The sequence below is a fragment of the Bacillus cereus group sp. MYBK14-1 genome, from assembly GCF_051916885.1.
Classification (GTDB): domain Bacteria; phylum Bacillota; class Bacilli; order Bacillales; family Bacillaceae_G; genus Bacillus_A; species Bacillus_A cereus.
This window is the reverse complement of sequence record NZ_JBQAHM010000008.1, coordinates 115343-173013: the sequence shown is the minus strand read 5'-3', so window position 1 is coordinate 173013 and position 57671 is coordinate 115343. Positions and strand designations below refer to the sequence as shown.

Here is a 57671-nt window from a genome sequence, read left to right as displayed (position 1 = left end):
ACTTCAATTGTCCTAGAAATGTTGCATCTTTATCTAACATCAAATTAACACTATAAGCAAAAAGCTACTTATAATTCAGATGTTTTTCCTTAAAAATTTTTTGATTTATCTTTTGCAGGTAAAATGTAGTTTTCCCCTTTTTCATATATAGAAAGTATTCTTTTCAAGAAAGTAACTTTCGGTACTAACCAATAAGCAATTATCGCTGAAACAATCCCTAAAATAGCACCTGTTATAACATCGAAAGGATAATGAACTCCTACCCAGATACGAGAAATGGCTACACAGAATGCAAGTGTAATCCATAACCAACCAATCTTTTTATGAACAAGCCAAAATGAAAAACAAATTGAAAAGAATAAAATTGTATGGTCACTTGGAAATGAATTATCAACAGCATGCTCTACCAATTTATTAACATTAGGTAACTCTGCAAATGGTTGATAATTTGAATGAAACTTCCCTGCTATTTTCCCGATAACCTCAGCAATCACAAAAGCAATCATCGCTTGAACAATCATCATTCGATTTTGGTTAGATCGAGTAAACCAATACACTACAATAATTAAAGCTAAGAAATATACCATATATTCTGCCACGAACGTCATAGTAGAATTGAGAAATGGGTACTGTTTACCTAAATCGTTAACGGCTCGAAAAGCATCAATATTGAACTGAGAAAAAGACATTTTCAAACTCCTCCTTACCATATATATAAATCAAACGCTAATTAAAATTTTTTAATCTACTTTTTGTTACTACCTAATAGTTTTAGATGGTCCCATTTTATTGTTCTTAATGAATATCTACCTTTTTAAAATATGAAATCAATAATACTAATCCAATAATAGATGTTCCGAATATACCTATATAGGAGTACTCGGGAGGATAAGTGGGCTGAAGCGTATTTCTTGAGATATCACCTGCTGCTGCCCATGGAAACAATCCTCTATGTTCTGAATTTGCTGTCATTAAATTAATCATGGTTATTACAACTGTAAATACAATGGTCGGTACGTAATTCTTAAGTACAATTGTTAAAAGTATGATTGGTGTTGATAAAATAAAAAGCAATAATCCACCTATCAAAAACTGTACAAAAGATTCCCTTATTAAGGATGAACTTAGTCCATCAAATTGAAATATTATCCCTAATAATAATGTTAATCCCCATGCTACAAAAGTTAACATTATAATCCACGAAAATAGAAGTAGGAATTTACTTATAAGAAAATTCATACGTGATACAGGTATAGTTAATAAATTCTTTAATGTATCTTCTGTATATTCCCGAATAAATAGGTAGGCGGTTACTACCCCATATAGTGGTACTCCTATTATTAGAACAGTATATAAATTTACTTCACCAAACAATTGACTAAATACAATAGTAGGAGTAGGATGTTTAGTTTTTAGGCTTACAAATGATGCTACTACTACCATAAAAGGTACTACCGATGCACCGAGAATACTAATTAAGAACATATGGGATCGTTTTAGCTTTAATAATTCTGTATATAACAGATTAACCAATTGTTCCACCTCCAACTAATTTTGTGAAGTAATCTTCTAATCTGTCTTCACTCATCAAGATTTTCAAAACCTGAATATCATTTTGTACAAATATTTTATTAATATCTCCTTGTTGCCCAAGTTTAGAATACACGCGAATAATCCCCTCATTATGAACCTCATAATCAAAAATACCAAAGTTTTTCTCTAAGATTTTTGTAGCTTTATTGTCATTCGATACTTGAAACTCAATATATTTGCGATTCTTTTTTCTAAGGCTGTTAAATTCGATTTCCTCTAAGAGCTTACCTTCATGAATGATCCCCATATGATCTACTAACTGTTCTATTTCTGATAAAATGTGGCTGGATATTAATAAAGTAATTTTTCTTTCTTTAGCCAAATTTTGTATCAATCTTCTAATTTCCTTAATTCCTATTGGATCCAAACCATTAGTAGGCTCATCTAATATTAATAATTCTGGGTAATGAAGAAGAGCTCTAGCAATCCCTAATCTTTGCTTCATCCCTAAAGAATATTTACCCACAAGCTTTTTAGTTTCATGTTGCAATCCCACGATTTCTAACGCTTCATCAATTGCATTTTTTTTGTGTATCCCAATAATTTTCGCATTAATTAGTAGATTTTCCCGTGCTGTAAGATTCTCATAAAATCCAGGGACTTCAACAATAGACCCAATTCTTTTAAGGATTTCTTTTTGATTTTTTAATAAATCTTCTCCAAATATTTCAATCTTTCCATGGGTGGGCTTTATCAATCCTAATAACATTCTAATTGTAGTCGTCTTCCCTGCACCATTTCGACCTAAAAAGCCGTAAATTTCTCCTTGATTTACGGTTATATTAAGATTATCCACTGATTTCTGATTGCCATAAATCTTTGTTAAATTTGTAGTCTTTATTATTGCGCTCATGTAAGAACACCAACTTTCTTGTATGCTTATGTTTTTAGTATAGAAAGCAAATTTTAAACCGGGCTTAACTATTTCTTAACTATTTCTTAATTATGAAATTAACTATTCATCATTAACTCCATCTTGCTCCCTTGTACAATAAATATAATCCCACTCTCCTTTGACTTTGATATAAGTCTCATCTAGATGCCAAGTATAGTGTGTAAATTTGTTTTTCTTTTTCCAAATCTGATTAACATCAGGGTATGTTACAATTACTTGACCTTTATGTTATAAATCTTCAAACACTACTTTTTCTCTTTCTTGCTGTTTAGTACCAACGAAAGTAATGGCTAGCTTTACAAAACCTTTTTTCTTTCTCAGTAAACTTAGTCTCAACAGTTACTTCTTTACCCTCAATTAATAATTGAGGGTAATTAGTATACAATTGATAAAAAGAAAATAGAAAAAAGAAGGCGTGAAATTCAAAATTTAATGGATAAACTATTTGAATATTAATTCTTCAAACGAGAAGAGCCCTCCAAATAGGACGGCCCTTCTTTATTTCACATACAAATAGGCTTGCTTACAGTAGTTTTTTTGTATAGGACTTTTTCTTAACACATATACTATTTTTGAACCTGTTTACCAATACGCGTCCTGTTGGTATCTTGAATTCCTCCTAAAAGGGCGGCAGTTACGACTGCATGTCCTTTTTATTTATATTGGTGGCTTTTATCTACCAATATAGATACAGACTAACAAATGCAATATTACATATTATTCTCTTTCCAGATGATGTTAGAATTTCTTATGTTGTTTATTCCATAGTAGAGTTATGGTTTCTTATCTAATTCATCAATATGTGAGTGAGCTTTTTACCAACAAGAAAAGACACTCGAAAGATGTCTTTTTTTCAGAGTGTGGGAAATCTTAAAGGGTTCCCCACACTCTGAAAAATTGACCTATAATCCTAAAATTTCTACAATCTGAAGAGCTTTAGCATTCTCAATATAATAGTGCATCTCTAAACCTCTTCTATCTGCACGGAGTACGATTCCTTTTAATTTTGCTAAATGTTGTGAAACAGTGGACTGTGGAAGTCCTAATATTTCCGTTAACTGTGTAACATTACACATTTTATGATGCATTAATTCACTTATGATTTTTAATCGAACCGGATGCGACATTACCTTTAATACATCTACATCTTCTTCACGGATTTTAGCTAGATCACTATTAGATATTAATGTTAACATTTCGCATTCTCCTTTATCATTAATTTCTATTCTCCTATTATCCCTATAAGTAACACTTATAGATAATTACTATTTGTCCTGTTGAGAAAATATATTCTTTTTTAATACAAAAAGGACATCTATCCTGAAAACATTTTTTCTGCTTCAATGAATGGATGTCCTCTAATTTTTAGCTAGAATATTTTTTGTTAATTTTATTAATGTTTATGAAATTATTCTTTTACATAACTTTGAATAAGGCTTAATAAGCTTCATTAAGCAATTGTCTCCTTCTTTAAAGACAATTTTAAATTCGATATTTAACTTTTTATATTGTAACACGTATAAGAAATCTCTGTTCATCTCACCTTTTACAGATTTTCCGAACGAGAAAGCCCACTACGGTGTGATAGCCCCCACTTTAGGGGTGGGATGAGAGTGAGGTCAAATACGATGTACAAATAAAAAAAACGAAGGTACGTTCCGTACATCAAGAATTTGAAATGGTATCATTTTCATAATAGACAAGTAAAAGTCTCTAAAATAATCTTGTTCTCTGAAAACAGAATACATAGGAGGTTGGAGTAACAAATTCTTCTACTCCGTAAAATGTATTGAGTCGTCAAGCACAAGACGCTAAAACACATTTGAGAACTCACAATCTGACTCGTTTGGTAATAAAATGAGTGCCGTATCTGCTATATGCACTGGATACGGAGTGGTGATGGCACACCGCAATCTTGCACGTCAGCGATACTAGAAATAGAATTCGCCTTTAGTAGCAAGAATCCCACTGACGTTAGTCAGCTTGTGGCTTTATCCGCGGGAGTGTCAAAACATATATTATTTCTCAACATAACTAAATAGAATTAAAATACTAATAATGGTAATATAGATGTGCCTTCAGTTGTTAACTGTCATTCCTTTTTGAAAAGCCCTGTCTTTCATAACAGGGCTTTTACATTTTCTCAACTACAAATAGCTTCATAAATAAAACAATAATAAATCTAAAACTCCAATAAGCTTTAAAATTTCACATACTATTTTACATTTCAAAGTCCTTTTCTAACGAATTCAAAATTTGTCAGGCATACAGCTAACAATCAATGTTGTTTTTTATTCGTATATTAAATTCTTTGTAAATCCTCAATTTCATTTCACATCAGTATAAAGGTGAAATGAAATTGGAATAAAGAAAAAAACCTTGCATTCCTACAAAATTGCAAGGTTTTCCGCTAAGTTCCAGTGCAGCCTTTCTATTAACCACCAGTGTTTCCATGTGAGTATTGCGTCACTTCTTGTGTTACTATTGAAGTTTCTTTTTGAATATTTGCACTCGCTAAACTAAAAACGAAAACGGTAGAGATTCCTGCCAATAAATATATTAATTTTTTCATTTTAACCCCACCCTTTCTTTATTCACACTATTTGCCTTTGAACTTAAGTAAAAGTATCTAGATGCTTTCATATGATTATCTTCATCATAATATTTTATGGCTAATTTTTCATTATATTCTTGAATATATTCATATAAATTTTCCTTTGTATAATAATCATTCCCAGATACTATAAGTTTTTCTAACTCTTCTCCTGAAATATCTAGATGTATGCCTTTTAAGATTTGGAAATGATGCTGATATTCTATATTTTTTAAATCATTACTAATTTCCAATCCTGTTTCAAATACATTTAATGCTTTATCTTTTTCCCCCACTTTTGCAAGTTCACAAGCCAAAATTAAAAGTGCTCTATAATTGTTAGGAGACTCGGCAATTACTTCAGATATATGACGGATTGCTAATTCTGATAAATTTTGATTGCTGTATAGAAACCCTAAATTATGACGACCGATAAGACTAGCATGCTTATCTTCATTTTTCTTAAATATATCCAAAGCAGAAACTAAACGCTCTTCAGCTAATTCATATTCTTTTAAATGAATACAAAGTAATCCATAAAGATTATTACAGTATCCTATATTTAATTCATAATCGTTATGCTTACTAAAGATCTCTTTAGCCTTATCTACTTGTTGTAGAGCTAAAACATATTGTTGGTTATGACAGTAAAATGTAGCTATTTTATAATAGAATTCTGCATGTTCTAATTCATCTGGAATATGCTGCAGTTTCACTTCAGCTTCTTCATAGTGTTTTTTCGCCAACTTATAATCTCCAGTTATCGCCAAATACATAGCCTTAAAAAAATGATAGTAATAGGACAATAAATTATCCGTTGACTGTTCAAGTCCTTCAATTTTATCAAAGCTACCTTTGCCAATATTTAAATGGCCTATTAAATATTCAAACCTAAATTCTAATAAGGCATAATATAAAGCTAAATCTGGATTCTTATCTATGTTTTGCATATATAAATCAATTTCAGCTTTTAATTCACGAGATTTCTCAATATTTCTTTTACGAATTTCATGATACCAACTATTTAACTTCTGTGTAACTTTATCGTTTTCTTGTAGTTGAATATTCATTTTGTCTCCCCCTTTATCCTTAGTATAGATAAGTTTTATTCTCATGTTACCATATTTCATATATTAAGAATATTGAGAAACATTTTACAAGATCAGTTTTGCTAGCATATGGTGCTATAACGTTTCGATATAAGATTATACGTTGATACTTTCAAATTTAATTCAACCTTATTATTTTCTATTTAAGCTTTATTCCATTTTACTAATAAACATTCTTTCACTCTTTTATCCATAATCTTTATAGACTTAAAACACTAACAATCTGACATGCTTTGGAATTCACAATATGATAGTACATCTTTAATCCTTTTCTTTCTGAACTCAGAATCTTTCCACGCATTTTAGATAAATGTTGAGAAACAGTAGATTGAGGTACATTTAATAACTCTGTTAACTGTGTTACATTACAAATTTTGTGACGTTCTAATTCTTTCCATCCCTTGTCCGAAGCCGATTCATCTCCCACCTACTCACTTCGCGTTCCTTGAGGAAGAAGTCTTCTTGGCCAAAATGAAAAAATTGAGTAATTACCCGTTATCCTTTATTTTATATATACTGTTCTTTAGCTTAGGCTTCTTGTGTAAACGTACTTTAGTCCCATTAATATCTAAATCAATCTTTTCTTCCTCTAAATCCCCCATTTTCTGCTTATGTTCCTTTTCTATTCTTTCTTTTTCTTCTTTTCTCTTAGTCGCTTTAGGACCAATTACGAATAGAATTAAGAAAATACTAACCATTACAATAAACGTAGTCACTAGTACTCCTCCTTCCTTACCAAAACCTCATACAACAAAAAGCTTTTTAACTTATTAGATTTAAATTAGAAACCTAAAGGAGAAAAAGTACTAGTATATTTAGAAGGAATAATATAGATGTTACCTTCGCTATTCCTCTTTCTCCTTATATAAACCAAAATTATAAATGCCGCATTAAGGCCGGTACTAACAATGTCGTTACAAATATAAAAATTGAACTATATCTTAAACTTGAACTCCATTTTCCATATTTGGGATGTTCAAATTTCTTATAAAGCATACCTAATGCTAAAGATACTAAAAACATTAATACAGCTGTTCCTAAAATTATAGAAGTAATTAAACCCACCATATTACTCATAAAGGTTTGAAAATCCAAAGAACGTGTAGTCAACATTAGTACTGGTAAAATCCTTATTAACAGTATAAAAATAAATGAACCTACTCCAAAATATATAGATTTTTTTTTCCACTTTATATGTTTAAACCATAAAGAAGCACCAAAAACTAATAATGATATTAAAATTACTACAGAAAGGATAAGGAAAATAACATCAAAGAATGCAGGCACACTCGCATGAACTGCCCCATCTATTTTGTCTCCCCCATCTTTTATTACATCGCTGCCGCCATTAAACAAAGAACCAAACCAGTCTGTAATCCAATCAGTCATCCACGAAATATCGAATGGTAAATCTTCGTTTTTTGTTTGCGCAGGAGCAGCTGAGTTATATACCTCCAAATGATTCTCCCCCTTAATTGAAATTAAGTCCTTTACTTTAAGTATATAAACTTAACGAACCAAAACTAAGAAAATATCAAATCCTATCTTATTTTATTAGATAGAAGTTCTCCTTCCTCAAATGTGTGCAGGACGATAATCCGACGGTAACAGTAAGAAGGATTTTCCTTTCTGCGCATAAACAGAAAAAAGAGCACCCTATCACTAACAATAGGAGTGCTCGTATTTATTTTCTTCTATTCCTTTTCTGGCCAAATTTTCACGTTTGGTTCTAATAACCACTTATGTTCTTCCTCCATGATACGATCATTCCATGGGTTATTCTCAAGATGTCGAATCATCCAACAAAAATACATGGCATATCCTGGTGCTGTTGCTTGTGGGTGGTCTAGCTCACCCGGAATTGTAATGAAGCTATTATGTACAACGCGATAAGCATCCTCACCAACCATTGCACATCCAAATCCCTGCGGTTTATTAAAGCGATAATAATATACCTCTGGCTGATCATGATGATGCGGTGGATAACTAGACCATCGACCTGGATAAGAAATAACTTCTCCTACAACCATGTTAGAATATGCTGCATTGTTATAGTCAAAAATTGTACGAATAACACGCTGCGCTGTTCCCTCCCATACACCTTCTCCAGCTACGACACTTTGACACTCATTTGGAGTATACAACTTGGACGCAAATTCTTGGCCATTATCTGTTTTTTGGACAAGCACTTCACTATCTGAAAGAGCAGTAATTGTAACCTTCACATTTTTAGCCACATGTAAACACCAAGGGTTTTCTTCAAAAACAGACTGCCTTTGAATAACTTGTTCCATTCCATCCCACTCTAAACGTATTGCCCCTTCTAGTAAAAGTACTGCCGTTTCATTCTTATTATCAAATAGCAACTCTTCTTTTCCATTAGACATCTTATATATGCCTATATCCATTAACATATCACTGCATTGACCGTTCATTTCTGTTAATACATTATACCCCTCATTTAATTCACCTAATTTTCCTAACATGGCTTTCTCCTCCTTTTAATTAATGGCTTCTCTAGCATTCTCCACTTTTGTCAGCTAACTAAATTCCGAGTTTCCTCTAACTATTAATCAAGATGATTATGCTTTGTTTTCACTTCCGAATATTCGTATATGATTTTTAACGTTTTCGTATGCAGCCTCAATTACATCTTGATGATACGTAAAGTAATCTGAATACGGAGTATTTAGGGCAGCAGTGTTAACCGCAGTAATTACATTCTGAAATGTCGCTGTTGCTACATTAATTTTACAAACACCATGTTGAATACATTGCTTAAAATCCTCTGGGCTAATGCCAGAACCACCATGTAATACGAGAGGAATACGAACTACCTCATTAATTTCTTGCAAGCGGTCTAATCGTAAATCAGGGTCTCCATTGTACATCCCGTGCGCATTTCCAACCGCAACAGCTAACGCATCAACGTCTGTTTCTTCTGCAAATCGTTTTGCTTCTGTAGTGCTTGTCAGCAACATCTCAATATCTTCTGATCCGTCCTCACTACCACCAACTCTACCAATCTCAGCCTCTACCGTCGCACCGTACTGTCTCGCAAGTTCTACAATTTCTTTTGTCTTTTGTATATTTTCCTCTAACAGATAGTGAGAGCCATCAAACATAACCGAACTAAAACCAATTTCTAATGTCTCTTTAATTTTTTCAAACGCCATACCGTGATCAAAGTGAACTGCTACTGGAACAGTTGCTTTTTTCGCTGCAGCTACCATCAAAGGACCAATCATATGAATGGGCGAATGATTCAAACGAACTTCCGCAATTTGTAGAATGAGCGGGGAACGTAACTCTTCAGCTGCTTGAATAGCTCCCATTACCATTTCCATATTAGCGACACTAAAAGCGCCAACCCCATAATTCTCTTGATTTGCTTTAATTAAAATATCTTTCATTTGAACTAATGGCATTACATACTCCCCTATTTCAATATTATTTATTAAATGTAAAACCAACCGTCACGTCTTTTTACTCCTTCTGTAAGAAGACATGTTGATTACCATACCATTTACTTAGGGATAATCTTAAAATGCTTAAATTACAAACCTGCTTTTTCTTGTATAAATTTTCGAGCTTTTAATGCGTATTCAAAAGGATTCGCTAAAGCTGGGTCTTGCTCTGCTTCTACCACAAACCATCCTTTATACTCAGAGTTCGCAAGGATAGTAAACACTTCATCAAATACAATTACGCCATCTCCAGGAACTGTAAATGCACCATTCTTCACCGCCTGTAAGAAGCTTAAATCGTTACCCTTTACAGCATCTACTACTTCCTGGCGAATATCTTTTAAATGTACATGTTTAATACGAGGTAAATATTTTTTCAAAATATAAAGCGGCTCTTCTCCTGAAAAAACAAGATGACCTGTATCAAAAAGTAGGGATACAAGCTCTGGATTCGTCATATCCATTAACTTTTCAATTTCTGCCGTTGTTTGAACACCCGTACCCATATGGTGATGGTATACAATATGTAGCCCCTTTTCCTGAGCTAATTTACCGAGTTGATGTAACCCATCCGCTAGCTTTCCCCACTCTTCTTCTGTAAAAACGGGTTTATTTCGAAATAGTGGTACATCCATTAAACCTTGAATACTATGTCCTTGCTCTGAAACAACGATGACTTTTGCACCCATATCATGCAAGAAATCTCTATGCTTAATAAATGCTTGTACCGTCTCTTCAAGCGGCTTCGTTGTCAAGAAGGCACTAAACCATGCACTAGCAATCTCTAGGTTTCGTAATTCCAAAGATTTTTTCAATACAGCTGTATTCCTCGGGTATTTATTACCTACTTCACTTCCATTAAATCCAGCTAGTGCCATTTCACTAATACATTGTTCAAACGTATTTTCTGCTCCTAGCTCCGGCATATCATCATTTGTCCAAGCAATTGGTGCAATTCCAAGCTTAATCGTATTTTCTTTGAACATCCCCTTGTCTCTCCTCTTCGCAAAATGTTATAGAATCTTGCCAACTTCTCTTATCTGATTGTTAAAAAGAGAGCTTCCTAGACAATATGCATGTAGATAAAAGCTCTCTTTGTGTCCTAATCTAATATGATCTTGCCTTTTGCAAGTTACTTATTTTACTCTCATACGAAGCTTGTACACTTGGACTATTAGATACTTCTGCAACACCTACATGCCACCATGAATCGTATCCATTGGTCATTGTTTTTGGTAATACTTTAATATCAATTAATGTAGAAACTGTTTGTTTTTTTGCATCCTTAAGCGCTTCCTGTAATTGTTCTATAGATGTAACATGATACGTTTTTACACCATATCCAGCCGCGCTAGCTGCAAAATCAATTTTCATAATAGACCCGTTTAATTTACGTGTTTCTTGGTTTCGGTAGCGAAATTCTGTTCCAAAGCTGCCCATACCGTTGCCCATTTGTAAGTTATTAATGCAGCCAAATCCGGAGTTATCAAACAATAAGACGTTAATTTTTTTATTTTCTTGAAGACTTGTGACAAGCTCAGAATGAAGCATTTGATAACTGCCATCCCCTACCATTGCATATACTTCCTTCGATGGTTCAGCTAGTTTTGCACCAAGTGCACCTGCAACCTCATAGCCCATGCAAGAGTACCCATACTCCATGTGATAGGTATTAGGTTTTCTTGCTGCCCACATTCTTTGTAAATCACCTGGAAGACTTCCTGCTGCACCAACAATAATTGCATCTTCATCAAGTAATGTATTGATTTGTCCAATGACCGCAGTCTGTGTTAATTCTGTACCAAGTGCGTCTACATATTCATTTAAATCCTCATCAAAATGACCTTCAACTTCTGGTTTAAAATCTTGGCTTGTAAAGCGAATGTTATGCAAACGTGCTAATTCTGTTTCCCAAGCCTCTTTTGCATCAGCGATTTCTACTGTGTAACTAGATTGATACTCAATTACTTGCAGTTCATCTATTAAAGCAAGAAGCGCTTCTTTCGCATCCGCTATAACCTTCAATGCATCAAGTTTGTTCGCATGGAATTCCGAAATGTTGATGTTTAAAAACTCAACCTCTTTATTCTGGAACAATTGCTTAGATGCCGTTGTAAAATCAGTAAATCTTGTCCCAATCCCAATAACAAGATCTGCTTCCTTTGCAATTGTATTAGCTGCTAAATTTCCAGTTACCCCAATGCCGCCAAGATTATATGGATGATTGCTTTCAATCGTACTTTTCCCAGCTTGCGTTTCTCCAAATGGAATACGGAATGTTTCAGCAAACTGTTTGAGTTCCTCTGCCGCTTCTGCGTATCTTACACCACCACCGCAAATCATAATTGGCTTTTTCTTTTTCTTAATCATTTCTACCGCATCCACTAAACTGGCTTTTGTAGGTAGACGACGTTCAATACGATGAACACGCTTTTGGAAGAAGTAACTTGGAAAATCCCAAGCTTCCCCTTGGACGTCTTGTGGTAAACAAATTGTTACAGCACCTGTATCTGCCGGATTCGTTAAAACACGTATGGCTTGAATCATAGCTGTCATCAATTGCTCAGGACGATTCACCCGGTCCCAATACTTACTTACCGCACGGAAAGCATCATTCGTAGAAATAGATAAATCATGCGTTTGTTCAATTTGTTGAAGAACAGGATCAGGTTGTCTCGTTGCAAATACATCACCTGGAAGCAGTAAAACGGGAATATTATTTGCAGAAGCTGTTGCTGCAGAGGTAATCATATTTGCTGATCCAGGACCAACTGAAGAAGTACATGCCATAATTTGTTTTCTATGTTTTTGTTTTGCAAAAGCCATTGCAGCATTTGCCATTCCTTGCTCATTTCTCCCTTGATATACTTCTAATTCCCCTGCGTCTTCTTCTAAAGCTTGACCTAGGCCTACTACATTTCCATGACCAAAAATCGTAAAGATTCCCTTAACAAACTTTTGTTGCTTTCCATCAAACTCTACATATTGCTGATTTAAAAACTTTACCAAAGCTTGTGCCGTCGTCATTCTAACAGTTTGCATATAATTTGCTCCTTTCTATCTCTAACAGTCATTCTGCATATGAAAAAGGAGTATTAGGAATTTGAAAGACTCCTAATACTTCCTTCTTATGTTTTACCACTTGCATTACTTTCGCTTACAAACAACTAGAAAGAGTCTACTTCTCTCTTCATGATTACTTTTCCCAACGAGATGTAAGCATTTTCTTTCTTGTATAAAACTCAACGCCGTCAGTACCATTCGCATGAAGATCACCATAGAAAGAATCTTTCCAGCCAGAGAACGGGAAGAATGCCATTGGCGCCGGAACCCCAACATTCACACCTAACATACCTGATTCAATTGTTTCACGAAATTGACGTACACTTGCCCCGCTATCGGTATAAATGCAAGCTCCATTTGCAAAACGAGACTCATTGGCAATTTCAATCGCTTCATCCAATGATTTCACACGAACAATAGATAAAACAGGAGCAAAAATCTCATCTTGCCAGATTTTCATTTCTTTTGTAACATGATCAAAAATTGTTGGCCCAACGAAGTAACCAGCTCCTTTTACAGCTGTATCTTCGCGTCCATCACGAACTAATGTAGCACCCTGCTCTACACCTGAATCGATGTAACCAATTGTACGCTCTTTATGTTTATCACGAATAACTGGGCCTAAAAATACATCTTCATCAAGACCATTGCCAATGACAATTTTATTCGCTTCTTCTACTAATCTATCAACTAATTGATCTGCAATTTCTTCTTCTACTGTAACAACAGAAGCAGCCATACAACGCTCACCAGCTGAACCAAATGCAGCACTAATAATTTGCTTTGTTGCTAGTTCAAGATTCGCATCATTTAATACAATGGAATGGTTTTTCGCACCCGCTAATGCTTGCACGCGTTTTAGGTTTTCTGTTCCTTTTTTGTATACATATTCTGCGACAGGCTGAGAACCTACAAATGAAATTGCCTTCACTAATTTATGTTCCAGAAGACCATTTACTACATCGTGTGCGCCATTTACAATATTTAATACACCTTTAGGTAAACCAGCTTCTTCAGCTAATTCAGCTAATCTTGCTGCTAGAAGTGGTGTACGCTCTGAAGGTTTTAATACAAATGTATTACCACAAGCAATTGCAAGTGGGAACATCCAGCATGGAACCATCATCGGGAAATTAAATGGTGTAATGCCGCCTATAACACCAATTGGGTAACGATACATACCAGACTCAATACCTGTTGCAATATCAGGTAGCTGTTTTCCCATCATTAATGTCGGAGCACCTGCAGCAAACTCCACGCACTCAATACCACGAAGAACTTCACCGTAAGCTTCGTTATAGCTTTTTCCGTTTTCAATCGTAATAAGTTTCGCTAACTCTTCCCAGTTATCTACTAATAATTGTTGATATTTAAATAGAATACGAGCACGTTTTGGCACAGCTGTTTTGGACCAAGATTTGAATGCTTCATTTGCTGCTAATACAGCTTGTTCAACATCTACTTTTGTTGAAAGTGGTACTTGAGCGATTACTTCTCCTGTTGCAGGATTATATACAGCTTCCATCTTAGTTGAAATGGATTCTACCCATTCGCCGCCAATGTAGTTTTTTACAATTTGTGCTGTTTGTACTGTCATATTCATTCTCTCCCTTTTATGTAATGTAGAAGCGTCCAATAGGATACGCCCTTACTTGCTTATTGATTCATGACGTTTCTATACCAATTCCTCAGCCGTTTCCATGAATGCAGAAATCTCTGCTCTTGTTGGCATTGCATCAGAACAGCTATGTTTAGAAATAACAATCGAAGCAGAAGCTCCACCTAATCGCATCGCTTGAGGAATCTCAAGCCCTTGCATTAGGCCATAAATAAATGCAGAAGCATACGAGTCGCCAGCGCCAAACGTCTTTAATACTTTTGTTTTAAAGATACCGCCGCGGTGAGATTGCCCGTCTCTTGTATAAGCGATTGAACCATCCCCGCCGTGTTTAATTACAACGATTTTCGCATGATGAGAAAACCATCTTTCAGCCGTAACTTGGTCATTAGATTGTTCGTAGTTTAATAGTTTTTCCATCATATCGAATTCTTCACGCGTTCCAATAATGACATCAGATTTTTCAGCCGCTAGGTTGTAATACACAGCCGTTTCAGCTTCTGACTGCCATGTATAAGGGCGGTAATCTACATCAAAAAATACAACTACATCATGCTTACGCGCATATTCTAATGCTAAAAATACCGCCTCGCGAGAAGGACTTTTCGCTAAAGCTGTTCCTGAAATTAAGAGTGCTTTTGATTGTTTAATATAGTCCTCAGATACCTCTGTTGGATCAAGGTTTAAATCTGCGACATTGTCGCGGTACATTAAAATACTGCAATCCTCAGGGCTTTTAATTTCTGTAAATGCTAGACCTGTCACTGCACCTGTACGGTCGATACATATCTGATCTGTATTAATCTTATTGTCCTGTAGATACCCTGTAATAAAGCGGCCCATTTGATCGTCGGACACTTTACCGATAAATCCTGTCTGTAAGCCAAGACGTGCCGCACCAATCGCAATATTCGCAGGAGATCCTCCCACATATTTAGTAAACGTTCTTGTTTCTTCCATAGGACGTTGTGTTTCATTGGCATTTAAATCAACGCATAGACGTCCAACTGCAATTAGGTCTAATGGACAATCTTCTTTAAAAATAAGTGGATTCATTATTACTACCTCCCATGCTTTATCGTTTTCCGACAAAAGACTCCTTCCTCAAAATGTGAAGGTGTAAAACACCAATTTTAGGTGGGAGATGAATGTCGGTTGGCATAAGCCAACATGTTTGCTATTATATACTTGTACAGATTGCTCTTTGAAAACTGAAGATATGAGGTTGGTTGCAGAAAAACGTTGCAACCGTAAAATCTTCAACGTTCTTTCGCCCCACGTTTGCTGAAGTTGCGAAAACCAAGCTAAAGTAGGAAACGTGGTGAGTCAACGTACAAGATACTTATGTTTTCACCGTAGGGACTACGGGCAGAGCCTGCTAAGATAACTGTTGGATACATCGGTGTTCGCAGGAATCTCCCACTTCAAACAGTCCGTAAGGACGTTAAGTGGTGAGTAGTTCAACTATCTAGAAGTAAGCACCCTCTTTATTGATTTAATGCAGGCTGTTTATGTTTAATTTGTACGGGTTTTCCTGTTAGTAAGGATTCCTTCGCAGCCTTCGCAATTCGCTCTGCTTGTAATCCATCATTACCACTGCAAATAACGGCTTGTCCTTCTATAATTGACTTTGTAAATTGTGTTACTTCCTCAATGTAAGCCTGCGTATAGCGCTCTAAGAAGAAATAAAGTGGCTTATCTTTTACAACACCTTCTGTTTTTGAGACTTGTACTGTTGTCGGGCAACAATTATCCGCAGCAACCGCGCCTTTTTCACCAAATACTTCCACACGCTGGTCATATCCATAAACAGCTTGGCGGCTATTATCAATTACCCCTAAAGCTCCATTCGCAAATTTCAATGTGACAATTGCCGTATCAACATCATTTACTTCCTGAATGGATGGATCAATTAATGTTGTTCCATATGCAAATACTTCAACAACTTCACTATTCATTACATAACGAGCCATATCAAAATCATGAATCATCATATCCATAAACAATCCGCCTGAAGAGCGAACATACTCTATACTTGGTGGTTGTGGATCGCGTGACGTAATTTTTAAAATATGCGGTTGTCCTACTTCTCCTTGTTGAATAAGATCATAGACTTTCCTGAAGTTAGGATCGAAACGACGATTAAAACCTACTTGAAGAGATACCCCTTGTTCTTTTACTACTTCTAATGCATCTAATGTTTCTTCTACTGAGAAACTAACAGGTTTTTCGCAGAAAATATGTTTTTTCGCAAGAGCCGCTTCTTTTATAATTTGCGCATGTGTATTTGTTGGTGAACAAATAAAGACAGCATCAATTTCTGGATCTGCTAATAAATCCTGATAGTTTGTAGTCAGAGTGGAAATCCCTTTATCCTCGGCCCACTTTTCCAGATGACTAATCACAACATCTGAAACCGCTTTAATTTTCACTTGTGGCATCAGCTGCAAATTATCAACATGTAGTTTCCCAATTCGTCCAGCCCCAATAATTCCAATCGTTAATACATTCATATGATTTCTCCCTCTTTATTTAAATTTAAGAAAAAAATGAAAGTCTATAAGGTTTAGCGTAATTATTTAAGTTAAGCGCTTTCCCTATTTTTCTTCATTATACACACTTGATTCTAAATTGAAAACATTTTTATTTTTTTGAATACTTACCTTTTCATCCGAATTTTAAGTTCCTTCAATAAACGTATTACATAAAAATAAAGAATAATAATTAGAAATAAATAATCTAAAAAGCTATAAATATATTCTTTTAAAATACTGATATAACAAACAAAACCAAGCCTTTTAAATAGTAACCCCCATCTATAAGGTATTTCTTTCTTTTCATACTCACTATTATTTTATTGTCCAATAAGTAAATAGAATGCCTCTATAAAAGAAAGTTGTAAATTGTCAAAAAATTAAATTGACGACCTCACAATGTAAGCGTATACTTTTTTTATCAAAAAGAATTAAGCGCTTAACCAAAAATAACTTATTGGTGGTGGGAGAATGAACGCTATTAGTTCAAACAAAACATTTATGGACAGGATTGGGATCCCTTCTAATTTAACTTGGGGATACATAGGGATTATTGTTTTTATGATTGGGGATGGTTTAGAACAGGGATGGTTATCCCCTTATCTCGTTGAAAAAGGACTAACGCTAGAACACGCTGCTTTCTTGTTTACTATTTACGGAATTACTGTATCTGCTTCTTCTTGGTTTTCAGGGGTATTTGTACAAATGTGGGGACCAAGAAAAGTCATGACGTTTGGTTTAGTATCATTCATTTTAGGTTCAATCGGATTCATCGGTATAGGAATTCAACATATGAATTATCCCGTAATATTAATTTGCTATGCCCTACGAGGGTTTGGTTATCCCTTATTTGCTTATTCTTTTCTAGTTTGGGTATCTTACAGTACTCCTCAGCAAATGCTTTCAAGAGCAGTTGGCTGGTTCTGGTTCGTATTCCAGCTAGGGCTTAGTGTTATCGGAGCCTTTTATTCTAGCTATATGGTTCCTAAAATCGGAGAAATCGCTACATTATGGAGCGCTTTAATTTTTGTTGTCATCGGGGGATTATTCTCAATTGTTGTAAATAAGGACAAGTTTAAAGCACAAACCGTAAGCGCTAACAAATCAAGCGAATTACTAAAAGGCATTACCATCGCATTTGAAAATCCTAAAGTTGGCATAGGTGGTATTGTTAAAATTATAAACTCGGCCGCTCAGTTTGGATTTGTTGTTTTCCTACCTACCTATATGATGAAATATAATTTTACGATGACGGAATGGCTTCAAATTTGGGGTACTCTATTCTTTGTAAATATGGTGTTTAATATTATTTTTGGTATTGTTGGAGACAAGTTTGGCTGGGTAAATACGATTAAATGGTTCGGAGGAGTCGGTTGCGGAATTGTAACTCTTGCACTCTATTATGTGCCACAAATGGTAGGGCATAATTATTGGGCTATATTATTTGTTGCCTGTTGCTACGGAGCGACACTTGCCGGTTATGTACCTCTTACAGCATTAGTTCCATCTTTATCTCCTGAAAATAAAGGAGCGGCAATGTCTGTCTTAAATTTAGGTTCAGGATTATCAGCATTTGTTGGGCCTTTAGTAGTAACTGCCTTCATCGGGCCTTTAGGTGTTGGCGGCGTGATGTGGATCTTTGCTGGTTTGTATTTCTTTGGTGCATTTTTAACTCATTTCCTTACTATTCCAAAGGAAAATGAGATGGAACAGGATTTAAATACGAAAAGCGGTGAGCAATTCTCTGTATAAATCCTATATATATAAAAGAAGGTCATCCTAACTATACTTAGTTACGATGACCTTCTTTTTTTACATTCAAATAGGCTTATAAAAAATCTATCATGTAATATCCTTTACTGAGGATCGCTCTACTAACTGAGGAATAATTGTAATTTTTTGCTTAGCATGTTCCTTCATTTCCATCGTTTTTAGCAGTTGTTCAAACGTACAGGCTGCCATTTGTTTAATTGGCTGTTCAATTGTTGTTAACCCTGGATCTGCAATCTCAGCATAGATTGTATTATCAAATCCGATAATTGATAAATCTTCTGGAATTGAAAGCCCTTGTTTTCTTGCTTCATTCATAAGGCATATAGCAATCAAATCTGTACAAGCAAAAACCGCTGTGGGTCTGTTAGGTAAATTAAGTAACTCTTTACTTGCACGTTTGCTATCTTCCACTGTCGAATAGCAACTAATGATAGCATCATCATCTAGTGAAATCTCTGAATCTGTAAGAGCTTGTTTGAAACCAGTCAATCTCCCTAAGCTACTTTTTCTATCCTTCTCCATCATAATCGTTAAAGATGTATGGCCTTTCTGCGTCAGATAATTCCCAGCTAAATAACCGCCCCTCATATCATCAGTTGTCACAACATGAGTCGTGATAGAAGGATGATCTACAGTGAATAGTACTAGCGGCAAATCTCGATTTACGATTTTTTTTACAAGTTTATAATCATTTAACTCCGTTGCAATAATAATGCCATCTACCTGTTTTTTAAATAATAAATCAATGTATTCGTGCTCACGTTTTGTTTGATGATCTGTACTACATAAAATGAGTGTATACCCTGATTCTCGTGCACTATTTTCAAACGCTCTTGCTACTTCAGCAAAAAAAGGGTTTGAGATATCTGGGACAAGTACCCCAATCGCATATGTTTTTTTACCTGTTAACGCTGCCGCTACACTACTTGGCTGGTAATCTAGTTCATCCATTACCTGATTTACTTTGTTTATTGTTTTTTCACTAATACGCCCAGTTTGATTAATTACCTTGGATACAGTTGCTATTGATACACCTGCTTTTTCCGCAACATCATAAATTGTTGGTTTCACTTTAATTGTCCCTTCTTAATCATCTTTTTCTATATTTTATCATAAATATATTTTGCTTCTTGGTACACAAATGGAATTCTTTTAAAATTTGTAAGTATTTCTATCTTATAGCGTAATACTTCATATTTACGAATTAATCTACCTTTATGAAACACCTGTAGAAAAAATTTGACCAATTTACTTAATAGACATTTAATATCCACATGCAAGGCTCATTACAACCAGAGCATGCAGGAATACTTATGGTTCTTTCTCCTATTTACACCACCTCACGGTAATCTTTACTTCTTTATTGTAATTCCTAATATTAAGATGTAAAATAACATTGTCTTATATGCGCTTAAGATAGATCGGAATAAGAAAAGGAACCCTTCTGGGTTCCTTTTTCTATGCAAAATAAAAAATCATCCCATTTAGATGCTCTCTGCACTTATTCTTTCTATATAACACTAATTCCTATCGCCCTAAGGATACCTCATACAATACATACTAACCCTACTCATATATAAAACTCTAGTAACCCAAAATGTCCAAGTATCATACATAGAATTAAGCCTATAGGATATACAAAGACTTCTTTCCAATTTATCCATTCATATAGGGGAGATAGTTATACGATGATTAAAACTCCTAATACAATTAAAACAACACACTTTCTTCAAATTCAATCCTTTTTGCTTATCCTTTTATTGTCTCGATAATTGAAACCATTCATTTCCCCTAGAGCTGAGCAGTTAGTTCATTCTAACTGCTCTTTTTATTTTTTATCGTCACCCTTCCATTGTACCTCCATATGTTGTATAGAAATATCTCCTTCTAAATTGTCATTGATGCCTCTTTCAAGTCCTAATGCACATCTTAAAAAGAGCACTTTTAAAAAGTGCTCTTTTTACTTTGCATGTCACTCATCCTACAATGAATTAAGATTTTAACCTACGAATAATTTATGTAATTATTTCCAATACTAAGAGTAGATTGGTAACAGCCAATCTGTATCCATAATGAATCTCTAATTTTCTTGAAATCTCCCTGGGCAAGGCGGCTATTTTTAATAGCCGTCTTTCTTGTATAAATTATAAATATTTGCACATACTATTAGGGGAATGGTTGAATCATTGTCATTGAAAATGTTCAGCACTTCCGCTCCTTAAGAGAACAGTCTACGCAACTGTTCTCTTTCCTATTTCCTTTTTTCACGCATATAATCTGACAAGCATTATTAACTCTAACTCCCCTACAATCAATCGCATTGCAACATTCTCAATATTTCCTCAACAAATTCACAATATTTTTCATGGACAACAGCACACTTTCTCAACAGTTTTAATATCTTAATATTAAATACTGAAAGGAGATGTTGAAAAATGACTTGGTTCATTATTTTAGGGTTTATGCTTATTTTAATAATAAGCGGTTTTCATGCACATAGTATTCATATCATTTTCAAAATAGGTTCAGATACAAAAGCTGTGCCAAGTTGGTCTTTCGTTAATAAAATAAATTTCCAAACATTAAAAGAATTAATAAAAGGACTAAATAAGGATAAACTTAAAATCCTTACAATAGGAGAACTTGTTATTCCTTTAAGTTTCTTTAATAGATTATTTAGCAAAACATTAATTTTTCTATTCCTATTCTTTTACTCTCAATACTTAAACTAATGTAATATAAGATGAGTTAAAGAATAACAATTACTGAGCGTAGCAAGCCAACAATCGATCGCCTATGATGAACTGGACCTGAAGAATTAAACAAAAAATTAAGCGGCTGTTTGAATGTGAGTCCAGTATTATACTGGACTCATTCTTTTTAAATGAACTTTGATTTTTTTGCGATTGTAATGAACATTATACTTATCTAATACTATCTTAATAAGTTCCATACCTTCGAATTTTGTAAGATAAGTTACTTTTTCTTTGTCTTGTTCCGTAATTCCATCTCTTTTTGAACGAAGTCCTTTAACTTCTTTAAATAATCGACTTCCATACGTAAACATTCATTTTCATCTTTTAATGCCTCTATCATCCCTTCAATAGCTGCATTATCTAACTTTAATCTTGTATTTTTATTTCCCATAACTGGATCCCTTTCTTCTTTTATATAGGAAATCCATGTCTTTTAAAATCATATATTTCCCTTCATCTACGAACTATTTCAATGAATTCCTTAACAAAAATTATTCATTTATTTCCTTTGTTTTTAATCCATTTCTAAACATTTCAGATATCCCCTTTGCCCCCCCCTATTTTCATTCCATATTTCTCTCCTAAATGAATCGTAGTACATATTATCACCAACACATTTATAGGTTTTAATAGTATTCTTAACAAAATCTTCTTACATTTAAATAGACATACCACTTTATTCTGTCAACTCCATCTATATTGATAAATATAAAAGAACAAATTTATTTGACATTTCAATGACTTATAACAGGAAAATATATACATTAAATGAAACCTGATATATCTTTAATTTGTAAGTTGTAGTTAGTTGGCCAACTTTCCATACAATTTAATAATTTAAAATATGGGGGATCTAAAATGAATCAAGTATTTAGAAAAAGTAAGAAAAAAATGATGTATCTAGTTGGTTCACTTCTAATTTCTCTATCAATGTTTTCAACTACTAGTTTTGCAGCTACAGAAGGTGCTGTAAAAAGTGTTACAAATAGTAGTTATACCGGGATTGCAGCTGATATAAATCTACCAAAATCAGTTGTTGTTAAAGATGGATATGTGAATTGGTATTTAGGTATTGGAGCATCTAAAGTTGAGGGTGGTATTTCAAAAACACCAAGTGGATATAAAGTATTTCTTAATTCAGGATATAATGAATCAGGTCAAAACAGTAAGTATTGGAACACACAATATGATACATCAATTAAAGATGGTGATCGGGTAAACCTTAAAATAATTAATAACGGAAATGGTACGGTTACTATGTATGTAAATGGAAGCCCTAGATTTGCAAATCAGCCTGTATATGGCTCATTTTCTCAATACGAACCAGTAAAAATGGTTCAGGGTGTTGAAGATGCTGGACGTAATTCTTTTAGCCAGGCTAGCTTTTCAAATGTACTTCTAAGAGCAGATACATCTGGATCTACCTACAAAAGTTGGAACGGTTTAATTTCTTCCTCATTTTCAAGACACGGTACTTATGGTAACAATTTCACAGTTTATTCCCAAGTACCATTAAGCGCAAGTCTACGCTAAAGGTGTTATGTGCATAATAATGTTTTTGTGAAAAAAGTAGTTGCACTTGCAGCTACTTTTTTTATATAGGGTACATTGTAATAGATATTTGCGCCAACATAAATACTATCTTTCAACTTTTTCAAAAATAAGCTGTTTATTTAAATGTTATGTACAAAAAAACTAGAAATATTTAATTCTACGTTTTTTATAGATTAATTACTTCATTCATTTACTATCTCTCAAATTCATCAATTTCGGCTTTACGCTTTAAAAATATTTCCATATCTTTATTCACTCTTTCCATTAAACCAAGAGCTTGCCTATCATTTAAAGATAATTCTTTATAACCTCATATATATTCTATTGTTGTCACTTTACTTTGTTTATGATCTGCAAAATACCATTCTAAAGGCTGTAAAGGGTTAGATACTTCAAACAATTCAGCTGGATACCATGAAGGCAGATTTTCATTTTCAGCTAAGATTTCATCTCAGTATAGGAGCAAAGTCTATGAATGTTGTCATGAATTGATTAGTAGACTTTTAGCCCGCTATAAACTCAGCGTTTTTTCCAGTGGAACACCCAGATCATATAACACATTACATAAATCAATGTTATCAATATTTCTCGCAGCTGGAATATCAATCTTATGGCTTGCTATTCTATTAGCTCAGTCCGTAAATGCATTTGCAAGATTTATTCTCATATTGAAACCTGTAGGAAATCCTAGTATTTTCACATCCAATGCTTGTAAATTTTTCACAATAATTGGAGCGTTTTTTATTATAATACTTAGCTTTCAATTTTTATATCCTTACACCATATTTCTAATTCCATAGGGGGCATAATTATATTACAGGTATATAATTTCAAGCCCTCTTTTTCTACTTCACCAATTTCAATATCATGAAGAAAATATGGTAACTGTTCATATGTAAATGTTTTTATTGGTTTTTCTTTTACATATCCCATGCTATGTTTGAAATCTATTCTATAGCAACCGCTAAATTGAAAATCTACGTCGCCATTTTCATTCTTATAAGTTAGGTATACCTCATCACCAAAATAGTCGCATACTAATTTAGTAACCCATGCATCAAAATAGTGTAACTTTTCAAATTCTGCTTGTATTCTCCTTACGTTCATTTTCGACCTCAATTCTTACTTTTTATATGGAATAAGAGCATCTGTACTTTTAATATCCACTTTACTCCCATTCTCATCATATAAATCTACATGATCATATTTTGTTACTTTATCTGGTAGATCTATTCTCATCTTTTTCTCCTTCACCCAGCCATTTCAGTTGCTATTCCTGGTGCAAAAAATTCTAATCAGGTTAAAGAAAACTCTTCACATTTAATTCGTCCATTATTATTAGATAATAAAATTAAATTCATTAAACAACTTTGATCAAGTAATTATTCTTCTTTGAACTACCCTCACTTTCACTTCGTTTAGAAGTGAGGGATTCCTAAGTAAAGAGTCCTATCGAACTCTAATTGATTAGGCTAACCCCGCAGTCCTTGCGGTTAGAAGTCTTATTGCTTCATTCTTTATATTGATACTTGCGTTAATATCCCTATCATGGTGCATACGACAAGAAGGACAGTCCCATTTACGTAGGTTTAGATTTTTAACGTCTTTATTTTGATATCCACAACAAGAACATAATTGGCTGGAAGCAAATGTTTTCGATACGACAATGACTTGTTTGCCATACCATTTTGCTTTATATTCCAACATGGTTCGAAACTGTGACCAAGATACTTCACTAATTGCTTTTGCTAACTTATGATTCTTTAACATATTCGATACTTGCAAATCCTCTATACCGATAACATCGTGGCTTTTGATGATTTCAGTTGAGATTTTGTCTAAGTAATCTTTTCTAGCATTTGATATGTATTCATGAATTCTAGCTACTTTTACTCGTTGTTTATTCCAGCGAGAAGATCCTTTCATTCTTCTAGAAAGAACACGCTGTGCTTTCGCCAACTTATCTTCTAATGATCGGAAAAACTTCGGATTTTCATAGGGTGTTCCATCTGACAAAATGGCGAAATATTTTAGTCCTACATCTATCCCAATGTAAGAATGTGTTTTCGGAAGTTCTTGCACTTCTGTTTCAACTAATAGTGACACAAAATATCTACCAGAAGGGTTTCGTCTAACAGTCGCATTTACAATACGTCCCTCTACTTCACGACTTTTGGCAAATCGAACAAGGCCTAGTTTGGGCAACTTTATTTTGTTCCCTACAACGGCAATATTTTCATTTGTTTGTTTTGTGGTATAAGATTGTACGTTGTTCTTCTTAGATTTAAAGCGCGGTGCGCTGTTTTGTTTTTTGAAAAAGCGCGTATAAGCATCCACAAGGTTGCGAACAGACGACTGAATCGCAATACTATCCACTTCTTTGAGCCAAACAAACTCTTTCTTCATGGCAGGAAGTTTGGCAGAGCATGTACCATATGTTAAACCTTTTCCAGTTTCTTTATATGCGTGATCCCATAGGGATAGGAAATGATTGAATACAAAGCGAGAACAACCTATCGTTTTATTAATTAGATTTGCTTGTGCTTGATTTGGATAGATACGAAACTTAAAGGCTTTATTAATTATCATTTGATTCACCTCCATTTCGGTATATGATTATTATATACCAAACGTACATTCGATGGATAGTGACGTAACACTTTATGTATGTCGAACAATTAAGATGGCTTCCTGCCATCCCTTGTCCGAAGCCAATTCATCTCCTACCTAATCACTTCGCGTTCCTTGAGGAAGGAGTCTTCTTGGCTAAAATGATAAAAAATTATGCTGATTTTTCTACCAAATCCATACTACTACTTCTTCTCCACTAGAATATATCTTTAGCACTTCCAACCTATTTCTTTTATCTTTTCCCAACAATATCTACAGTTTATAAGGTATTTGAACCCTTTTATTAAACTACCTTATAATACGTTCTACATTATATAAAAATATCTATTATATTAGTTGAATACATGCTAGGGCAACATCCAAACCGAATAAACAATTAATTCAGAAATATTTTTAGAAACTTCATTATCTCACAATTACTTTTTTAAAATAAATCAAAAAATTTTTCTTTACTTTAAATTCCATAGTTCATATAATCTTCTATGGAATTACATTTTTTTCTAAATTGCTCCTCATTTCTAAGTGTTCGAAAGGGCAATTACAAATCATTATACCCTTATGTTTAACCAAGTAAAATAAAAATCCAGTTTTTCACAAGGAGAAGTGACTGCATGCAAGATATTTTAAAACTATTTCCGAGCGTTGACGGAAATGAAGAAAAACAACAACTTTTATTAGAATCTATGCAGAAAATAATTAAAAATCTTGACCGATTAAAAAATGAAGAGCGAGCTACTTTAGGTAAATGTGAGGAAAAATTCGAAGGATACTACAATGGCTTAATTCACCAAAGTCATATTCCACTAGCTGGAATCACTATGTCTGAGGTTATAGAAGAGCTAAACCAATTTATGAATGGTCATCCTTATCCAAATAAATATTACTTGTCTAACGCTGTACCACTACCAAGTATACCTTCACTATTAGGTGTAATAACCATGGCCCTTTTAAATGGTAATGGTGTTTGGGACGTATATGGTCCAGGGGCAGCTGAAGCAGAAGTAAAAGTTGTATCCATGCTTTCAAAACTGATTGGTTATAATCCGCATAATAGCGGTGGCTATACAACATGGGGTGGACAAGGATGCGTGTTTTCGAGCTTGCGCTTAGCAATTTCTAAACAATTCCCATCAGCAAAAGAACATGGCGCTCCACAAAATGTATATTGCTTTGCTTCTGAAAATGCACATTATAGTTTATTAAAGTCAGCTGAAGCAACTGGCATCGGGTCAAATCACTTAATAAAAGTAAAAACTGATCCTTATACAAATTCTATGGATATAGAAGATTTAGAGAATAAAATGATACAGGTTATTAAAAATGGCGGTATCCCTCTCTATATTCTAGCTACTATGGGGTCCACAGATACATTTACCATTGATGATATAAAAAAAATTAAAGAGAGCGCTGAAACAATACAGAAAAAATATAAATTAAAGCCTATTTATATCCATGCTGATTCTGCAATGGGCGGATTCTATAGCTTCTTTAACAATTATAATTTTGCAGAAAATCCACTCTCATTTGAACCTACTGTAAAAAATGCCTTACAATACGTACAAGATAAAATGCAATATATGTCTCTTGCAGATAGTGTATGTTTTGATTTTCATAAATTAGGACAAACACCTTATGCTTCAAGTATTTTAATCGTAAAAAATCATACTGATTTACAACTGATGGACATTGAACAAGATGATACACCTTATCTTGGTAATAGATCATATGGTAGTTATCATACAGGCTATACCTTAGAATGCTCACGAGCTGGTAGTGCTATTCCGATGTATATCAATCTAGTAGCCTTTGGAATTGAAGGATATCAAAAATTATTAGCAAATTATATTCGTGTAAATCTATTATTTAGAGAGAAGTTGCGTGAAGCTCTACCTCAAGTCGCAATCACAAATGATTTTACATATGGACCAATTACAACTTTCCGTTTCTATATGAATGGAGATGGCCAAGAAAATTGGAAAAAAGAACGAATAGGTCTTGCAACAAAAGAAGAAATTGAGGATACAAACCGATTAAATATAGAACTATTTAATTACCTAGGAAAAAATCGCGATCAAGTATTTTTTGGTGATACAACGCGTTCTTGTGTAGTAGATGCAATAAACAGTTGTGATAGAAATTCAATTTCCACATTAAAATTCTTTTCTATCTCTCCATATACAACTATTGAATGTATAGATGATATTGTAAGATTTCTTTATGAACATATTTCGATTGCTACTAAACAGATTTATTCATATGTTTAATAATCATTTTGGTAAGCGCTTTAATAATTAAACTTAACTAAATTAAATAATACTTTTAATTACTATATCAGGAAAAGAGGAAAAACATATGAATATAGAGCTACTAGATACACACCACGTGAAAGATGCAGCACACTTACTTGCACATTCCTTTGTGAATAACGAACCTCTTGTAAGCAGTTTACAAATTCCTTTTGCTCCTTTTCACAAAATGTGCGAAGAAATGATGAAACAAGCTGTATCTCAAGCTATGTCATTTGTAGCAATAGAAAATTTTCAAATTGTTGGAGTTCTTTTAACAAAAAAAGTAACTCAGCCACTAATAGATACAGAGAAAGCGATTGAACTATGCCCGCAAATGGAACCTATTTTTCAACTTTTAGATACATTAGAGACAGAATCTATTGAGTTTTCTCATTTAGATAAAGAAAAATTGGTCTATCTAGATATGGGCGCTTGTCATCCAGATTGGATGGGAAGTGGTATAGTCACTACCCTTCTTTCACATGCCATTCAAGAAATAAGTAAAAGAGATTATGATTTTATTGCTGCTTGTACAAATAAAATTTCTCAAAAAATCCTAAAAAAACTGTGTACGACCTATGAAATGAATGAAATAGTGTATAGTAATTTTCTTTATAAGGAAGCATACCCATTTGCTAATACAACAACTTCCTTGGCAGCTCAATTACTATATATACCTCAATCTCAATTCGTCATTAAAGCCATATAAATTTGTGAAGAAGACTAGCTGTACTTTTGTGCAGCTGCTTTTTTATATAGAGTAAATAAGTAATAGATATTCCGGTTAACATAAGTGAAACTTTTCACATTTTGACTTCTTCGAATTCAATAGCCACTTTCTAAGCCTAACCTATCGAGATCACTCTTATATTTGCTTTAACATGTTTTAATTTCATACGCTCCACTATTTCATCTATAAAAGCAACTTACTTAGACACTTCTCCCTATTCTAATGTCTAACTTTTTACTTTTTAATTAACGAGTGATACATATCTTCCTACTCTTAAACACTTTAAGACATTTTGCCTGATAACCTCTTAATATTCTCTATAATTTTAACGGTTAAAAATCTCTTTAATTTCGTTTTTCTATTCATTCATATCCCATTCCATATGAAGATTTCTTAAGGAAAAAGAGTGTAATCTAATAATTTCTCCTTTCTTCTCATTATTTTTAAGGAGTTTTAAGCAGATTCCTACTACATTCCTACTAGATAACATACTCACTAACTATATAAAGACTCTACTAAATCATTAAAGGATTCTCCTTTCCCCTATTGAATTATTGTAGAGGAAAGGAGAGGAATACATGGAAATTCTAGGATTAGATCCTCGGGCATTAGCGACTTTAGGTGCACTTGAATACACCAATCGTCGCAATAAATTAATCGAAGACTCAGAGAATAACATATACGAGTGTAAAGAAATAAAAGAGATACTTCAATCACTCCCTAAAGAGAAGCAGATTGAGATTCTTGAGAATCAAGCTCATTTTGAAGCTGTGGCAAAGATGATTGAACAAAACAATTTAATTCTTTTAGAACAGATGAAAGCTCTACAGCTAATTCAGAAATAACAAACTATAAATTTCCATAGTACTTTTGCACCTAGTTATTGTAGACACTGGATTAGTATATCATTACAGAAAATAAAAATAACCGCCATCTCTGGCGGTTTATAACACTAATTATGCAAGCTTAGTAAAATCTATTGCCTACCATGAGAGGCATATTTATTTACTCTATTGGATTTTATGTAGCAAAGGGCACCAATTATAAAATCACTCATAAAAGAATGTAACCCATCCATCCAATTGACCATTATTAAGTTTATAAGGAGATCGTGCATCAACCCAATCCTTACTTACAAGTCCTCGAATAGAATCATACGTTTTTGCCCAACCCACAGTTTGATTGTATCGAGGATTAAAAGCTACATACCCCTGTGCCCCAGGTTTTATAGTAAAAGTATATGTTGACGACACAGTAGCAGAATCGGTCCATGTGAACCCAGCATTAGTCTTTATTTTTTTTGTTAAATCTATACCAAAACCTGCATTCCAACTTTGAGATTTAGTAAGAGAATATTGTTGTGCTATGCTACAGCTTACAGATGCCGATGGACACATAATCGTCGCACTCACTCTCTCCCACCCTGCGTGAAACTCATATTGGCCAGTACGCTCAAACTCATACCAGCGATAATTAACCTCCATAGGTGAAATATCATTTAATTTATTAATGGATTGATTTTGATTTTTCATTTCTTCTGTCATTTTTACAGTAGCATTAGATTTTGCTTGATCATTTAAATACTCTTGAAAGTTAACTTTTTCTAATTTTCCATTTGTAACTTTATAAACATCCCCTATATATTTCCCACTATATGGATCAAAGTTAATGTTTTCATTGTTCATGTAATTTGTAGTTATATCAATTCTATCCCCTGGATAAGATAATTTATCAGCTGAAGCTATATGAGATACTCCAAAAAGTACACATAAAATACTTAACATAAATATCATACTATATTTATACATGCATGCTCCCCCTAATTTTAAAAATGATATCAAACATTACATCAAGTCACTTTTGATACATCTAATAGTTATAGGCAGATCAAAAATATAGAGCTAAAATATAGAATTCTTACTAACATAGATTTCCTGATAGACTCTTAACCTCCTTTAAATATAAATATTCGATCGAAAATATGCCAACACCTTTAAAACACTTTACTTTTTACATTTGTGTTTCATCAAAAAAGACTTAAAACCATAACTAAGGTTTAAGTTTATGCAATATGTTGAATATAAAAATCGGCATTCTTTTGATCAAAATATTTTTAACTTGTGTTTTGTGTCATTTTGTTGGTTTGTCATGTATTCACCCGACTACGAAACGATTATGTAATTAGTATAGCTATAAGATTAAATCTATTTGAACCAGGGGAAAAAAATTAAGTATCTACTAATCTTCTTTTAGGGAGAGCTTTTGATACCGAGGGGGAAAGAAATGAATCAGAACTAGATCAATGGTTAAATGGTATAAAACTTGCTCCATCCCAAAAGCGTGAAGAATTAAAACGTTTTTCATTTTTAAACAACTTTATTTTTTTTTCAAATGACTTTATTATCAATTCAACAACTTTATTGTCATTAAACATAAAATATATGAGATAGCTTGAAATTTACATTTGTTTTATAGTTAAAATATTTATCCATTTTAAATGAACCACTCTTTCCAATCTCTAATGCTTTTTCAAAATTCATCTTAATCCATAATAAGTTGTTTAATATGGAATTGCTATCTTCTTCTATCTTCAGATAGTCCTCACCATGTTTAAGTATACGATCATCGTTTCGGTGATTCGTTGAAACTAAAATACACCCTGTCGCCATTGCATCAGCTGCAGCAGTAGTTGGAAATCCATCAATAGCAAAGTTATCTTTTGTACTACAACAGATAAATATATGAGATTGTTCATATAAGTGTTTTAGTCTTTCGAAATCTAATATGCCCCAAAAAGTATAATTCTTGTTTGTTAATAGATGTAAGCTACCTTCCCAGTTTCCTACAATATGTAAATGAAATTGATCATCAAGTTTATTAAATGCTTGCGCTAATAAAGGAAATCCTTTTCTTTCTGCATTGTGAGCCGCAAATATGATCTGTATTGGCTTAGAAATAACCTTTTGATTATAATGATAAAAATCTGTATTAATCACTCCTGGGACATAAATACTATTGGGAATAGTATTTAATACCTCATTTGCATTAGAGAATACTGTTTTACAATGTTTAGATACTATATTTAAAAATTCAACAGAAGTATAAGGATCCAATCCCCCACCTGGATATAATGTAGTATGAATGTTAATATGATTTTTCTTTAAAAAAGTAGCTATATTATGTTGGGGATTTGTTCCTGGCATTTGTGTCCCGTCAGGAAGATAACAAGTGCCTAATAAACTCAACACGAAATTTAAAAAAACACAATATATATCGGTAATTCCTTCTTCTTTCGCTATCTTATTAAATAATTGAAAATCATGTACTTTTGTTGGAAAATCATCCGTATATACCTCAGTAGCAAAGTAAAGAGTATCAGGTCGTTCTTTATAGATTTGGTAATTCTCCCAATAACGAAATCCACTTAACTTCCAAGGGAATTTGGTATCAATTACCGCAAGACGTCTTTGAGATTTATTCTTCATTTTTAACCACTCACTTCCATCTTCTCTCTTGCAACCGCAAATAAAATTGTTTCTTGAGCATTAATAGTATAGTGGCCTAAATAAAATTGATATCCCAAATTTAAATCGTTAATAAATTTCATAACATTAACAAAATCACTGATTTGATGATAAATCGCAATAGCAAGCGTAGGGCGAAATGTAGTTATAGAATGGATAGCACCTTTTAATGCATTCATTTCAGCACCTTCAATATCCATTTTAATGAAATCCAATTTATGAAGTTTTTGTTCTATCACCAAATTATCTATAGTGATGGTACTAACTTTATCTGTAACACCTGATTCTTCAGAAAATGATACAAAACTTGCAGCACCTTGATCTTTATAATATAGCGAAGTATTTGAATCATTCCAAAGAGGGTGTTTAACAATTGTAATATGATTTTGAAGTGTTTCATTTAAATTGATGTTTTTCGACATAATTTCTAAATTGCTTGGTATAAATTCAATTGTATAAACATGGCCAGTTTCTCCTACTTCATGGGCGAAATAAAGAGCAGTATCCCCAAAACATCCACCTGCGTCAATAACAATGTCTCCTTCTTTTACTTTTATTGCGGGTGAAACTTTATTGTATTCATACTGCTTATCTAAAAAAGTTGCACTAATTCCCATCGAAACATAAAATAACCGCAAATTATACTTTAAAGGAGTTAAATCAAACAATTGTAGCGTCCAATTATGATAATTAGTTTGAAGTGTTTCTGTAGAATGAATGAGGTTTTGAATAGATTTTCTTTGATTCCAATAATTAATAGTATTTAAAGGTAACTTTACTTTATGATTCCCTAATAATCGAAATGACAAGAGTTTAATTAATAACTCTTTGGAAAAGGGATCATTCAATTTGAAATATAGTTCTTCAAGTCCTTGTAGGTGCTTCAGAATTTCTTCTTTTTCATTTTGGATATTTACAACAATTGAATCAATGGAGGGACGAACATGCATAAGTTCAAATAATCCAATATCGATATTATAGTAATAATGGTTCTTTAAGCAATTAAGAAGTTCCATTATAAGTGTATCTAAAAATCCAGAAGTAGAATGCATATTATCGTTAATGTTAATTTGGATTGCACGTTCTGCTAAAAACAATAATTGATTTGCTTTGTTGGATAAATCAATATTGTTAGTCATTTTCATAACATAGGATAAATAATTTGCTGCTAAATATAGTCGACCACTAGAGTAGTAAATCTCACCTAACTTTAATAGTGTCTCAGGATCATTTATATTTGCAATCAAAAGTTTTTTCAACTCATCCTCCAGTAAATTTGTTTCATTTTCCATTTTTAAAGTTACCACCCTTCTTTTAACATAAATTACATTAGATTTTTTTCTAGATACGTATATTTGTATGTGTTGAATTTACTTCTTATGGCTGTTGTTATTTTAGACATTGTTATAAGGTATTATCTGCAACTAAAAAATAGAAGCTTAGATTATATATCGCAACACTAGAAGGTGAAACTTAACTCTATACAAATCAAAATAAATTCAAGTAACAAACAATTTTTTATAATTGTTTGTTACTTGAATCATATAAGGTGATTCAATCGAGAAATTCATAAAAAAACGCCCTCCTTTCCTATTTAGCTTATCTAGAAAGAATAACGTTTTTTTACTTTGGGACATTGGAAATGTTTAAGGGGATAGCAATGTGTTACAACAACCCTCTTTACTACAAAAAGATAACTATAAGATAGCCCCATAAATAATACAGTAATCACCATAATATCCCCTCATACATGTCTTTTTTTATTTTTTTGAGAAATGCTGCAACAAAATCTTTTAAACACTCAGGAATTAATGCTTTTTAAAAATTCATTTTCTAATTCTACTATCTTTTTTTTACGAGCTTTTATTTTTCTCACAGGCACCCCAGCATACATATACCAATCATCTAAACTTTCTTTTACCATACTCATCGCACCAACAGCCGCTCCTTCTCCTATTACTACATTTGGAAAGATAATAGAATGCGCACCAACAATAGCATGCTTTTTTAAAATAACTTTTCCAGCTTTCACATTTTTATATTGATCTGGAACAGTCGGTCCCATTAATGTATTTCCGCTAAAATCATCAATTGCTGCATATACAATTGTTTTTGATGAAATATTTGCAAAATCATGCATTTCAATCCCCATTTCTCCTCCAAATAACGCTGTATATGCCGCTATATGCGAATAACTTCCAATTGTAATTTTGCCACTTAAAATGCAAAAGTCATCGATTCTTACATTATTCCCAACAGATATAGCACCTGGATTATATATGCTGGTTTTTTTACTTATTAATACATTTTCCCCGACGGATAGAAAGCCAATTTCGCTCAGCTCTTCTTGACTATAAAAACTATTCATCTGTGGAAACCCCCTTCTGCATTAAACACATTATAATTTTCTCTACGATTTCTTTTGTCATTCCTTCCCATAAAGGTAGACTAATGATTCGTTTTTCTATTTTATTTGTATTTGTTAAATCTGTAGACTTATATTTTTTAAAGAAATCTTGTTGATGACAAGATGGTGAAAAATATGATCTAGCTTCTATCTTTTGCTTTTTCAACTCTTCTATTATCTGCATATTGTTAATTTTTTCTGAACAGAGGATAGGCATAAATTGATGAATAACTGCTTTTGTCTTTTGAACTTGCCAGCCTTTTTTTATTAATCCCGTACTTTGTAATAACTGTTTATACCATTCAGAGATACGAGTTCGTTCTTGCATTTTTTGATTCCATTTATTTATCGTTGTAATCCCAATAGCTGCTGCATATTCAGTCATTTTACAGTTAAACCCCATCATCGTACATTCACGATTATGATCAAATCCAAAATTACCCATTCTTTTAATTTGATTTATCTCTTCCTCATTATGGCTATATATCATACCACCTTCACCAATTCCGAAAGGCTTTGTTGCATGAAAGCTATATACAATCATACCACTAAAATTCTGACCGTAATGTACACCCTCATGCATTAATCCAAACCCTGGTGCCGCATCTACAACAACCGGAACGCCCTTTTTCTCTAATTCTTCATAGTCTTTCAAGTCCATCCATGATCCGAATGTTGCATATGGAACAACAACTGCAACCTCTTCTTTTAATTCATCAATCTTATCCAAAAGTACCGTTTTATCCATACACCAATCATCTAATGAAATATCAATAAAATAAGGCTCCAAGCCACACCAAATAGCTGCCAATGGAGTAGCAGGGAATGTAAAACTAGGCATAAGCGCATACTTTCCTTTTTTTCTTTTCTTACATTGAATTGCCGCCATTAACCCTAACGTTGCGTTTGCTACTGTTGTAACTGCTCCCCTGTTCTGAAAAAATTCCGACATAATTGTTTCTTCAAAACGTTGATTTATAGGTCCATAATTTGTATATATGTGGGAGATATCAATTCGCTCTAATTCATCTAAGTACTCGTTTGCAGGTACAATTGACGCACGTAAAAAAGGAATATTCTCCATATGCATCTATTCCTTTCTATCATTTTCGGACAATATAGAGCATATCCGTTTCTGATAATCCGAATTTCCTAGCAATTTCTATTCCTTGTTTCTGAGCTAAGTTATATAATTCCACCTTAAAGCCCGCATCTGTTAATCGTTGAATAAATCCCGATCGATTATAAATCCTAACATGATCTTCTTGACCAAAGGCTATTTTTCTCAATAATGGCGTTACAATAGATTTATCCTCTATAGTAAAATCTACATTCATTACGATTGGCACTTGAATAATTCCCCACCCATTTGGCTTTAGTACCCTATATAATTCTCGCATTGCTTTTTCATCGTCAGGCACGTGTTCTAATACATGACTACATAAAATAACATCAAAGGTATTATTTTCGTATGCAATTCTCGTAATATCAATTTCCTCCATTAAAGAATCCTTTGGTTCTAAATCCCCACATATATAAGTAATGTTTTTAAACTGGTTAAGCCATCCTCTTACCTTCACTTCAGGTGCAATATGAAGCATAGTATAATTCCTACTTAACAAATCCGTTTCTGTTTCAATGTACGCACGATACAACCTGTCACGATCCATCGAATAGCAAACTGGACAGATACCTGTATCTTTATTCCACATCTCAAATTCATATTTTAGAAAATCATAATGTGCTGGCCAAGGAGAAAAACTTTTAAATTCTTGATTGCAATATTGGCAATAACAAATATTTTTCTCAAATATTTGAGTAACTAGTTTAATTAACCCACTTTTTATCTTTTCATTATAAATTTGATCTAGTTCTCCACTTCTTACTGCATCCTTAAGTATAAATCCCGCATTCTCCAAACAATAAGATAAGCTCTCTTTATAATCTTGTTCAGTATTTAAAAAACCACTATTATGTGCATCTGTAATTAATTCAATCCATTCTTCAATTGTCATTAATATAAAGTACATTTGTTTTTGATTTTGTCCACTATGTTGTCTAAAGTAGCTAAGAGGTTCCTCTATATAAACTACTTTTCCTTTCCTCATCATATCTAACCAAGTTGCAATGTCATTAATAGAAGAATACGCTTTCCCCTTAAAATAACCAAATTTTCCTCCAAAAAAATTGCGATTAAACAAAACCGTTGTCGGTTCTCCAACTACGTTTTTCAAGTTTTTCAACATATAATTCCCTAGTGTTTCCCCTTCAAAAATTGTAGTTTCTGCGGCAATTTTCATATTCAATGTAGAGGGGGGTAATACCTCTCCATTCTCATCAATCAGTTCACGGTACGACGTCACAAATGCAATGTTTTCTAATTCAAAAAAGTATTTCATCATTCTCTCAATCTTTTCAAGATGAAATAAATCATCATCTAATAAAAAATTTATATATTCACCAGTAGCAAGCTCTATACATTGATTAAAATTTTCAGCCACCAATGGATTTTCATTTTTAACATATGTTATACATTCATGTTCTTTTAAGTATGGCTGGATCATTGTTTTTACTTCATCATTTGTACTATCGTCAGAAATTATAATTTCAATATTTTCATAGGTTTGATTCAAAGCACTTTTGAGGGCTAATTCTAAGTAATGAGGTCTATTGTAGGCAGGAATTAGTATACTGACTTTTGGGAGGTGCGAGTTGATATTCATACGCTGTTTTTTCTTTTCAATATTTATTTTCTTTAGCTTGATTTGTTGATAGTAATCCAATGAATATAATATGGATGATGGAACAATTCTTCTTGCATAGTCTAGAAAATTTGTAATAGCTCTGTCTAACTCCTCTTCGGAGGATAAGAAACCATATTTTTCTCCAGCTATAATAATACTATGAGAAAAATCTTCTAACCCATCCATCATTTTATTAGATTCATTTAACTGCTGATTTGAATGTAATCGAAAGTAACTGAGTGTCTCCGCTATATATACCGCTTTCCCTTTACTCAGTAAAGATAACCATGAAGCTACATCTACGTTGCAAAGATACCGCCTTTTATCAAATACACCATACGGTTCTGTTAAATCACTTTTACGAAATAAAACCGTTGTCGGTTCTCCTATATAATTCTTTTGATTCATAATCACCATTTTTCCTAATTGTGACCCATCTATAATCGTATCTGTATAAAATAAACGCATCGTTGAATAAACATCTGGCAATAGGTTTCCTTCTGCATCCATTACTTGGCGATGGGATGTTACAAGCTTAATTTCATTATCTAGGTCATTTAAAAAGTATTTCATCATTTTTTCAATTTTATTTACATGAAATAAATCATCATCCATTAAGAAGTTTATATACTCACCTTTCGCTTTATGAAATAACATACGTGAGTTCTCAAATTGTCCCAGAGTTGACTTATTTTTTATATAAATAATATTTGAATGATCATACAAGTACTTTTGTAACACTTTCTCTGTTTCTTCGTTTGTACTATCATCCCCTATTATAATTTCCATATTAGGATACGTTTGTTCTAATACACTACATAAAGCTTTTTCAAAGTAGTGTGGACGATTATACGTAGGAATTAATACACTTACTAAAGGCGTTTGATTTATTTCCTTTTCATTTGTACCATTTTCCATTCTATTCCTCCGCCTTTTTATTTATTTTCACTTTTGAAATAGACATGCTACTACAAATCTATTTATTAGACGAACTAGATCTGAAAGGTGTTGCGAAAAACAAATAAATAGCTTTAAAAACAGCATCTATGTTGACATAGTGTAGAATAAACCTGGATAACTTTTTTCGTCCCATTCTATTTATTTGTAAAATGCGGCATTCTTTTTTCAATAAATGCCTTTACCCCCTCCTTCACATCCTCTGTTTGAAATACTTTTCCAAAGTAACGCGCTTCAATCTCGAGCCCTTCTTGTAAAGGTACTGCTGCCCCTTCGCGAATTGCCAACTTCATATAGGTGAGAGCTGGAAGAGAAAATTTACTTATATCCCTTGCAATCTCTTTTGCTTTATTTAACGCCTCTCCTCGAGGGGTAATGTAGTTAACCAAGCCTATTTCTTTTGCTTCTTTAGCTGTAATCGATTTCCCTGTGAACATCATCTCTTTTGCTTTCCCTTCTCCAATTAATCTAGGTAAGCGTTGGGTTCCTCCAGCCCCAGGAAATAAACCTAACGTAATTTCCGGTAATCCAATTAAAGATTGTTCTTCTATTATCCTCAGGTCACAAGCAAGTGCTAATTCACATCCACCACCTAGTGCTAACCCATTAACAGCAGCTATAGTCGGTTTGGACAGATTCTCTAGTTGATTAAGAGGTTGTTGCAATTCTAATGATTTCATCTCGGCATATTTTTCACCTTTGCCCATCCAATCTGGAAATTCTTTTATATTCCCTCCTGCTACAAAGGCCTTTTCTCCACTTCCAGTTATAATTATGACTGAAATATCATTATCAATTTCTATTTCCTCTAATAAATCTACTAATTGTTGAACTACTTCTAAACTTAAAGTGTTGACTGGTGGATTTTGAATTGTAACGACTGCAATACTTCCTTTTTTATTACAAGTTACTACTCGTTCATTCTTCATAAAAAATCCCCTTTTAAACTACCTAATTTTTCACAACACCAAGCATCTTTATTTCACTCACCATCAGCCTAAATTTCCAAATATGGTTCCGCTTTTAGAAATTCATCAATTTATTGTATGAACTGTAGAAGCATAAAATGAGCAATCCTTTCTTGGCACCATTTTATAATCACAACATATTTTTAAATGGTTCTTTTACTATATTAATTAGCTTCATGTTTCTTTGGTTTCCGTTACACAGTTTCTGAAGCTGGGATGACTATTAGAAAAAATGAGATAAGAAGACTGTTACATGAGGTACATTAAATGCGAACAATTTAAGAAAGGCACTATTTTAGTAACCACTTGTATTTAAGTCTTTCTTAACTAATTTGTTGTAATTACAATTGAATTACCCCCACTTTCACTTCGTTTAGAAGTGGGGGAATTCCTAAGTTAAGAGTTCTATCGAACTCTAAATAAAAAAGCTTATCCTTCAACACGTAATGATAAGCTTTTTTATTATTCTTTTCATTTTTTGTTTTCGGAAGTATTTCTTTAAGTTGATAGCAATGCGGTGCTATCCCATCACTATAAAGCTAAAACTTTATAGTGCCCCCAAAGCGGAAGGAACGGATTGCATTTATATAAATAGCTTTTGGAAAATTGATAATTTTGTTTAGGGATACTTTAAGTTTTTAGCTTGAAGGGCATATAGTACTACCTCATACAGAGTAATTAGGATATTAAACTTAAACGTGTTATTTTTAGCATTCTAAATAATCGGGTTCAATGTATTTTTCTGTTTCAGGAGAGCTTTTAATTTCTATAGGATATTTCTTAAAAGCTACAACAGTAATCCTATCTTCTTGAACTAAACTTCTGGATTCATTTATAGAAGAGAAACCTGTTCGCGTTAAAAAATTGTATAAAGAGGATTTTGTCATCCAAAAACTAGTAACGTTATCTAATGATGCCCATTTTGCTTTTAAACGTTCTTCTATTGATGAATTAGCAGAGTGTTCTAGCATTGTGTGTCCCTTATATTCATAATTTTTATAAAGTACTGATACATTAGGAGTAGAAGTGATATGAGTATCAATTATTACAAACCTTTTGCATACTTCATACACTTTTTCTAAAAAGGGGAATACATCTGAGCAGTCTAAATGATATAAAATACCCGAGCATAAAACAATATCAAATTGACCATATTTGTCAGCACTTAAATTTCTTACATCATCTTGATAAAAGGTTAAGTTTTCCAACCTTAATAAATCTTTAGCGAATATAGCTTTTTGTATGTTTGATTCTCTTCCTTCTATCCCTACAACAGTTGCGCCTTGCATAGCAAACTCAATAGCGTAATGCCCCTCTAAACAAGCTAAATCTAAGATTCGAAGATTTTTAAAATCACATTGTGTGATATCTTGAATCATTGTCACAATTTTTTTTAACGCAGGATTTGGTTGTCGAATATCTCTTGTATATAGAGTATCCGTTAATTTAATATCATAAGCGGTCCATTCACCATATTTACGAATAATGTTTTCTTTTTCGAGAACAAAATCTTTCATGATACAATTCGCCACCTTTAACATAATATTATGTGTAATATATACCTTTATAAGATCAATATATGTGTGTATAACTTGTATTTAGACGAAGGTAAACATTTTAAGTCTAATTCTAGAGTATTCCTGCTAATTGAACTACCCCCACTTTCACTTCGTTTAGAAGTGAGGGATTCCTAAGTAAAGAGTTCTATCGAACTCTAATTGATTAGGCTAACCCCGCAGTCCTTGCGGTTAGAAGTCTTATTGCTTCATTCTTTATATTGATACTTGCGTTAATATCCCTATCATGGTGCATACGACAAGAAGGACAGTCCCATTTACGTAGGTTTAGATTTTTAACGTCTTTATTTTGATATCCACAACAAGAACATAATTGGCTGGAAGCAAATGTTTTCGATACGACAATGACTTGTTTGCCATACCATTTTGCTTTATATTCCAACATGGTTCGAAACTGTGACCAAGATACTTCACTAATTGCTTTTGCTAACTTATGATTCTTTAACATATTCGATACTTGCAAATCCTCTATACCGATAACATCGTGGCTTTTGATGATTTCAGTCGAGATTTTGTCTAAGTAATCTTTTCTAGCATTTGATATGTATTCATGAATTCTAGCTACTTTTACTCGTTGTTTATTCCAGCGAGAAGATCCTTTCATTCTTCTAGAAAGAACACGCTGTGCTTTCGCCAACTTATCTTCTAATAATCGGAAAAACTTCGGATTTTCATAGGGTGTTCCATCTGACAAAATGGCGAAATCTTTTAGTCCTACATCTATCCCAATGTAAGAATGTGTTTTCGGAAGTTCTTGTACTTCTGTTTCAACTAATAGTGACACAAAATATCTACCAGAAGGGTTTCGTCTAACAGTCGCATTTACAATACGTCCCTCTACTTCACGACTTTTGGCAAATCGAACAAGGCCTAGTTTGGGCAACTTTATTTTGTTCCCTACAACGGCAATATTTTCATTTGTTTGTTTTGTGGTATAAGATTGTACGTTATTCTTCTTGGATTTGAAACGCGGGGCACTATTTTGTTTTTTGAAAAATCGTGTATACGCATCCGCAAGGTTGCGAACAGACGACTGAATCGCAATACTATCCACTTCTTTGAGCCAAACAAACTCTTTCTTCATGGCAGGAAGTTTAGCAGAACATGTACCATATGTTAAACCTTTTCCAGTCTCTTTGTATGCGTGATCCCATAGAGATAGGAAATGATTGAATACAAAGCGAGAACAACCTATCGTTTTGTTAATTAGAATTGCTTGTGCTTGATTTGGATAGATACGAAACTTATAGGCTTTATTAATTATCATTTGATTCACCTCCATTTCGGTATATGGCTATTATATACCGAACGTACATTCGATATATAATGGAGTAAAACTTTCTGTAAGTCGCACAATTACGATAGCTTCCTGCCATCCCTTGTTCGAAGCCAATTCATCTCCCACCTACTCACTGGACTGTGACCCTTCACGCTCCTTGAGGAAGCAGTCTTCTTTGCTAAAATGATAAAAAATATGTTATATAACTATAAAAACTCTACCAAATTATTAAAGGAATCTCCTTCCGCCTATCGAATTATTGTAGAAGAAAGGAGAGGAATACATGGAAATTCTAGGATTAGATCCTCGCGCATTAGCGACTTTAGGTGCACTTGAATACACCAATCGTCGCAATAAATTAATCGAAGACTCGGAGAATAACATATACGAGTGTAAAGAAATTAAAGAAATACTTCAATCACTCCCTAAAGAGAAGCAGATTGAGGTTCTTGAGAATCAAGCTCACTTTGAAGCTGTGGCAAAGATGATTGAACAAAACAATTTAATTCTTTTAGAACAGATGAAAGCTCTACAGCTAATTCAGAAATAAGAAACTTATGATTAATTAATTCTACATATGCTTCTATATATAATGTCTCTTTATCTATACTACCAGCCTCTGTTTTTACAGGGGCTTTTGTTATGCGTTGATTCATATTTTGAATTTGAATGGTTTCTTTCACATGTATGAATAGATCTTCTAATAAACCTGGTGTAGACCCTAATTCCTGCTTTTCAATTTCCTCTGTGACGGCACTGATAAATTCCCATAGTACTTTTGCACCTAGTAGTTCTGCTAAACGTTTTTCACGCATTTCAAATGTTTTCATGTTCATATTAAACACTTCCCTTCTCCGTATTTTTTACCGTTAATTAAATTGTTTAGATTATGATGTAGCTGCTATGTAAGGTAATTGAATTCTCACTCACCCCACTTGTAAACTATAGTTTACAAGTGGGCCCAAAAATAGATTCAACGCTTTTTCCCAAAACCTTTGCTATTTTTATAGCTAACTTAACGTTTGGTTGTTTTTTATTATTCTCTATCTCAGAAATATAAGTGCGCGATAAACCAACTTGTTCCGCTAATTTTTCTTGTGATATTAGTTTTTCTTTCCGTAATTCAGCTATCCTATTCACTGCTCTACTCCTCTCCGCTTATGTATTCATATGATTACAAAATAATTGTAAATCATAGTTTACTAAATCGTCAACAATGTTTTACATATTTTTTCTCTATTTTAGTTTCTTTTTGTAAATTATTGTTTACAATTGTAATAGGAGGATTACATATGAAGAAAACTCTTGGTGAAATTATTAAAAATTATCGTTTAACAAATAAACTATCCTTGCGCGATTTTGCTCAAAAATGCGATGTTAGTCATACTTATATAGACAAACTTGAAAAAGGCGTAGATTCCAGAACAGGAAAACCTGTAGAACCAACACTATTAGTAATTGAAAAAATAGCAAACGCCATGAATATAAGTACTAGATCCTTATTAGAAGAAATAGGATTCATTGCAAAAGATAGTACCGAAGTACATAATACAGAATTAGAGAAATGGTTTACATCAATTAAAAGTGCCTCTCCCCAAAAGCGAGAGGAATTAAGGAAGTTTTGGGAATTTATAATACAGAAAGAAGATTAATGTATCAAAAAGACCGCCACCTTAACAAGGTGGCGGTCGCTGGTTCGAACCCAAACAAGATTATACCGTTCCCTCCTTGATATTCAAGAGGAGTTCTTATGTATAACAATGGAACAGCTCTTTCAGGGAAGAAAATTCCATTTACCTTAAGCTTCTTTTCGATATTTAGCTAATACTTGTTCTAAACGTTTACGTTCACCTTAGGCGCATTCTTTTCTAAATCTATTTCCATTGCCTTGAGAACAAGTTGTGCATTCACATCTTCAATCCCCGCATTATTCCCTTCATATCAAAAGCCTTTAAGCTAATTTTGCTCGCTTTAGGTTAGAGCTATCTTGTTAGTTTATTAGGCATAGATCCTTTTTTCTTATCCTATATTTCTGACCTTTTAATCTGTCTATTTCCACGAATCACATATTATGAATATATTTATAAATCAACCTTACAAATAAAAAAGAATAAGAAGATCTATGCGAATAAACGCTTTAGAATCTTCCTATTCCTCCATACACACCCTTAAAAATAGTTGGCTTATTGCTTTGTATTAAATAATCCCTTTTTTCAATAAACTTACATAACTATTATCTCCAATGATGACATGATCTAGAAGAGGGATACCAATAATAATTCCACATTCTTTTAACCTTTTAGTCACTTCAACATCTTCTTGTGATTCCATACTATGGCCTGAAGATAGCAATAGGTAAGACTTTGAGGTTATCTCCACCTTTTCCCCTGCTCTACACCGTGCGTGCAACTTTCATCGCACACGGCATGCCATCGTTTGCCTTCTATTTCATTTTCCTCAATCTACTTAGTTTAATTTAAATCCCTAATTTACTTGATTATTTCATTTCCAATTAACAATCTTAATTTATTCAGCTTTATAAGTTGTTCCTCATTCTAGGGATCTTCTTAAAGTTTTCGTTCAAGGTATATCACGCTCCAATCTTGGCTCGTGACCTTTTTAGTCATACGAGAATCCTTGAGATGATTGAGTTGAAATAGTTTAGGCGAAACGACTTGAGGCTATTGTTCCATTTCCATTACAGAAACTTCATCACTCCTGCCTCTACTCTCACTATCATAAAAGGAAGTTATAGATATATTCCTTTCCTCCCTACCACTTCATAGAGTGTGTACTCTCCATGTTGATAGCTTTCCACGTTCCCTTAACTCTATCTATTTCTTAACTTAGGTGCTAGCTCTTGCCTGACGTCCTCTCCATCGCCTGTAACGATGCATGGAGCTTTCGAAACCACCATACTTACTCGCCCACGGAACGCACTTGAAGTTTTCATCAAGTCTACTCATTTCTAAGTAGTTCCACTTACAGACATTTCATTCGCTAGTTCGTCAGTGTTTTACCACATTCTCACCATATTAAGTTTTTCACGACTCCCGACCTATCAGTTGTACCAACCACCTCTGGTCAGCTTTCGGTTACTCATGAGTACTACGACAACTTTTAGCCGACTTCACCGAGCTCCACACCCTATTCTTATACACATTCGAATAATGCATGTCGGAGTATTAGAGTAGGCATTTCAAGGCGTTACCCTATCATTCTACCTATCGAGTTAAGAGTTCACGACTCCCTTACTTGCCATAAATGACGTTCAGACAGCGTGCTTAACCTTTTCAGTTAGGAACGTGTCGCACGGTGGTTGTGAAAACATACTATTGAAGATGCATTGTTTAATATTGCTGTGCGGAAGGTCTCGCGCGGATGGACAAGCGATGAATCAACAGTCCCTTCGAACACAATGCTGCATCCAATAATTTCATTCTTTGTATTTAAGTTAAATACACCAAAAATTTCATTCGGTCTTGATTCTATATCGAATATAATCTGTGCAAAGCGTACAGCATCCGCTGGACAAGTGATTTTCTTTTTCTCAATATCATAAATACGATTACTGTCTTTTACCAACTTTACAGATTGAACCATAATTTTCTTACCCATGTCCTTCTCCTTTCGAAATAAAAAAGACGAGACTGCTACTCTCATCTTTTTTCACCTTCTTTTGTATTTTGAAATCCAAAATTCTTATTTCCCCACTACAATTCTTAATAATTTAAGATAATCTATCACATCCTTGTTAGTTGATTACTTATCCTATTCCCACAACGCAAAAAAACCTTCCAGGAATACATTCGTATTACAAATTAGCGTATATGCGTTATACACTTCCTTGTAATGAATCGTAAACCCGAAAGGTTTGTGGTTATTTAGGAATGATTAAAAAGGAAAAATTTTCTTGAACTTATTATATAATAAGTTCATTTCTATTTCAATCAAAATAAACTAAATATTCATTCTTTTGCGAAGGAGATTTGATTTCTATATTAAAAGACACCCATATTCAATTGAGTGTCTTTACAAAGTTATTTAACTTGTTTTTGTAGAATTCCCTCTAATTCTCGCACAGTCTCGGAAAATTCATCAATTCTTATCGTGCACATTTCGATAGTTTTTTCAGTATCGATAACTTCCCACACAGGATGAATAACTTCTCCCTCCTGTTTCGGATACAGCAATATACACCTTTGAACTTCCTTATAAGCGGTTACATACGCATACATTTGATAAATGTCGCTCTGTACATAACTACTTCTTCCATTATTTGTTGCACTTTTCCACTTCGTATCCATGATTATCACATTATTAATCACAAAATCTGGTTTTAATAGAATGTTCTGGCGTCCACTCTTCTTATTACGTAATAGCCTCTTTTCTGCATGTTGACTGATTATTTTATTATTACCAATAGTCTCTTGTAGTGCTACTTCAATATATTTTTCAAACAACATATTCATTTGAAATAAGAAAGAGAACGATGATGCTCCTCGTCCTTTACTATAAATCGTTGCCCGCTCAACAATTAGCTTAGCAAATAAAGCAGCTTGACGAAAACGTTCATTCTGTCGGTTAAATGTAATACTCTTTAATTCCTTCTCTGTAAAATACACTACATCCACAGGTTCTAAGTAGCCTAAACAGCGCTCAAGATAAAGTTTTAAAGTATGTATTTTTGTATGCTTTTTTACAATGAGCAATGCACATTTAAATAGCTGATTTAAAGAGTTATTTTCCGTATATTCATCAAATGCACAATATGCTTTTGTTTTTTGAAATACATTCTTATAAATGTGTTTACTAAGCTCGAGTTTGCCACGCAGTGTATTTAAATTTTCTTCATGACGTTCGTATGTTTTAAAAGTCCCTTTTCTGAGTTCATTTAGCAAACGAGTAAGAAATGTAGCAAGAAATGCCGTAAGCAGTTCTCCTCTATCCTCACCATTTAATACTTCCTCATAAAATGAAACTGGCAAAAAACCTGTAATCGAAAGCATTCCTAGTAATGCCTTTCGATCGTCAATAGGTGTAAGTTTTATTTTTGGAATAATTTCATACCGCACGTCCGAACATTGTATCACGCCAACATAATTAATAAAGCGCATTCGTTTGTACTTCTGATCAATCACTTGGTCATTTGGATATTTCTCTTCAATATACCGTATAAGCTCATCAAATTGTTCTGCTGTAACGTCGTTTTCTGTAATCCAGTCATATGCCTCACGCACTATAATTGTCTTATTCATAAATCGCTATTAGCTCTTGCGCTGTTAATTTTCGTTTTACTCGGTACAGTGCAGGAATATAAATAGATGGCTTTTGTTTAAACAGTTCATTTACATTAACTTCTTCTTTATAAACAATATATTGATCTTCTTTTGAACTCCCTATTCCCCCCAAAACAAGACCAATCTTTTCCCAATCATCATAAAAATACTCTTGTAAAAGTGGAATGATTTTCGTTTGAAAAATAGCTATAACTTCATTATCTGTTTTCGCGTTTATAAAATACGCATGCCCAATCATATGATCGCGATCATACAGTACTTCAATCCGCTTATTAATAACAGAAAGCATTTCAGCAAGATCAATTTCATCACCAATCGATTCAAGAAGATCCGTATTTGGCATAATTTCTTCAAACACAAAGCGACGGCGTAACGCTGTATCAAGCAGTGCAATTGAACGGTCGGCCGTATTCATCGTCCCTATTACATATAAATTGGGTGGTAACGTAAACTTCTCTTTTGAATACGGTAGTTCAACAATCAATTCATTACTTTGTGTTAAACGCTTATCCTCTTCCAGTAACGTTAACAGCTCACCAAAAATCTTAGAAATATTGCCTCGGTTCATTTCATCAATAATTACAACATGTTTTTTTGCATTCGAATAATCAAAGGAACCGTTTTCCAGCAATGCCTTTTGAATAATTGCCTTTTTCTCTTCTCCTTCAACTTCAATTTTTTCTTCGCCTTCTACTGTATCTTCCATTTTTTCTAATATCCAATTTAGTACAGACCAATATCTCGTCTGATTACACCCTCCAATCGCCTCACGAACAAACATAGTATTATTCTTCCAATCAATATCATGCTCCTGAATATAGCGATAAAGGCTTAGTAAACGATTCTTTGAAACTATTGAACTAGTTTTTACATCTTCACTAGTTACAACGATATTGTTTTGCTCTGAAATGTATGAAATGAAATTTGTCGTTCCTGTTTTTGATTCGAATTGAATATTATTCTTCAAGCCATTTTCAACCAGGTAATCATAAAGTTGTTCAAAACGAACTTCATTAGAAAAGTCCTGACTAGTGTTTTGAATTCCTTCATACATCGCTTCAAGAGCGGCTTTTTTCAAAATACCATCTGTTGGCACAAAGTTCCCTTTTCCATCAGATTTTAATCCTTCTATAAAATCTTCATATCCATAGGACTGATGGAATGTCACGAGATGAATGTTCCCATCTTTAGTTAAACGTGAAAACTCTTGTTGTAATGCTTCTCGTCCATCTACTTTCAGTTCCTCATATGTTCTTTTATCGATCAATTCAAGAGCACGTTCAACGATTTGATATGTTTTCCCTGTTCCAGGTGGACCAAAAAAGACATAGTTTCTTGGATCTGTATCTAATACTTCGATAGATTCTTGGGGCGTATTACTTGTTTCCTTTCCCTCCATAAATACTAAGTTAATGACATTTTTATTTTTCACTTCATTTAATGTACTACGATATCCTCCATAACCTATGAACTCTCTCTCTTCAATATTAATCCACTCAACAGGAAGTAGATGTCCGTACTCTTCAGAGAATTCATAACCATCAATAGTATCTTTGGTAATTTTCCCAACAGCACTAACTCGTAACACTGATCTTGTCTTCCCATCAACCTTACGAGTAAATGATGTTTTTAAAGCAACAAGGTCTCCTTCTTTCATTTTTAAAAATTGCTTTAATGCTTTTTGTCCTGCTGATGTTTCTTCCTTCTCATCTATGATATCTTCAATATTCTCTTCTTCTAAAAGAGAGGATAAATCCTCTTGTAAAAATCCTATTGCTATGCAGTTGTTTTTCAATAAATAATCTTGGATAGAACGATCTTTTCCATAGGTATGTCCAGCTAGCCAATAGTTTGTATTCTTATCAAGAGATTTATCTCGCTCAGAAAATGTATCCCAGATAAATCTTGAAATCTTTTCATTAGACCAATCTAAAAAAACATTTTGTTTCTTAATAGAATGCAACACTGCATGATTCAAAGCAATTGCATTCTGAGGAGTAAGCAATTCATCTTTTATATGTAATTCCTTTCCTAACTCAATCAAAATTGGTGGTGAATAAATATTAAAAAATCTCTCTGGAACATAAATATTTAAAATTTTTAGCAGTACCATATTATAAATTGGCAAATTCAATGTAACAATTTCAGAAATACGGTCTTCCTTTGCACGCCGAATTGCCTCACAAATCCCCTCTTTTAGAGCTCTAAATTCTTCCTGCAACTGTTCACCTTTTAATACCAATTTTTGTTTACCGTATCCTTTACAGTACTCACCAGTTTTAGCACGATAAATTCCGAATTTAGCAGCATTTGCTCCACCAATCCCGCCTAGGATATTTTTCTGTTCAAGCCAGTAATTAAAACAATCTTTAGTTTTAGTACTTGCATATTCTTCTATATTTAGATTTCTTAAGGATTCTAATGGAAAACGTTTTATGAATTCTTGGCGTCCTGATTCTTTTTCAGCAAGCAATGAAATATCGGGTTCATAATGAGTAGCCTTTTGGATCACTATTTGAATCTTCATATTGGAAATTACCTCCATTTAATTTTATAGATTAATTATAGAATATGAGGAGAAAAGAAGGAAGTAATTGGGGGAAGTTTAATAAATTTTGTGGATTAGGTTTGTAGGTTGAAAAGTAATTATTCCCCATAGCTTAGCATCTTGACAGGGTGGAGGTTGCCGGTTCGAATCCAGTCGGGGAACATTAATACAGAATGATTCAATTTTACTAATACAGGGCTACCAAAAACATGTTGAGGGGAAAAATTCGTAGTATTTCCTTATGAATTACTATAAAGAAAAAGAAATGATCAAAGAGAAAAGCATCAAGTTACAAGTTGTTGCTTTGAAATAAAGCTTGATCAAGATATCCACAAATGTTAAGTAACAATAAAGTTATTTAATTTTCTGTATCATCTTCTAATTTTCCTTCTAATTCTTTATCTGACATAAGTCTAATTTGCTTTAATTCTTCAAATCCTCCTTCTTTAAAAGGATCTTCATTAGCAATACCCCAAAAATATGGTTTTAATATCTCATGATTATATATATTGTAATTTCTCCATATATTCTCTGAAATCTTCAACCTTAAATTTAGAATGTCTCCCATTATATGTATTGTTAATTCTATTATATATAAAACCTTTAGGAACTATAAAAAAAGATCCATCAAACCAACGTGTAATATTAAACAACGCTAATTCATTATCTTCTCTATATGGCCATTATTGTTTACAATTAAACCTTCGGAAATAGCTTCAGTGAAATGATCAAACTCTTCCTTTTTAATCCATTCTCTTAATTTTTCAATTGCAGCAGGATATATAGGATTTACGTTATCAAATTCCAAGCGGAAATAGCTGAACTTAGGATCTTCATTTGGCAATTCCCATATCAATCTTTTGACCTTAAAAACATGTGACATATTAAAGCCGAAACTAAGAATAACCATATCATCTTCTATATCATCAAATTTTTTAATATCTATTAAGTCCATTCCTCCCCCTTCATGAATAAAAGTGTGATTAAAATTTAATATGGAAAACTTCTTTAGAATATCTATTACTTGTTCACTATTTCTCCAAACAACAGTACTAGGATTTTGTTGTCGAACTACAGTTTTCTCTATAAATCTTCATAGACTTTTACTTGCAGCACTTGAACTCTAGAAATCTCCTCCCATTCTATTAACCTATTTAAAACTTCTTTTATTGTGGGTCTTTTCTCTGGATTTTTAGCTGTTGAATTCGTTAATAATTTATACAATTCAACCAAGTTTTGTTTAGGATATATATTTTGTAGTTTATCATTTTCAAGATAATTAAATTGACCATCAAATGCATATTCCTCACCAGTAAGTATAATCCAAATCATTTTTGCGAATGAATAAACGTCTGCTGGTCTAGAATTATTTACTAATAAAGGCGTTCTCATTTCAAGAGCCATTGTTTTTCGATTTCCCAAGGCTTCCTTTACTTTAGTTAAATCTTCTTTTTCAGGAAAATCAATTAAACCAAAGTCTCCAAAACAATATTCACCTTGATAATATAATATATTTTCTGACTTAATATCACGGTGAGATATATTTTTTCTATGAAGTTCACTCAACGTACTCGCTAAATTTTTAAACATCCCTATTATTTCATAAATATCTTTACAAGACTTCACCTTTTCTTCCAAAGGAACTGCTTTAGACATAAAAAAAATACTTTCCCATTTCTTCACACGGTAATTCATAAGATAATACTGGAATTATCCCTTTTTGTCCCTCTTGATATAATTCATGTATTTTAATAGCTTCTGTCTTAAACCTTTCTAATTTTAATCTTGTAAAATTACCAGTAGCTTCTTTAACTTTTGAAACTTTAATTGCAAACTCATTATTAGACTTGTCTCACATCAGATAAACCCAACCATTTCCACCTTCCCCTAATTATTTTATTCTCTGATAATCTCATTAATTTAACTTCCTTCCATCCGAATTTCACAACATCTTTATCTATCAAACTTAATTAATCCCTAAAACTTCATGTGAAAAATGATAGTTTAAAACTCCGTAGATTTCACAATTCTTAGAGGCTTTGTTCGAAAATAATTAAATACTCTTTCATATAGTATTTATTATCTATAATTGAACTCATACTCACTTATTTATTTTTTTGCTTTATACCTTTTATAACCTTTTACTAGCCCAAACCCTACTACTTCAAGAGCAATTAGGGCAACTGCTACAGTTAATATCCCTACGGCCATTCCACCACCAACGACAGATCCAGCTGTAGCTAAAACGCCCGTCATAGTTGCTGCATTTGCTCCAATAACACTTGCTCCAACACCAGCAACTCCTATCTCGGGTGCTGATGCACCTGCAATCACTTCTTCTTTTTCAATTTTCATACGAGCAACTCTTTCAATTTCATCCCAATCTATAAATTATATATTTAACGAGTATATTTATTTATGATGAAAAAATAAGGGCTTAATCACCCCAATATAGACTGCTTTATTTACCTTGAAAACGAAAAATTCTTTTATAAATCTTCTGCAATTATAGAAATATTAAAAGCGATTCATTCTTGGGATTTTATATTTAACATCAATTACAAGGTAAGTTATATTTAAGCCACTAAAAATAATTTAGGAGGTATGTATATTGAAAAAAATGATAAACAAGTATTAGGATATTTGAGGGAATATTTAGTTGTATATTTATTAATTAAGTCAAATAAACGAATAATTAATAATTAATAATTACATAATAAATGATTTGGGTATTGATATTCTTACTCAAAAAGCAGACCCAAATCCATCAGGTGAATATTTAAGTGTACAAATAAAATCTACAAGAAACTACAATATGATGAAAAAAATACTAATGCCGTTCACTTTTCTATAGAAAAAAAATATATAAAGTATTTTTTGGAACAACACGTACTGGTTATTTTGGTTGTAGTATTTTCACATGAATCGTTAAGAGAAAATGAGGTTTATTACATACATGTGCAGAAATGGGTATATGAAAATGAAGACTACTATAATAAAAGTAAAAAAACCTTACAATTAAAATATCTTTAGAAAACAGCTTTAGAAATGGTATTAAAGGTAATCTCCTTCATTTGTCCTCCCAAAATAATCAGCCTTATGATTATTTTAACAATTACCAAAGAGTAAGTATGCAATATAAAAAAAGCAAGCAGAAGATTATCTTAAAGATAATCCATCACCTTTCCATGGTGCAGTTAATGATTTCGCCATTAATAATGGGGAAAATAAAGAAATGCAATTGAGTTTTTGGCAAGAGGTATGTTCATTAACTTTTAAACAGGACCAAATTAGTTTAGAACAAATTGAAAAGATTATTTTTATAAATCAGGGAGGCAAAAAGTGTATTTAGAAAGCATTAATCTTCTTCATGAACTCTATCATTAAAAAGCTAATATGATGTCTCAACTTGAGTTATCTAATTACTTTTTTAATAAGTGATGGCTAGAACTTACTTATTTTTGTAAATTCTTAGAGGATTACCATTCCAAGAAGAACGCTAGACTATATTTGTTTTTTATTATATTGAAATTGGAAATTTCCCCAGCTATTACGGATACCAAATCATTTTGCGATCGCAAGTCGCAAGATATGGATTCTCAGTCTATTGAGGATGCTTTTAATAATTATGTTGCATTTTGTTTTTTCTCTCATATCAAAAAACAAAACTAAAAAATTAGAGAGATAGTATATTAACATAAATAGTATAATGAAAAGGAGCCATAACTGGCTCCTTTAGACTATTAACAAAACTTTACTTTAAACTTCAATTTAGAGTAGGATTTTTCAGTAATAATACTTATTCTACTTGTGATTTTACAAATTCCTTCATACTTGTAATTAAATCTCTTCTTAATTGAACATGAGAGAAATCTCTTTTCAATGTATCCATATCATGTAAGACCATTCCATCAGTATATTTCGCGGTCATGGGATATAATAATTCTCCCCTAACAGGATGACTAATACATGCCACTAACCCAAAGGTGATAATTTGGTTTCCAGATGGCCCTATTTCATTAGTTCTAAATTCTACCTCAAAGTCAAAATGTGCCATTACTACAGCTCCTTATACTTTTTATTCTAAGATTATAATAACATTAGATGCTATATTTTTCTTGAATTAAATCATCCTACAGTTACGTATTTATTCAACTAAACTGCCCGTTTGTAGAATAAGAAAAGGCTACCTAAATGAGAGTATGATTCTTTTGTTAAAGCACCCATTAGTGAAAAATATCTAAAAAAAATAGAGAACACTCCCAACTTGGTACCACCTTTCATCAAAAAAGAGATATAGTGCTTTTTCTATTAATATTCCGATACTCCATTTTCCATAAAAGATAAAAAATGCATCCTAATGAATACTAATGCACTTCACTTTGTAGAATCATTTGTTTTACCCATTTAACGGCTTGGTTTGCTGAACTAATGAAAAATTCTTACTGTTTTTTCCTTTAGTGGTCATTTTCACTTTACTTTCAATTATATCCCAAAAAATTGTTTTGGCATCAAAGTCTCTTCTCAGTTCCTTAAAAAATGTAGGAAGTAACCAATTGCTTGTTCTTAATCCAGGCTGGGTTAATACTAAATTATCTTGAAAATAAAAACATCCTGAGCCTGGTTTACTATTATCAAAGGAAAGCTGCTCAGTAGCTATGTATATAGAATTGGGGCCTTCATAATCCAATCTATTCAGAACATGTGGATGGTCTTGTATTCCTTTTGAAATTCTTACTGATAAATCTGTTAAACCTATTACATCTCCAACTTCTAAATAACCGTATACGGCATGAAAACCTTTATGCGGCTCACGCCCCTCTAAATATTTAAACTTATTATCAATAATATCTACTTTTTCAAACCATCAAAGAATAAAAATAAATCTCCCTTTTCGATTCCTGCACGAGCTAATGTTGCCTGAGCAATTCCACTTTGACCAAAAACTGATTTCCATTTAGGATGTCTATTAGGTATAACACAATAACTTAAATCAGGATCTATATGTGCTTCTGAATACTGTCTAATTCCTAAATCCTTCATAACTTTTAAATATGTATGGTTTTTTTCAAAAACCATGTGTTTATAAAATATACCAGCATCCGCCCTAAATATAGGAAATGATATTAATTTGTTGTTGAAAGTTGGACTAGCTTCTCCCCTAGCTTTCTCGTCAAAACCTTTTCTACTAATTATAAATTTAACCATTTTATCCTACTTCCTTCTCGCTAATTATATATAGCTCGGTCACGAGATACAACTACTCATTTAACAATCCCCCTCTTTATAGAATATACTAAATTGCTATTATATAAGTCTAATTTTGTATTTTAGATTATTTATTAACCTTTTCGGATTAAATCTATAACAAATGGTCTATTAAATACGAAGCTTCCTATTTTAGAAAAAAATAGATATCAATGTAGAATAAGCCATACTAAAATAAAAGAAAACGTACAAGGTGCCAACAGTCCCAATCTTTATTTCATAAGGTTTAAAGTAAATATAACAGAAACCATAAAAATATATATGTCACATTTACAGGGGAGGAGGTCGTGAGATCGAGCCTCTTCGGGATTATACTGATAGAAACCGTATCAAATTAACATTTGATACGGTTTCTATTTGTTTACTTTCATACTCAAAAACACTAGTGATCACAGAATTGGTCACCTCCCCTACAAAACCTCTTCTATTTTGTTTACCGCACCTTCTTGCATCGTTGGCAACACATTTGAGGAAGTATCCAATGTGATTTTGATATTATTGTGTCCTAATCGTTCAAAAATTACCTTCACATTCACACCTTTAACCAATAACAAAGTCGCATGTGTATGACGTAAATCATGGAAGTATATCTTTGGCACAACTGTTTTCTTAATCAAAGAATTTAAACTTCTTCTAACATTAGCAAGATTAATTGGTGTTCCAGAGGCAATACACATCATGCAGTCATTGTCTTGGTATTCCTCACCATGACTCAGCTTCTCTTTTAACACAACTTCTCTGTGCTTTTTTAGCTTTGCTACTGTTGGTGCAGGTAATTGTATCTTTCTTAAACTTGATTTTTATTTTTCCTCCGAGCAAGAATGTCTTCCCGCCATAACTTAATGTTTAACTAATGGTCAAATGTCCCTTGTCTAAATTAACATCTCTCCATCGCAAGCCTAACAATTCACCCTGTCTCATTCCCTTTACAAGAGCCATATGAAAGATAATAAAATATTTACTATCCTGTGCAGCTTTTAAGAACAACTGTACTCCCTGTTCATTCCATATAGTTAACTCCTCATTATCAACTTTAGGCAACTTTGTTTTTACTGCAACATTTTTACTAATTAACTCCAAATCTATTGCATGTTCAAGAGAATTCCGAACGACCTTGATTATCTTCTCAATTGTCCCTCGCTTCAAAACTTCATCTCGCACCGAATTAACGTTTTTTGCATATGCAATGATTGTTAACTTAGCTAGTTTGATATTGCCTAGAGAAGGAATGTCTGTAACGATCTTATCCCTACGCTTCATGTCTTATTCTAAGTATATCTGTATACTCTAAATGTTGAAAACTATGGCAATATGTACATAACAATGAAAGTTCCACCAATTTTAATACTATTTTATTTATTAGTCCATAGCTTTCACTTTATCTTCGATGAAATCAATTTCACTTTGATTTAATCCATACTTCTTGTACAATTGCTGATCAATTTGAGGAATATCTTTTGACCAATCAATATCAGAATTATGTGTAAAATCTTGAAGAGGGATATATGCCCATTTAGATGGTGGATTATCTTGAGTAATTTTTAGTATCCCCAATAGACATCTTAAAGACTTAGTTTTTATATATTTCATAGCATTCTTTGCTTCACTTTCAGAGGTAAAGGCACCAATACTAATAAAAGTAGGGGTCGCTGATTCGAATGGTCGCCCAATTACTGGTGTACTTAAAATCTCTCCAAATGATCCACTGCCATTTGCCTTAGGAATAAAAATTTTCCACTTATCAATATTATTTTTTTCGGGATAACGGGCTGACATATATTTTTTATTTATCCATCTCCAAACTCGTTTTCCATTAAATAGACCTAAAATTTTGTAATAATCATTTGAATTAACAGGAGTTTCTTCTTCAAATGCATAATGAAGTGCTTCAAAAGTTGACGATTTAATTTCATACTCCTCGTTTGGACCAAGTTCCTTTACCTCGGGACGCTTTTCTTGAATAAATAACAGTCTGTCAGTTTTAGAATTTGGAAAATCTCTTAGGAACTCTTCATTGAATTTTAAATCCGATCTCCCACCGAACATAATAGTTGGTAGATTTGTTTCAAGATCAAGAGTAAAATGCGACGCGATATTTTGTAAATTTTTCTCTGGAATAAATTTTTTAATTGCTCCAAATTCTTTGTTTTCATCACGATAGAGTACAACCACTCCACCTTTGATTTCTGTATTAGGAAAAATTTCATTAGAGTTTTGATTATAATACTCAACCTTTAAATGCGGGTCATTTAACATCTTTTCATTCCAAATTTTAGGTGTCAATCCAGCATTAAACAAAAATCGTGCTGGTGAAATTAAGCAGTATTTTTCAGCCATATTTTCTGATAAGTCATAAAAATACTGATAAATCGGTTCTTGTCTATTATTTACATCTGAAGCTTCCTGATATGGTGGATTACCAACCACAACATTAAATTTCACATTCTTACCTCCAAATTTAGTAAGTATTTCGTTTTTTGTATCGACTAAGCTCT

At 33.1% G+C, this 57671-nt stretch carries 46 protein-coding genes and 11 pseudogenes (1 of these 57 cut by a window edge); 9 read left to right on the top strand and 48 right to left on the bottom strand.

Annotated features, from left to right (window positions below; all coding sequences use genetic code 11):
* Positions 1-89: 89 nt before the first annotated feature.
* The 18 genes and pseudogenes from ACTFR3_RS20605 to iolG all read right to left on the bottom strand — a co-directional run bounded on the left by ACTFR3_RS20605 (position 90) and on the right by iolG (position 16851).
* A complete protein-coding gene (locus tag ACTFR3_RS20605) occupies positions 90-689 on the bottom strand; it encodes an undecaprenyl-diphosphatase (RefSeq protein WP_000010573.1) in 600 nt (199 codons plus the stop codon).
* Positions 690-795: 106 nt separating this feature from the next.
* A complete protein-coding gene (locus tag ACTFR3_RS20600; RefSeq protein ID WP_440044772.1) occupies positions 796-1533 on the bottom strand; it encodes an ABC transporter permease in 738 nt (245 codons plus the stop codon).
* A complete protein-coding gene (locus tag ACTFR3_RS20595; protein WP_001273091.1) occupies positions 1526-2446 on the bottom strand; it encodes an ABC transporter ATP-binding protein in 921 nt (306 codons plus the stop codon). The genes ACTFR3_RS20600 and ACTFR3_RS20595 overlap by 8 nt, the downstream gene beginning before the upstream one ends.
* A gap of 117 nt (positions 2447-2563) precedes the next feature.
* Positions 2564-2683, bottom strand: a pseudogene (locus ACTFR3_RS20590) (DDE-type integrase/transposase/recombinase); the annotation flags it as partial.
* A 36-nt stretch (positions 2684-2719) separates the two neighbouring features.
* Positions 2720-2852: pseudogene (locus ACTFR3_RS20585) on the bottom strand (VaFE repeat-containing surface-anchored protein); the annotation flags it as partial.
* A 538-nt stretch (positions 2853-3390) separates the two neighbouring features.
* On the bottom strand, positions 3391-3684 hold the full coding sequence (locus ACTFR3_RS20580; protein WP_240853623.1) for an ArsR/SmtB family transcription factor: 294 nt from the start codon (positions 3682-3684) through the stop codon (positions 3391-3393).
* A gap of 1238 nt (positions 3685-4922) precedes the next feature.
* Positions 4923-5060, bottom strand: a complete 138-nt coding sequence (locus ACTFR3_RS20575; protein ID WP_170925766.1) for a hypothetical protein — start codon at positions 5058-5060, stop codon at positions 4923-4925.
* Positions 5057-6151, bottom strand: coding sequence for a tetratricopeptide repeat protein (locus ACTFR3_RS20570; protein WP_074593228.1), 1095 nt, complete (start codon positions 6149-6151; stop codon positions 5057-5059). The genes ACTFR3_RS20575 and ACTFR3_RS20570 overlap by 4 nt, the downstream gene beginning before the upstream one ends.
* A gap of 238 nt (positions 6152-6389) precedes the next feature.
* Positions 6390-6584: pseudogene (locus ACTFR3_RS20565) on the bottom strand (ArsR family transcriptional regulator); the annotation flags it as partial.
* Between the two features lie 94 nt (positions 6585-6678).
* Positions 6679-6906 carry a hypothetical protein gene (locus ACTFR3_RS20560; protein WP_074593226.1) on the bottom strand — a complete coding sequence of 76 codons (228 nt, stop codon included), beginning with the start codon at positions 6904-6906 and terminating at the stop codon, positions 6679-6681.
* A 160-nt stretch (positions 6907-7066) separates the two neighbouring features.
* Positions 7067-7648: a hypothetical protein gene (locus tag ACTFR3_RS20555; protein WP_440044771.1), complete on the bottom strand. Its 582-nt coding sequence runs from the start codon at positions 7646-7648 to the stop codon at positions 7067-7069.
* A 236-nt stretch (positions 7649-7884) separates the two neighbouring features.
* A complete protein-coding gene (locus tag ACTFR3_RS20550) occupies positions 7885-8676 on the bottom strand; it encodes a 5-deoxy-glucuronate isomerase (RefSeq protein WP_440044770.1) in 792 nt (263 codons plus the stop codon).
* Positions 8677-8772: 96 nt separating this feature from the next.
* Positions 8773-9618: a class II fructose-bisphosphate aldolase gene (locus tag ACTFR3_RS20545; protein WP_440044769.1), complete on the bottom strand. Its 846-nt coding sequence runs from the start codon at positions 9616-9618 to the stop codon at positions 8773-8775.
* Positions 9619-9746: 128 nt separating this feature from the next.
* Entirely contained in the window at positions 9747-10643 is an 897-nt protein-coding gene (iolE, locus tag ACTFR3_RS20540; protein ID WP_322361278.1) for a myo-inosose-2 dehydratase, read from the bottom strand.
* 121 nt (positions 10644-10764) lie between these two features.
* Positions 10765-12699, bottom strand: coding sequence for a 3D-(3,5/4)-trihydroxycyclohexane-1,2-dione acylhydrolase (decyclizing) (gene iolD / locus ACTFR3_RS20535; protein WP_098529611.1), 1935 nt, complete (start codon positions 12697-12699; stop codon positions 10765-10767).
* 154 nt (positions 12700-12853) lie between these two features.
* Positions 12854-14317: a CoA-acylating methylmalonate-semialdehyde dehydrogenase gene (locus ACTFR3_RS20530; protein ID WP_322361277.1), complete on the bottom strand. Its 1464-nt coding sequence runs from the start codon at positions 14315-14317 to the stop codon at positions 12854-12856.
* A 78-nt stretch (positions 14318-14395) separates the two neighbouring features.
* Positions 14396-15394, bottom strand: coding sequence for a 5-dehydro-2-deoxygluconokinase (gene iolC / locus ACTFR3_RS20525; RefSeq protein ID WP_016135862.1), 999 nt, complete (start codon positions 15392-15394; stop codon positions 14396-14398).
* Between the two features lie 431 nt (positions 15395-15825).
* Entirely contained in the window at positions 15826-16851 is a 1026-nt protein-coding gene (iolG, locus tag ACTFR3_RS20520) for an inositol 2-dehydrogenase (protein WP_440044768.1), read from the bottom strand.
* Positions 16852-17343: 492 nt separating this feature from the next.
* Between iolG and ACTFR3_RS20515 the strand changes: the two genes are divergently transcribed.
* Complete coding sequence (locus ACTFR3_RS20515) at positions 17344-18624, top strand: MFS transporter (RefSeq protein WP_017657689.1); 1281 nt, start codon at positions 17344-17346, stop codon at positions 18622-18624.
* Positions 18625-18714: 90 nt separating this feature from the next.
* Here ACTFR3_RS20515 and ACTFR3_RS20510 read toward each other — a convergent pair whose 3' ends face one another.
* Positions 18715-19716, bottom strand: a complete 1002-nt coding sequence (locus ACTFR3_RS20510) for a LacI family DNA-binding transcriptional regulator (protein ID WP_440044767.1) — start codon at positions 19714-19716, stop codon at positions 18715-18717.
* A 1364-nt stretch (positions 19717-21080) separates the two neighbouring features.
* Here ACTFR3_RS20510 and ACTFR3_RS20505 point away from each other — a divergent pair.
* Positions 21081-21377 (top strand): hypothetical protein, encoded by a 297-nt coding sequence (locus ACTFR3_RS20505; RefSeq protein ID WP_000219733.1) that lies wholly within the window; start codon positions 21081-21083, stop codon positions 21375-21377.
* A 244-nt stretch (positions 21378-21621) separates the two neighbouring features.
* Here the strand turns inward: ACTFR3_RS20505 and ACTFR3_RS20500 are convergent, their stop codons facing one another.
* Positions 21622-21792, bottom strand: a complete 171-nt coding sequence (locus tag ACTFR3_RS20500; protein ID WP_017657691.1) for a hypothetical protein — start codon at positions 21790-21792, stop codon at positions 21622-21624.
* 467 nt (positions 21793-22259) lie between these two features.
* On the opposite strand from ACTFR3_RS20500, the gene ACTFR3_RS20495 reads away from it, so the two are divergent.
* Positions 22260-22934 (top strand): hypothetical protein, encoded by a 675-nt coding sequence (locus tag ACTFR3_RS20495; RefSeq protein WP_048538695.1) that lies wholly within the window; start codon positions 22260-22262, stop codon positions 22932-22934.
* A 214-nt stretch (positions 22935-23148) separates the two neighbouring features.
* Here ACTFR3_RS20495 and ACTFR3_RS20490 read toward each other — a convergent pair.
* The 3 genes and pseudogenes from ACTFR3_RS20490 to ACTFR3_RS20480 form a co-directional block, all read right to left on the bottom strand.
* Positions 23149-23400 (bottom strand): annotated as a pseudogene (locus tag ACTFR3_RS20490) (hypothetical protein); the annotation flags it as partial.
* 96 nt (positions 23401-23496) lie between these two features.
* Positions 23497-23697 (bottom strand): annotated as a pseudogene (locus ACTFR3_RS20485) (hypothetical protein); the annotation flags it as partial.
* An 11-nt stretch (positions 23698-23708) separates the two neighbouring features.
* Complete coding sequence (locus tag ACTFR3_RS20480; RefSeq protein ID WP_017658203.1) at positions 23709-24062, bottom strand: hypothetical protein; 354 nt, start codon at positions 24060-24062, stop codon at positions 23709-23711.
* 138 nt (positions 24063-24200) lie between these two features.
* Between ACTFR3_RS20480 and ACTFR3_RS20475 the strand changes: the two are divergent.
* Positions 24201-24329 (top strand): annotated as a pseudogene (locus ACTFR3_RS20475) (aldo/keto reductase); the annotation flags it as partial.
* Positions 24330-24422: 93 nt separating this feature from the next.
* On the opposite strand, the gene tnpB (ACTFR3_RS20470) reads toward ACTFR3_RS20475, so the two are convergent.
* Positions 24423-25544: an IS200/IS605 family element RNA-guided endonuclease TnpB gene (gene tnpB / locus ACTFR3_RS20470; RefSeq protein ID WP_440044765.1), complete on the bottom strand. Its 1122-nt coding sequence runs from the start codon at positions 25542-25544 to the stop codon at positions 24423-24425.
* 653 nt (positions 25545-26197) lie between these two features.
* Between tnpB (ACTFR3_RS20470) and ACTFR3_RS20465 the strand changes: the two genes are divergently transcribed.
* The 3 genes from ACTFR3_RS20465 (at position 26198) to ACTFR3_RS20455 (ending at position 29449) form a co-directional block, all read left to right on the top strand.
* Positions 26198-27850, top strand: a complete 1653-nt coding sequence (locus ACTFR3_RS20465) for a pyridoxal phosphate-dependent decarboxylase family protein (protein ID WP_440044763.1) — start codon at positions 26198-26200, stop codon at positions 27848-27850.
* Between the two features lie 88 nt (positions 27851-27938).
* Positions 27939-28583 carry a hypothetical protein gene (locus ACTFR3_RS20460; RefSeq protein ID WP_001019440.1) on the top strand — a complete coding sequence of 215 codons (645 nt, stop codon included), beginning with the start codon at positions 27939-27941 and terminating at the stop codon, positions 28581-28583.
* Positions 28584-29182: 599 nt separating this feature from the next.
* On the top strand, positions 29183-29449 hold the full coding sequence (locus ACTFR3_RS20455; protein ID WP_440044762.1) for a hypothetical protein: 267 nt from the start codon (positions 29183-29185) through the stop codon (positions 29447-29449).
* 204 nt (positions 29450-29653) lie between these two features.
* On the opposite strand, the gene ACTFR3_RS20450 is transcribed toward ACTFR3_RS20455, so the two are convergent.
* Positions 29654-30412: a hypothetical protein gene (locus ACTFR3_RS20450; protein WP_440044761.1), complete on the bottom strand. Its 759-nt coding sequence runs from the start codon at positions 30410-30412 to the stop codon at positions 29654-29656.
* Between the two features lie 423 nt (positions 30413-30835).
* Between ACTFR3_RS20450 and ACTFR3_RS20445 the strand changes: the two are divergent.
* Positions 30836-30964: pseudogene (locus ACTFR3_RS20445) on the top strand (helix-turn-helix domain-containing protein); the annotation flags it as partial.
* 66 nt (positions 30965-31030) lie between these two features.
* On the opposite strand, the gene ACTFR3_RS20440 reads toward ACTFR3_RS20445, so the two are convergent.
* The 10 genes from ACTFR3_RS20440 to ACTFR3_RS20395 form a co-directional block, all read right to left on the bottom strand.
* Positions 31031-31849, bottom strand: coding sequence for a glycosyltransferase (locus ACTFR3_RS20440; protein WP_440044794.1), 819 nt, complete (start codon positions 31847-31849; stop codon positions 31031-31033).
* Between the two features lie 242 nt (positions 31850-32091).
* On the bottom strand, positions 32092-33420 hold the full coding sequence (locus ACTFR3_RS20435; protein ID WP_098788076.1) for an FkbM family methyltransferase: 1329 nt from the start codon (positions 33418-33420) through the stop codon (positions 32092-32094).
* A gap of 509 nt (positions 33421-33929) precedes the next feature.
* Entirely contained in the window at positions 33930-34496 is a 567-nt protein-coding gene (locus ACTFR3_RS20430; protein ID WP_426937846.1) for an acyltransferase, read from the bottom strand.
* The gene (locus tag ACTFR3_RS20425) at positions 34489-35619 is read right to left on the bottom strand and encodes an aminotransferase class I/II-fold pyridoxal phosphate-dependent enzyme (protein WP_074540514.1); all 1131 of its coding nucleotides are present in this window, start codon (positions 35617-35619) and stop codon (positions 34489-34491) included. Before ACTFR3_RS20425 ends, ACTFR3_RS20430 begins: the two co-directional genes overlap by 8 nt.
* 19 nt (positions 35620-35638) lie before the next feature.
* Positions 35639-38197 (bottom strand): glycosyltransferase, encoded by a 2559-nt coding sequence (locus tag ACTFR3_RS20420; RefSeq protein WP_440044759.1) that lies wholly within the window; start codon positions 38195-38197, stop codon positions 35639-35641.
* Positions 38198-38373: 176 nt separating this feature from the next.
* Entirely contained in the window at positions 38374-39165 is a 792-nt protein-coding gene (locus ACTFR3_RS20415) for an enoyl-CoA hydratase (protein ID WP_440044758.1), read from the bottom strand.
* A 746-nt stretch (positions 39166-39911) separates the two neighbouring features.
* On the bottom strand, positions 39912-40721 hold the full coding sequence (locus ACTFR3_RS20410) for a class I SAM-dependent methyltransferase (protein WP_139848437.1): 810 nt from the start codon (positions 40719-40721) through the stop codon (positions 39912-39914).
* A 205-nt stretch (positions 40722-40926) separates the two neighbouring features.
* The gene (gene tnpB, locus ACTFR3_RS20405; protein WP_440044757.1) at positions 40927-42048 is read right to left on the bottom strand and encodes an IS200/IS605 family element RNA-guided endonuclease TnpB; all 1122 of its coding nucleotides are present in this window, start codon (positions 42046-42048) and stop codon (positions 40927-40929) included.
* Between the two features lie 437 nt (positions 42049-42485).
* Entirely contained in the window at positions 42486-42896 is a 411-nt protein-coding gene (locus ACTFR3_RS20400) for a hypothetical protein (RefSeq protein ID WP_139848436.1), read from the bottom strand.
* Positions 42897-43002: 106 nt separating this feature from the next.
* The gene (locus tag ACTFR3_RS20395; RefSeq protein ID WP_016136230.1) at positions 43003-43200 is read right to left on the bottom strand and encodes a helix-turn-helix transcriptional regulator; all 198 of its coding nucleotides are present in this window, start codon (positions 43198-43200) and stop codon (positions 43003-43005) included.
* A gap of 152 nt (positions 43201-43352) precedes the next feature.
* Here ACTFR3_RS20395 and ACTFR3_RS20390 point away from each other — a divergent pair, with 152 nt between their 5' ends.
* Positions 43353-43712 carry a helix-turn-helix domain-containing protein gene (locus ACTFR3_RS20390; protein WP_098255238.1) on the top strand — a complete coding sequence of 120 codons (360 nt, stop codon included), beginning with the start codon at positions 43353-43355 and terminating at the stop codon, positions 43710-43712.
* A gap of 544 nt (positions 43713-44256) precedes the next feature.
* Here the strand turns inward: ACTFR3_RS20390 and ACTFR3_RS20385 are convergent.
* From ACTFR3_RS20385 to ACTFR3_RS20325, 13 genes and pseudogenes are all read right to left on the bottom strand, one after another.
* A pseudogene (locus tag ACTFR3_RS20385) lies at positions 44257-44403 on the bottom strand (JAB domain-containing protein); the annotation flags it as partial.
* Positions 44404-44890: 487 nt separating this feature from the next.
* Positions 44891-45013, bottom strand: coding sequence for a hypothetical protein (locus ACTFR3_RS20380; protein WP_322367667.1), 123 nt, complete (start codon positions 45011-45013; stop codon positions 44891-44893).
* A gap of 347 nt (positions 45014-45360) precedes the next feature.
* A pseudogene (locus tag ACTFR3_RS20375) lies at positions 45361-45678 on the bottom strand (JAB domain-containing protein); the annotation flags it as partial.
* Positions 45679-46100: 422 nt separating this feature from the next.
* The gene (locus ACTFR3_RS20370; RefSeq protein WP_440044756.1) at positions 46101-47318 is read right to left on the bottom strand and encodes an McrC family protein; all 1218 of its coding nucleotides are present in this window, start codon (positions 47316-47318) and stop codon (positions 46101-46103) included.
* Positions 47311-49887, bottom strand: a complete 2577-nt coding sequence (locus tag ACTFR3_RS20365) for an McrB family protein (protein WP_440044755.1) — start codon at positions 49885-49887, stop codon at positions 47311-47313. The genes ACTFR3_RS20370 and ACTFR3_RS20365 overlap by 8 nt, the downstream gene beginning before the upstream one ends.
* 379 nt (positions 49888-50266) lie before the next feature.
* Positions 50267-50476: a hypothetical protein gene (locus ACTFR3_RS20360; protein WP_440044754.1), complete on the bottom strand. Its 210-nt coding sequence runs from the start codon at positions 50474-50476 to the stop codon at positions 50267-50269.
* An 87-nt stretch (positions 50477-50563) separates the two neighbouring features.
* Positions 50564-50863, bottom strand: a complete 300-nt coding sequence (locus tag ACTFR3_RS20355; protein WP_440044753.1) for a hypothetical protein — start codon at positions 50861-50863, stop codon at positions 50564-50566.
* Positions 50864-50991: 128 nt separating this feature from the next.
* Positions 50992-51564, bottom strand: coding sequence for a protein kinase (locus tag ACTFR3_RS20350; RefSeq protein ID WP_440044752.1), 573 nt, complete (start codon positions 51562-51564; stop codon positions 50992-50994).
* 453 nt (positions 51565-52017) lie between these two features.
* The gene (locus tag ACTFR3_RS20345) at positions 52018-52263 is read right to left on the bottom strand and encodes a hypothetical protein (protein ID WP_440044751.1); all 246 of its coding nucleotides are present in this window, start codon (positions 52261-52263) and stop codon (positions 52018-52020) included.
* Positions 52264-53707: 1444 nt separating this feature from the next.
* The gene (locus ACTFR3_RS20340) at positions 53708-53965 is read right to left on the bottom strand and encodes a hypothetical protein (RefSeq protein WP_440044750.1); all 258 of its coding nucleotides are present in this window, start codon (positions 53963-53965) and stop codon (positions 53708-53710) included.
* Between the two features lie 342 nt (positions 53966-54307).
* A pseudogene (locus ACTFR3_RS20335) lies at positions 54308-55116 on the bottom strand (hypothetical protein).
* Positions 55117-55586: 470 nt separating this feature from the next.
* Positions 55587-56406 (bottom strand): annotated as a pseudogene (locus ACTFR3_RS20330) (tyrosine-type recombinase/integrase); the annotation flags it as partial.
* A gap of 129 nt (positions 56407-56535) precedes the next feature.
* Positions 56536-57671 carry the end of an Eco57I restriction-modification methylase domain-containing protein gene (locus tag ACTFR3_RS20325; protein ID WP_440044749.1) on the bottom strand. It continues 3343 nt past the right edge of the window, so only the last 1136 of its 4479 coding nucleotides appear in the window; the start codon falls outside the window, past its right edge; the stop codon is at positions 56536-56538.

Excerpts from the sequence above, each read along its gene's own strand:
- iolE (WP_322361278.1), bottom strand. The coding sequence starts at position 10,643 with ATGTTCAAAGAAAATACGATTAAGCTTGGAATTGCACCAATTGCTTGG.
- ACTFR3_RS20380 (WP_322367667.1), bottom strand. The coding sequence starts at position 45,013 with ATGAAAACTTCAAGTGCGTTCCGTGGGCGAGTAAGTATGGTGGTTTCG.
- ACTFR3_RS20355 (WP_440044753.1), bottom strand. The coding sequence starts at position 50,863 with ATGGACTTAATAGATATTAAAAAATTTGATGATATAGAAGATGATATG.
- ACTFR3_RS20415 (WP_440044758.1), bottom strand. The coding sequence starts at position 39,165 with ATGAAGAATGAACGAGTAGTAACTTGTAATAAAAAAGGAAGTATTGCA.
- ACTFR3_RS20400 (WP_139848436.1), bottom strand. The coding sequence starts at position 42,896 with ATGAACATGAAAACATTTGAAATGCGTGAAAAACGTTTAGCAGAACTA.
- ACTFR3_RS20515 (WP_017657689.1), top strand. The coding sequence starts at position 17,344 with ATGAACGCTATTAGTTCAAACAAAACATTTATGGACAGGATTGGGATC.
- iolD (WP_098529611.1), bottom strand. The coding sequence starts at position 12,699 with ATGCAAACTGTTAGAATGACGACGGCACAAGCTTTGGTAAAGTTTTTA.
- ACTFR3_RS20460 (WP_001019440.1), top strand. The coding sequence starts at position 27,939 with ATGAATATAGAGCTACTAGATACACACCACGTGAAAGATGCAGCACAC.
- ACTFR3_RS20370 (WP_440044756.1), bottom strand. The coding sequence starts at position 47,318 with ATGAATAAGACAATTATAGTGCGTGAGGCATATGACTGGATTACAGAA.
- ACTFR3_RS20365 (WP_440044755.1), bottom strand. The coding sequence starts at position 49,887 with ATGAAGATTCAAATAGTGATCCAAAAGGCTACTCATTATGAACCCGAT.
- ACTFR3_RS20480 (WP_017658203.1), bottom strand. The coding sequence starts at position 24,062 with ATGAACGTAAGGAGAATACAAGCAGAATTTGAAAAGTTACACTATTTT.
- ACTFR3_RS20360 (WP_440044754.1), bottom strand. The coding sequence starts at position 50,476 with ATGGGAGACATTCTAAATTTAAGGTTGAAGATTTCAGAGAATATATGG.
- ACTFR3_RS20430 (WP_426937846.1), bottom strand. The coding sequence starts at position 34,496 with ATGAATAGTTTTTATAGTCAAGAAGAGCTGAGCGAAATTGGCTTTCTA.
- ACTFR3_RS20580 (WP_240853623.1), bottom strand. The coding sequence starts at position 3,684 with ATGTTAACATTAATATCTAATAGTGATCTAGCTAAAATCCGTGAAGAA.
- tnpB (WP_440044765.1), bottom strand. The coding sequence starts at position 25,544 with ATGATAATTAATAAAGCCTTTAAGTTTCGTATCTATCCAAATCAAGCA.
- ACTFR3_RS20450 (WP_440044761.1), bottom strand. The coding sequence starts at position 30,412 with ATGTATAAATATAGTATGATATTTATGTTAAGTATTTTATGTGTACTT.
- ACTFR3_RS20390 (WP_098255238.1), top strand. The coding sequence starts at position 43,353 with ATGAAGAAAACTCTTGGTGAAATTATTAAAAATTATCGTTTAACAAAT.
- iolC (WP_016135862.1), bottom strand. The coding sequence starts at position 15,394 with ATGAATCCACTTATTTTTAAAGAAGATTGTCCATTAGACCTAATTGCA.
- ACTFR3_RS20500 (WP_017657691.1), bottom strand. The coding sequence starts at position 21,792 with ATGGGAAATAAAAATACAAGATTAAAGTTAGATAATGCAGCTATTGAA.
- ACTFR3_RS20570 (WP_074593228.1), bottom strand. The coding sequence starts at position 6,151 with ATGAATATTCAACTACAAGAAAACGATAAAGTTACACAGAAGTTAAAT.
- ACTFR3_RS20505 (WP_000219733.1), top strand. The coding sequence starts at position 21,081 with ATGACTTGGTTCATTATTTTAGGGTTTATGCTTATTTTAATAATAAGC.
- ACTFR3_RS20575 (WP_170925766.1), bottom strand. The coding sequence starts at position 5,060 with ATGAAAAAATTAATATATTTATTGGCAGGAATCTCTACCGTTTTCGTT.
- ACTFR3_RS20550 (WP_440044770.1), bottom strand. The coding sequence starts at position 8,676 with ATGTTAGGAAAATTAGGTGAATTAAATGAGGGGTATAATGTATTAACA.
- ACTFR3_RS20425 (WP_074540514.1), bottom strand. The coding sequence starts at position 35,619 with ATGGAGAATATTCCTTTTTTACGTGCGTCAATTGTACCTGCAAACGAG.
- ACTFR3_RS20410 (WP_139848437.1), bottom strand. The coding sequence starts at position 40,721 with ATGAAAGATTTTGTTCTCGAAAAAGAAAACATTATTCGTAAATATGGT.
- ACTFR3_RS20350 (WP_440044752.1), bottom strand. The coding sequence starts at position 51,564 with ATGTCTAAAGCAGTTCCTTTGGAAGAAAAGGTGAAGTCTTGTAAAGAT.
- iolG (WP_440044768.1), bottom strand. The coding sequence starts at position 16,851 with ATGAATGTATTAACGATTGGAATTATTGGGGCTGGACGAATTGGGAAA.
- ACTFR3_RS20455 (WP_440044762.1), top strand. The coding sequence starts at position 29,183 with ATGGAAATTCTAGGATTAGATCCTCGGGCATTAGCGACTTTAGGTGCA.
- ACTFR3_RS20345 (WP_440044751.1), bottom strand. The coding sequence starts at position 52,263 with ATGAAAATTGAAAAAGAAGAAGTGATTGCAGGTGCATCAGCACCCGAG.
- ACTFR3_RS20495 (WP_048538695.1), top strand. The coding sequence starts at position 22,260 with ATGAATCAAGTATTTAGAAAAAGTAAGAAAAAAATGATGTATCTAGTT.
- ACTFR3_RS20435 (WP_098788076.1), bottom strand. The coding sequence starts at position 33,420 with ATGGAAAATGAAACAAATTTACTGGAGGATGAGTTGAAAAAACTTTTG.
- ACTFR3_RS20420 (WP_440044759.1), bottom strand. The coding sequence starts at position 38,197 with ATGGAAAATGGTACAAATGAAAAGGAAATAAATCAAACGCCTTTAGTA.
- ACTFR3_RS20545 (WP_440044769.1), bottom strand. The coding sequence starts at position 9,618 with ATGCCATTAGTTCAAATGAAAGATATTTTAATTAAAGCAAATCAAGAG.
- ACTFR3_RS20595 (WP_001273091.1), bottom strand. The coding sequence starts at position 2,446 with ATGAGCGCAATAATAAAGACTACAAATTTAACAAAGATTTATGGCAAT.
- ACTFR3_RS20605 (WP_000010573.1), bottom strand. The coding sequence starts at position 689 with ATGTCTTTTTCTCAGTTCAATATTGATGCTTTTCGAGCCGTTAACGAT.
- ACTFR3_RS20340 (WP_440044750.1), bottom strand. The coding sequence starts at position 53,965 with ATGGCACATTTTGACTTTGAGGTAGAATTTAGAACTAATGAAATAGGG.
- tnpB (WP_440044757.1), bottom strand. The coding sequence starts at position 42,048 with ATGATAATTAATAAAGCCTATAAGTTTCGTATCTATCCAAATCAAGCA.
- ACTFR3_RS20530 (WP_322361277.1), bottom strand. The coding sequence starts at position 14,317 with ATGACAGTACAAACAGCACAAATTGTAAAAAACTACATTGGCGGCGAA.
- ACTFR3_RS20465 (WP_440044763.1), top strand. The coding sequence starts at position 26,198 with ATGCAAGATATTTTAAAACTATTTCCGAGCGTTGACGGAAATGAAGAA.